The sequence below is a fragment of the Streptomyces sp. NPDC045956 genome (genome assembly GCF_056430705.1).
Genome location: NZ_JBWKKZ010000012.1, coordinates 1 through 54,603, shown reverse-complemented (window position 1 = coordinate 54,603; position 54,603 = coordinate 1). Strand labels below are relative to the sequence as shown.

Sequence of the window (54,603 nt, the reverse complement as noted above, 5' to 3'; positions counted from 1 at the left end):
GTGCACCATGCCGCGGAACTCGGGGCGGTCCTCCTTGACGACCTGCGTGTTGATGCCCTTGAGACCAAGGGAACGCAGGGTGTCACGGTGGTTCTGCTTGCTGCCGATGTAGGACTTGACCTGCGTAATCTTGAGCTGCGCCATGATTACGCACCCGCCCCGGCACGTGCACGGAGAAGAGCCGCGGGGGCGACGTCCTCGAGGGGCAGACCACGGCGGGCCGCGATCTCCTCGGGACGCTGCAGGCCCTTGAGGGCCTCCACGGTCGCGTGCACGATGTTGATCTGGTTGTCGGAGCCGAGCGACTTCGACAGCACGTCGTGGATACCGGCGCACTCGAGCACGGCGCGCACCGGACCACCGGCGATCACGCCGGTACCGGGGGACGCGGGCTTGAGCAGCACGACGCCGGCAGCCTTCTCACCCTGGATGGGGTGCGGGATGGTGCCCTGGATGCGGGGGACCTTGAAGAAGTGCTTCTTGGCCTCCTCAACACCCTTGGCGATGGCGGCCGGCACCTCCTTGGCCTTGCCGTATCCGACACCCACGGTGCCGTCACCGTCGCCCACCACGACCAGCGCGGTGAAGCTGAAGCGACGACCACCCTTCACAACCTTGGCAACGCGGTTGATCGCGACGACGCGCTCAACGTAAGCGGTCTTCTCGGCGGCAGCTGCGCCGCCGTCACGGCCCTTCCGGTCCCGCCGCTCGCCGCCACCGGCACCGCCACCGCGGCGCTGGGGTCCAGCCATTGGAATTACCTCTCTCTGTTTCCGCTAGCGATACGGAACCGGCTCAGAACTTCAGTCCGGCTTCGCGGGCGGCGTCCGCCAGGGCGGCGATGCGCCCGGCGTACTGGTTACCACCACGGTCGAACACGACGGCCTCGACACCGGCGGCCTTGGCGCGCTCGGCGACCAGGGCACCGACCTGCTTGGCCTGGGCCGACTTGTCCGCCTCGCCACCACGGATCGAGGTGTCCAGGGTGGACGCCGACGCAAGGGTGTGACCCTTGAGGTCGTCGATCACCTGGGCCACGATGTGGCGGTTCGAGCGGGTAACGACCAGACGGGGACGCTCCGCCGTACCCGAGAGATTCTTGCGAATCCGGATGTGACGGCGCTTGATCGCGGCGCGCTTGTAGGCGTCGCCCTTGAGGATCTTCTGTCCGTATGCCATGGCTTACTTACCCGCCTTTCCGACCTTGCGGCGGATGACTTCGCCCTCGTACTTGACGCCCTTGGCCTTGTACGGGTCGGGCTTGCGCAGCTTGCGGATGTTGGCCGCAACCTCGCCGACCTTCTGCTTGTCGATGCCCTCGACCGAGAAACGGGTCGGGGACTCCACCTTGAAGGTGATGCCCTCGGGGGCCTCGACCAGGATCGGGTGGCTGTAGCCGAGGGAGAACTCCAGGTTCGAACCCTTGGCGAGCACGCGGTAACCGACACCGCTGATCTCGAGCTTCTTCACGTAACCCTGGGTCACGCCGGTGATCATGTTCGCCACCAGCGTGCGGGACAGGCCGTGCAGGGCCTTGCTCTGACGCTCGTCGTTGGGGCGGGTGACGCTCAGCACGCCGTCCTCACCCTTGGCGATGTCGATCGGCGCCACGACGGTGTGAGTCAGCGAACCCTTGGGGCCCTTGACCGAGACCGTACGGCCGTCGATGGTGACGTCCACGCCGGCGGGAACCGCGATGGGGAGCTTGCCGATGCGCGACATAGCTGTTTCCTCCGTTCCCTTCCGCTACCAGACGTAGGCGAGGACTTCTCCGCCTACGCCCTTCTTGCCGGCCTGCTTGTCGGTGAGGAGCCCGTGGGACGTGGAGATGATCGCCACGCCGAGGCCACCCAGCACCTTGGGCAGGTTGGTGGACTTCGCGTACACCCGGAGACCGGGCTTGGAGATCCGCTTGATGCCCGCGATGGAGCGCTCACGGTTCGGGCCGAACTTCAGCTCGAGGACGAGGTTCTTGCCGACCTCGGCGTCCTCGGTCTTCCAGCCCGTGATGAAGCCCTCCTGCTGGAGGATCTCCGCGATGTGAGACTTGATCTTGGACGCCGGCATCGTCACGGAGTCGTGGTACGCCGAGTTCGCGTTCCGCAGACGCGTAAGCATGTCTGCGATCGGATCAGTCATGGTCATGAATTGGCCTTCGGCCTCTCTCGCCGGGGTTTCCTGGTGCGCCATCCCTCTCCCCGATCCGAGACGGGACGGGTGCGGCGCGGTGGACCTACGGCGTAGTAAGTCGTACGGGCGGCAGACGCCCAACCCCACAAGCCTAAGGCATGCGGAGCCGGGCCCCTGCCGACCCAGATGCTTACCGAGAGTCTGAATAACCCGGAATTACCGGATTACCAGGAGCTCTTGGTCACGCCCGGCAGCTCGCCACGGTGAGCCATCTCACGAAGGCACACGCGGCAGAGGCCGAACTTGCGGTAGACGGAGTGCGGACGGCCGCAGCGCTGGCAGCGCGTGTAGCCGCGGACACCGAACTTGGGCTTGCGAGCAGCCTTGGCAATCAGAGCCTTCTTCGCCATCTCGCTCACGCCTCCTTGAAGGGGAAGCCGAGGTGACGAAGGAGCGCGCGGCCCTCAGCGTCGTTGGTCGCCGTGGTCACCACGGTGATGTCCATACCCCGGGTGCGGTCGATCTTGTCCTGGTCGATCTCGTGGAACATGACCTGCTCGGTGAGACCGAAGGTGTAGTTGCCACGGCCGTCGAACTGCTTGGGGGACAGACCACGGAAGTCGCGGATGCGCGGCAGCGCGAGCGACAGGGTGCGGTCCAGGAACTCCCACATGCGGTCGCCACGGAGCGTGACGTGGGCACCGATCGGCTGGCCCTCACGCAGCTTGAACTGCGCGATGGACTTGCGGGCCTTGGTGACGGCCGGCTTCTGGCCGGTGATCGTGGTGAGGTCCTTGATGGCACCCTCGATCAGCTTGGAGTCGCGGGCGGCGTCGCCCACACCCATGTTGACCACGATCTTGACGAGGCCGGGGACCTGCATGACGTTCTCGTAGGAGAACTCCTCACGCAGCTTGCCCGAGATCTCCTCGCGGTACTTCGTCTTGAGACGCGGAGTGGTGGTGGTAGCCATCAGATGTCCTCACCCGTCCGCTTGGCAACGCGAACCTTGTTGCCCTCGTCGTCGAAGCGGTAACCGACGCGCGTGACGACCTTGTTGCCGTCCTTCTCCACGACCAGCTGGACGTTGGAGACGTGGATCGGGGCCTCGGTGGTCACGATGCCGCCGGCCTGCGAACCGCGAGCGGTCGGCCCGGCCTTGGTGTGCTTCTTGACCCGGTTGACACCCTCGACCAGGACGCGGTCCTCGCGGGGGAAGGCCGCGATGACCTTGCCCTGCTTGCCCTTGTCCTTACCGGTGATGACCTGGACCAGGTCGCCCTTCTTGATCTTCATGCTCACAGCACCTCCGGCGCGAGGGAGATGATCTTCATGAACTTCTTCTCGCGCAGCTCACGGCCCACCGGGCCGAAGATACGGGTGCCGCGGGGGTCGCCGTCGTTCTTCAGAATGACGGCGGCGTTCTCGTCGAAGCGGATGTACGAGCCGTCCGGACGGCGGCGCTCCTTGACGGTGCGAACGATGACCGCCTTGACGACGTCACCCTTCTTCACGTTGCCACCGGGGATCGCGTCCTTGACGGTGGCGACGATGACGTCACCGATACCCGCGTAGCGGCGGCCCGAGCCACCGAGCACACGGATGCAGAGAACTTCCTTCGCACCCGTGTTGTCGGCGACACGAAGCCGCGACTCCTGCTGGATCACGTCTATCTCCTGATTGTCTGCCGGTTCCCCGGGAGCCGCTCAGCGAGCGGCTCCCGGAGCCTGGCGGAACTGACCTGCGGGGTGTTGCCGCAGGAAATTACTTGGCCTTCTCGAGGACCTCGACGACGCGCCAGCGCTTCGTCGCGGACAGCGGCCGGGTCTCCATGAGGAGGACGCGGTCGCCGACACCCGCGGCGTTCTGCTCGTCGTGGGCCTTGAGCTTGCTGGTACGGCGGATGACCTTGCCGTACAGCGCGTGCTTGACGCGGTCCTCGACGGCGACGACGACGGTCTTGTCCATCTTGTCGCTGACGACAAGACCCTCGCGGGTCTTGCGGAAGCCGCGTGCTTCGGTGTTGGTCTCAGTCACGTTGCTCTCGCTCATCAGGCGCTCTCCACCGTCTCGATGCCCAGCTCGCGCTCACGCATCAGGGTGTAGATCCGCGCGATGTCCTTGCGGACGGCCTTGAGCCGACCGTGGTTCTCGAGCTGACCCGTCGCCGCCTGGAAGCGGAGGTTGAACAGCTCTTCCTTGGCTTCGCGGAGCTTCGCCAGAAGCTCCTCGTCACCCAGTTCGCGCAGCTCGGACGCCTTGGTACCGGCCGACATCACGCTTCACCTGCCTCGCGCTTGACGATCCGGCACTTCATCGGCAGCTTGTGGGCCGCACGAGTCAGCGCCTCACGGGCGATCTTCTCGTTGGGGTAGGACAGCTCGAACATGACCCGGCCCGGGTGCACGTTCGCGATCCACCACTCGGGGGAACCCTTACCGGAACCCATGCGGGTCTCGGCGGGCTTCTTCGTGAGCGGGCGGTCCGGGTAGATGTTGATCCAGACCTTGCCGCCACGCTTGATGTGGCGGGTCATCGCGATACGGGCCGCCTCGATCTGGCGGTTGGTCACGTACGCCGGCGTGAGGGCCTGGATGCCGTACTCGCCGAACGCGACCGTCGTACCGCCCTTGGCCTGACCACGGCGCTTCGGGTGGTGCTGCTTGCGGTGCTTGACCCTACGGGGGATCAGCATGTCGGTCAGGCCTCCGTTCCGGTGCTCTCAGCCGGAGCGGCAGCGGCGGCGGGAGCGTCGGCCTTGGGGGCCTCGGCAGCCGGCGCGGACTGCTGCTGCGGCTTGCGACCGCGACCGCCACGCTCGCCACCGCGGCCACCACGGGCCGGGCGGTCGTTGCCACCACGGGCCGGGCGGTTGCCGGCGCGGGCAGCGGCGTTCTCGGCGCGGACCTCGGCGATGTTCTTGACGTCGCCCTTGTAGATCCAGACCTTCACACCGATGCGGCCGAAGGTCGTCTTGGCCTCGAAGAAGCCGTAGTCCACGTTCGCGCGGAGCGTGTGCAGGGGCACACGGCCCTCGCGGTAGAACTCCGAGCGGGACATCTCGGCGCCACCGAGGCGGCCACCGCACTGGATCTTGATGCCCTTGGCGCCGGCCTTCATGGTGCCCTGCATGCTCTTGCGCATGGCACGACGGAAGGAGACGCGGGAGGAGAGCTGCTCGGCGACGGCCTGGGCCACCAGCTGAGCGTCCGTCTCCGGGCTCTTGACCTCGAGGATGTTCAGCTGGACCTGCTTGCCGGTCAGCTTCTCCAGGTCACCGCGGATGCGGTCGGCCTCGGCGCCGCGGCGGCCGATGACGATGCCCGGACGGGCGGTGTGGATGTCCACCCGCACGCGGTCACGGGTGCGCTCGATCTCGACCTTGGAGATGCCGGCGCGCTCCATGCCGGACGTCATCATCCGACGGATGGCGACGTCTTCCTTGACGTAGTCCTTGTACAGCTTGTCGGCGTACCAACGCGACTTGAAGTCGGTGGTGATGCCGAGCCGGAACCCGTGCGGGTTTACCTTCTGGCCCATTACCGGGTTCCTTCCTTGCTGCTGACGACCACGGTGATGTGGCTGGTCCGCTTGCGGATCCGGTAGGCGCGGCCCTGGGCGCGCGGCCGGAACCGCTTCAGGGTCGGGCCCTCGTCGACGTAGGCCTCGGAAATGAAGAGGCTGTCGGCGTCGGTGTGGTCGTAGTTGTGCGCGGCGTTGGCGATGGCGCTGTCCAGCACCTTGCCGACCGGCACGCTCGCGGCCTGCGGGGCGAAACGCAGGACCGCCTGAGCCTCCGTGGCATCCATGCCACGGATGAGGTCCACCACGCGGCGGGCCTTCATGGGCGTGACGCGGATGTACCGCGCCTGGGCCCTGGCTTCCATGGTTGTCCCTTCAGTGTTTGTCATGATCTTTCACACCCCGCTGACTAGCGGCGCTTCGACTTCCGGTCGTCCTTGACGTGACCCCGGAAAGTGCGCGTCGGCGAGAACTCGCCGAGCTTGTGGCCGACCATGGACTCGGTGACAAACACCGGGATGTGGGTCTTGCCGTTGTGCACCGCGATCGTGTGGCCGAGCATCGCCGGGACGATCATCGAGCGACGGGACCAGGTCTTGATGACGTTCTTGGTACCGGCTTCGTTCTGCGTGTCCACCTTCTTGATCAGGTGGTCGTCGACGAAGGGTCCCTTCTTCAAGCTACGAGGCATCTCAACCCGTCCTTAGCGCTTCTTGTTCGTCTTGCGGCGGCGGACGATGTACTTGTTCGACGCCTTCTTGGGCGAACGAGTACGGCCTTCCTTCTTGCCCCAGGGGGACACCGGGTGGCGACCACCCGAGGTACGGCCTTCGCCACCACCGTGCGGGTGGTCCACCGGGTTCATGACCACACCACGCACGGTCGGGCGAACGCCCAGCCAGCGCTTACGGCCCGCCTTGCCCCAGTTGATGTTGCTCTGCTCGGCGTTGCCGACCTCGCCGACGGTGGCGCGGCAGCGCACGTCGACCAGGCGGATCTCTCCGGACGGCATGCGCAGGTGGGCCATCGAGCCCTCCTTCGCGAGCAGCTGCACGGAGGCACCGGCGGAACGGGCGAACTTGGCGCCGCCACCGGGACGGAGCTCGATCGCGTGGATCGTGGTACCGACCGGGATGTTGCGGAGCGCCAGGTTGTTGCCCGGCTTGATGTCGGCCCCGGGACCGTTCTCGACGCGGTCACCCTGCTGCAGGTTGCGCGGGGCGAGGATGTAGCGCTTCTCGCCGTCCGCGTAGTGCAGCAGCGCGATGCGCGCGGTGCGGTTGGGGTCGTACTCGATGTGCGCGACCTTCGCCGGCACGCCGTCCTTGTCGTGACGACGGAAGTCGATCACGCGGTAGGCGCGCTTGTGGCCACCGCCCTGGTGGCGGACGGTCACACGACCGGAGTTGTTACGGCCACCCTTGCTGTGCAGGGGGCGGACCAACGACTTCTCCGGCGTGGACCGCGTGACCTCGACGAAGTCGGCGACGCTGGAGCCACGACGGCCCGGCGTAGTCGGCTTGTACTTGCGGATTCCCATTTCTCAGTCCTCGTCCGATTCCGGACGATCCGGACCTCCGTCAGGAGGTCGGACCGCCGAAGATGTCGATACGGTCGCCCTCGGCAAGGGTCACGATCGCGCGCTTGCTGTCGGCACGCTTGCCGAAGCCCGTGCGGGTCCGCTTGCGCTTGCCCTGGCGGTTGATCGTGTTGACCCCGGTGACCTTGACCGAGAAGACCGCCTGGACGGCTTCCTTGATCTGGGTCTTGTTGGAGCCCGGCGCGACGACGAACGTGTACTTGTTCTCGTCGAGGAGCGCGTAGCTCTTCTCGGACACGACCGGCTTCAGCAGCACGTCACGGGGGTCCGTGAACGCCTTGCTGGCCGGGGTGACGACGGTGTTCTTGCCCTCGGCCTCGTGGCGACGCGCCTTGGCGACGCGCGCGGCCTTGGCGGCCTTGGCCGCCTTGGAGGCGATGCTCGGGTGACGCGTAGCCATCAGGCTTCGCTCCCTTCGGTGTCAGCAGCCTTGGGGCCGGACACGAAGGACTCGAAAGCGGCCTGGGTGAAGACCACGTCGTCCGAGACGAGAACGTCGTACGTGTTCAGCTGGCCCGGCTCCAGAATGTGGATCTGGGGCAGGTTGCGGGCGGACAGCCACGCGGCCTCGTCGGAGCGGTCGGCGACCAGGAGCAGGTTCTTGCGCTCCGAGATCTTGCCGAACAGCGTCCGGGCGGCCTTCGTCGACGGGCTGTCGCCCTCGATGACGCCGGAGACGACGTGGATGCGGTTGTGGCGGGCCCGGTCGGTGAGGGCGTGGCGCAGGGCCGCGGCCTTCATCTTCTTCGGGGTCCGCTGCGAGTAGTCACGCGGCTGCGGGCCGTGGACGACGCCACCGCCGGCGAACTGCGGCGCGCGGGTCGAACCCTGGCGGGCGCGGCCGGTGCCCTTCTGGCGGTACGGCTTCTTGCCGCCACCACGGACCTCGCCGCGACGCTTGGTCTTGTGCGTGCCCTGGCGGGCAGCGGCGTTCTGCGCGACGACGACCTGGTGGATCAGCGGGATGCTGATCTTCTCCACGCCGAAGATCTCCGCGGGGAGCTCGACGCTACCGGTCTTCTCGCCGGCAGGCGAAAGGATGTCAACAGTGCTCATCGGTTACCTCAGGCCCCCTTGGCCGCAGTGCGGACCAGGACGAGGCCGCCGTTCGGACCAGGAACCGCGCCCTTGATGAGGAGCAGGCCCTTCTCCGCGTCAACGGCGTGAACGGTCAGGTTCTGGGTGGTGACCCGCTCGTTGCCCATGCGACCCGCCATGCGCATGCCCTTGAAGACACGGCCGGGGGTGGCACAGCCACCGATGGATCCGGGCATGCGGTGCACACGGTGGGCACCGTGCGACGCCTTGCCACCCTTGAAGTTGTGGCGCTTCATGACGCCGGCGAAGCCCTTGCCCTTGCTCTTCGCGGTGACGTCGACCTTCACGCCGGACTCGAAGGTCTCAGCGGTGATCTCCTGGCCGAGGGTGTACTCGCTGGCGTCAGCGGTACGGATCTCTACGAGGTGACGACGGGGGGTGACGTCGGCCTTGGCGAAGTGGCCCTTGAGGGGCTTGTTCACCTTGCGCGGGTCGATCTCGCCGAAGGCGATCTGGACCGACTCGTAGCCGTCGACGTCGTTCGTGCGGACCTGGGTGACGACGTTGGGGCCGGCCTTGACGACGGTGACCGGAACAACACGGTTGTTCTCGTCCCACACCTGCGTCATGCCGAGCTTCTCGCCCAGGATGCCCTTGATCTGCTTGGTCATCTTCAGATCACCGCCCTCAGAGCTTGATCTCGATGTCGACACCGGCCGGGAGGTCGAGTCGCATCAGAGAGTCAACGGTCTTGGGGGTCGGGTCGAGGATGTCGATCAGGCGCTTGTGCGTGCGCATCTCGAAGTGCTCGCGCGAGTCCTTGTACTTGTGCGGCGACTTGATGACGCAGTACACGTTCTTCTCAGTGGGCAGCGGCACCGGGCCTGCGACCGACGCACCAGTGCGAGTCACCGTCTCGACGATCTTCTTCGCCGAAGAGTCGATGACCTCGTGGTCGTAGGCCTTGAGCCGGATGCGGATCTTCTGTCCCGCCATGGCTACTCAGTAGTCCTGTCTCTCGTAACGCTCTGGACCCGGTGGTCCCTGGTACTCCCTCCCCCTCCGACCCACGCGGTCGGGCGTGTCGCACTCTCGCTGACACAGATGTCCCTTGTTCGAACATCCCTGCTCTGGGAGGTGCGGGCCCTTCCGGAACCGCGGACCGGGGGCGAGAGGCCCACCGGGCGCCTGGCCGGTACCCCGCTGACACTTCCCGGAAGATTCCCGTACGTCCGCCCCTACACCTCTCGGCGTAACGCGTGGGGCGACGAGTACTGTGGGACTCGCTTCCGGTCCCCCCGGCGGGAGGCGCGCAGCATCGGCACTCGACCGAGCAACTCGACCAGTCTGCCATACGGGGCACCGCGCTGGCCAATCGAAGCGGATGACTGTACCCCACGTCACCGAGGGCCACACCTGCCGCGCCTCAGGACGCTCCGGTCCCGGGGCTTGTGCCCCTTTCCTCCCGGGGCGCCGGTCGCACTCCGGGAGGGTGAGCGTGCCCCCGCGGCTCAGATGACGCCCTGCGCCAGCATCGCGTCCGCGACGCGCTCGAAGCCCGCGATGTTCGCGCCCGTGACGTAGTCGCCGGGGGCGCCGTAGCGGGCGGCGGTCTCGTGGCAGGTGGTGTGGATGTTGTTCATGATGTCGGTCAGCTCCTCCTCCACCCGCTCCGCGGTCCAGGACGTCCGCGCGTGGTTCTGGGCCATCTCCAGGGCGCTGACGGCGACGCCGCCCGCGTTGGCCGCCTTGCCGGGGCCGAAGGCGACGCCGGCGCGCTGGAGGAGGTGGACGGCCGCAGGGGTGGTCGGCATGTTCGCGCCCTCCGAGACCGCCTTCACGCCGTTGCGCACGAGCGCCGCGGCGTCGGTCTCGTCCAGCTCGTTCTGCGTGGCGGACGGGAGGGCGATGTCGGCGGGGACCTCCCAGACCCGTCCGCCGGGCACGAAGCGGGCGGAGGAGCCCCGGCGCTCGGCGTAGGTGTCGACGCGGCCGCGCTCAACCTCCTTGACCTGCTTGAGCAGGTCCACGTCGATGCCCTTCTCGTCGACCACGTAGCCGGAGGAGTCCGAGCAGGTGACGGGGTTGGCGCCGAGGGCGGTCAGCTTCTCGATGGTGTAGATCGCCACGTTCCCGGAGCCGGACACGACCGCCGTCCGGCCCTCCAGGTCCTCGCCGCGCTCGCGCAGCATGGCCGCCGCGAAGAGCACGTTGCCGTAGCCGGTGGCCTCCGGGCGGATCAGCGAGCCGCCCCAGCCCGCGCCCTTGCCGGTGAGGACGCCGGCCTCCCAGCGGTTGGTGATCCGGCGGTACTGGCCGAACAGGTAGCCGATCTCGCGGCCGCCGACGCCGATGTCACCGGCCGGGACGTCCGTGTGCTCGCCGATGTGCCGGTACAGCTCCGTCATGAACGACTGGCAGAAGCGCATGACCTCCGCGTCGCTGCGCCCGTGCGGGTCGAAGTCGCTGCCGCCCTTGCCGCCGCCGATGCCGAGTCCGGTCAGCGCGTTCTTGAAGATCTGCTCGAAGCCCAGGAACTTGATGACGCCCAGGTTGACCGAGGGGTGGAAGCGCAGACCGCCCTTGTACGGGCCCAGCGCGCTGTTGAACTCGACGCGGAAGCCGCGGTTGACGTGGACGCGCCCCCGGTCGTCCTGCCACGGCACCCGGAAGATCACCTGCCGCTCGGGCTCGACCAGCCGCTCGACGAGGCCCGGCTCCGCGTACTCGGGGCGGGCCGCGAGCACCGGCGCGAGCGTCTCCAGCACCTCGTGGGCGGCCTGGAGGAACTCGGGCTGGGCGGGGTTGCGGTGTTCGATCTCGGTGAGCAGGTGGTCGAGCGTGCTCGTCGGTGCGGATCGCGTCGTCACGGAAGCCCTTTCTGGCACGGCGACACCGGGACCGGGCGGAAACGCCGGTGCCGGCGTTCCGGTCCCGTCCGGTGAGGGGCGCTCGGCGCCGTTGCCGCGCGCAGGGACACATAAGTGTTACGCGCATGTAAACACCCTGGCCAGGGTGGCGTCGCGGGCGCGACCACTATGTGAGACGCGTACCTCACATATCGGCTGCTCGGGATCATAGGGGACAAGGCGGCGAGCATGCTGCGGCTTTCCCGGGCCCGTCCTCGATCGGGGCTCCACAATCGTTGCCCTGCGGCGACCGCGGACGACCGCCGCCCCTGCCCGCAACGTCGTGAAGGAGATCCCGGCATGATCGACCCCGCCGCCCCCGTCCGGTTGGCCCGGCCTTCGCGGGACCTCGCCGCCGCTGAGCGCTTTCACGTGGACGGGCTCGGCCTCGCCGTCCTGTGGCGCGCGAGCGGACAGGTCCCGGGCGAGCACGACCTGCTGATGGTGGGCCCGCCCGGTGCCGCCTGGCACGTCGAGCTGACACACGACCCGTTGCGTCCGACGGTGCCGGCCCCGACGGTGGACGACCTGTTCGTCGTCTACCTCGGCGGGCCGGTGGACGAGGCTCTCGTCGACCGCCTGGTCGGGGCCGGCGGCTCGCGCGTCGCGTCCCACAGCCCGTACTGGGACGAGCACGGGGTGACGATCGCCGACCCGGACGGCTACCGGCTGGTGCTGTGCTCGCGCACCTGGCCGTGAGGCGCGGCCTCCCGCGCCGGGTACGTCACGCCGCGTCCCCGTCGAGCATCTCGGCGGTGAGCACGTGCCCGGCGACGCCCCAGCCGCCGTCGGCGACCTCGTCGACGAGGACGACGGTGGTGGGGCGGGCCCGTTCGCCGTAGATCTCCGCGTACAGGTCGGTGGTGCGTTCGACGATCTTCCGTTTGTCCTCGGCGGTGACGGTGCCCGCGGGGACCTTGAAGTGGGCGAAGGGCATCAGACCAGGCCCCCGTTGGCCCGCAGGACCTGTCCGTTCACCCAGTGGCCGGCGGGGCTGCCGAGGAAGGCCACCACGGCGGCGATGTCCTCCGGGGTGCCCAGCCGCTCCAGGGGCGGGGTCTTGGCGAGCCGCTCGATCTGCTCGGGGGTCTTGCCGGTGAGGAACAGGTCCGTGGCCGTGGGACCGGGGGCCACGGCGTTCACCGTGACGTCCCGGCCCCGCAGCTCGCGCGCCATGATCAGGACCATGGCCTCCACGGCGCCCTTGCTCGCCGTGTACGCGCCGTAGGTCGGGAACTGCGCGCCGACCACGGAGGTCGAGAAGCCCACGAAGGAGCCGCCCGCCCGCAGCCGCCGGGCCGCCTGCTGGGCGACGACGAAGGCGCCACGGATGTTGGTGCGGTGCATGGCGTCCAGGGCCGCCAGGTCCAGGTCGGCGATGGTCGACAGGGCCATCCGCCCCGCCGAGTTCACCACCACGTCGACACCGCCGTACTCCTCCTCGGCCCGGTCGAACAGCGCGGCGACCTCCTTCTCCTCCGCAACGTCGGCCCGGACGGCGACCGCGCGCCCACCGGCCTCGGTGATCGCCGTCACCGTCTCGTCGGCGGACGCCGCGTCGCGGGCGTAGTTCACGACGACCGCGAGGCCGTCCTGGGCGAGCCTGAGCGAGACCGCCCGTCCGATGCCGCGTGATCCGCCGGTGACGATCGCCACGCGGGTCTCCGCCGCAGGAGTGATGTTCGTGTTCGTGGTCATGCGTCCACGATGCGCGGCACGCGGCGGCGGAGCCAGGGGATGCCATCCCCTGGGTCACGGTCCCGGCCCGGCGCAGAATGGACGACATGAGCGCTGTGAAGCACGCCGAGCTGGGAGCGTTCCTGCGGTCGCGGCGGGAGCGCATCCGGCCGGCCGACGTCGGGTTCCCGGCCGGACCGCGGCGCCGGGTGCCGGGGCTGCGGCGCGAGGAGGTCGCCCAGCTCGCCGGGGCGTCGGTGGACTACTACAACGAGCTGGAGCGCGGCGCCGGGTCCCAGCCGTCCGAGCAGATGGTCGCCGCGCTGGCGAGGGCGCTGCGGCTCTCCGCCGACGAGCGCGACTACCTCTACCGGCTCGCCGACCGCCCGGTGCCCGTACAGGGCGGCGCCGCCTCGCACGTCCACCCCGGCATGCTCGACCTGCTCGGGCGCATGCCGTCGACCCCGGCACAGGTGATCACCGACCTGCACGTCACCCTCGTGCAGAATCCGTCGGCCGTGGCACTGGTCGGGGACCAGTCCGGTCTGACGGGGCCCCGGTCCAGCTTCGTGCACCGGTGGTTCACCGAGCCGGAGGCGCGGCTCCTGCACCCCGAGGCCGACCACGAGAGCCAGTCCCGCGCCTTCGTAGCCGACCTGCGGGCCGCCGCGGCGCGGAGGGACGCGAAGGACCCGGAGGTCACCTCCATGATCCGTACGCTGCTCGGCGTCTCCCCCGAGTTCGCCGCGCTGTGGGCCGACCACGACGTGGCCTTCCGACGCGACGACCGGAAACGGATCGTGCACCCCACGCTCGGCGTCATCGAGGTCAACTGCCTCAACCTGTTCAGCGAGGACGGACGCCAGCGGCTGCTGTGGTTCACCCCGGCCGTGGGGACGGAGAGCGCGGGGCTGCTGGAGCTGCTGGCGGTGGTGGGGACGCAGGAGGTCGTCAGTCCCGCGAGGCGTACGGGAGGAAGTGCGCCCAGGCGCTCGCGGTGAGGGCGAGGCGGGGGCCGTCCTGTAGGTGCTTGGAGTCGCGGACGTGGATGGTGCTGGGGGTAGTAGCGATCTCGACGCAGGACTCGCCGTTGGTGCCGCCGCTGTAGCTGCTCTTGAACCAGGCCAGTTCAGCCTCGCGAATCATGTTTCTCCCAGCAGTGTCTCGATGAAGGCGGACGACTCCCTGGGCGAGAGTGCCTGTGCCCGGATGGTCCCATACTGCAACTCCAAGATGCGGAGTTGCCGCGGTTCAGAGACGGGCCGTCCGTTGAACAAGCCGTCGGCGCGGCCCACCGCTGTGCCGTCTGGGAACTTCAGCAACTCGATCCTGCCGTCCAGCCCTGGGTGGGCGTCGGCGTTCGTCGGCATGACTTGAAGCGTGACGTTGTTCAACCGCCCGACCTCCAGCAGACGTTCGAGCTGGTACTGCCAGGCCATTGTGCCTCCAACCTGCCGACGCAGTGGCGCCTCTTCCAGCACGAAGTGCATCGACGGAGCTGGATCGCGTTCGAAGACGGACTGCCGGGCCAACCGAGCGGCCACCATGCGTTCCACGTCGTCCGGTGAGTACGGCGGCTGCGCTGCCTCGATCAGTGTTCGCGCGTGCTCCGGTGTCTGCAACAGCCCAGCGATGATGTTGCACTCGTACAGACCGATCTCGACCGCCTTCCCCTCCAGTTTCCCCAGCTCCCGCACCTTCTTCGGGTACCGGACCTTCTTCACGTCCTCCCAGGTCGCCGCGATCAGCCCGCCCGCGCCCAGCACCTCGTCGGCCCTGTCCAGGTACTCCTGCCGGGGGATTCGCTTGCCCCCTTCGACCTTGTAGACGAGGTCCTCCCCGTACCCGACCGCCACCCCGAAGTCGGCGGCCCGCATCCCCACCGCCTCGCGGCGGAGCTTCAGCTGCCGTCCCACCGTGGCGATGACCGCGACGCCCCACTCGTCGTCGGGGTCCACCTCCCAGCCCGGCTCGTCCGTACCGACCGTCATCCCGCGCCCCTTCGTCGTCCCGGCATGCTGACCCCCGGGCCCTACCCGCACATCCCGCCCCGACAGCCACGACAGCGGTGGACAAGCGCCGGACAGTGACCGTACGTACCCGCCGAGTCACTTCTCACCGTAAGTGCGTGCCACCACGCTGAGTGACGTGAATGTGAAATCCACCGAACTCACGACCCGCGTACGCAACTTCAGCGTGCAGCTCTCCCCTACGCCCCGCGGTGCCCGCCTGGCCCGTCTGCTCGCGACCGAGCAGCTCCGGTCCTGGGGCCTTCCCCTGGACCCGGCACGTCAGCTCGTCGCCGAGCTGGCGAACAACGCGGTGACCCACGGACGCGTCCCCGGCCGCGACTTCCGGCTCGTGCTCTACGTCGTCGGCGACACCCTTCGTATCGAGGTCACCGACATCCGGGGGGAGCGTCTCCCCCACCCGCAGGCGCCCGCCCCCGACGCGGAATCGGGCCGTGGCCTGCTGCTCGTGGAAGCCCTCGCCGACCGCTGGGGAGTCACGGCGGGCCGCTTCCCGCGCAAGACCGTCTGGGCCGATCTGCGCCTGCGTGCGCAGCCCTCCGGTCCTCTCAGTGAAAGGCCAGCCATCCGATGCCCAGGGCGCAGGTGAGGCCCGTGGCGGTCACAGCGGCGGGCCGGTTGCGGTGCAGGGTGAACCAGAGAAAGGCGGCGGTCACCAGCACGGCGCCCGTGCCGATCGCGGCCCGCATCGGCCCGTCGCTGTAGCCGTATGTGCCGAAGTGCCTGGCCAGCCAGGCGAACCAGGTGATCCTCATGACACTCCCCGTCGCTCTCTTCCGTGGTACGCGATCCCGACGGACCAACGGGGGAGCTTGTTGCCGTCGGTCCGTAGCGGCGAATCTCCTGCGCCTGCCGTCCCCCGGGCCACGGGCCGACCCGTCGCGGCACCGCGGCACCGACCCGTCCGTTCTTCACCGGCACTGTAGTAGCGAGGAACGAGCGGGTACCAGGCGGAACGACCCTCTTCGCGCTCAACTCCGCCCGCTACCGCGGGAGTCACGGTCACGCCGCACCGTCACAGGTCCGGACCAACCCCTTGCCCCCGCCCCTCGCCCGACGCAAGCTCCCCCTATGGAGCTGGAGTTGCGGCATCTCAGGACGGTCCGGGCCATCGCCGACGCCGGGAGCCTCACCAGGGCGGCGACGGCGCTCGGTCTCGCGCAGCCCGCGCTGAGCGCTCAGCTCAAGCGGATCGAACGGGCGCTGGGCGGCGCCCTGTTCGTGCGTGGCCGACACGGCGTGCGGGCCACCGCGCTGGGCGAGCTGGTGCTGGAGCGCAGCCGGATCGTGCTGCCCGCGGTGACCGAGTTGCAGCAGGAGGCGGCGCGGTTCGCGCGGGCCCCCCGTACCGCGCGGCACCTGCGGCTGGGCGGCACGCACGGGCCCTTGCTGGGCGCCCTGGTGGACCGGCTCGCGGACGTGGCGCCGGACACCCGCATGACGACCTGCACCTCCTGGTCGGAGCGGGCGCTGGCCGAACAGCTGGCCGAGGGGCGGCTGGACTTCGCCCTGGCCGGGACCTGCGGCTCCGCCTCCCCGCCCGGTGCCGAGGGGCTGGTCTGGCAGGAGGTCGCCGTCGACCCGGTCTTCGTCATGGTGCCCGAGGGGCATGCGCTCGCCCACCGGCCCGAGGTCGACCTGACCGACCTGGCGGGCGAGGAGTGGGCCTGCGTGCCCGGCGACGGCTGCTTCGGCGACTGCTTCACCGCGTCCTGCACCCGCGCCGGGTTCACCCCGCGCCGCATGTACGAGACGGACACCGCGTCCCTCGTGCACCTCGTGCAGGTGGGACGGGCGGTGGGCCTGTGCCGGGCGACCTTCCCGACCACGCCCGGCATCGTCACCCGTCCGCTCACCGGCACTCCGCTGGCCTGGCGGCACCTGCTCGGCCGGCACGCCGTGGCGCAGCGGCAGGACCTCGCCGCCACCGTGCTGGCGCAGGCACGCATGGCCCACGCGGGCGTGGCGGCGGGCAGCGACAGCTACACGCAGTGGATGGCGGCGAACCGGGTGCCCTGACCCGCGGACGCCTTCCCTGGACGCCTGCGCGTTCCATAACACAGGGGAGAGGGCCGACCGACGGCTTATGACCGCCGGTCGTCCCTCCCTACGGTTTCGGCACCTCCCCACCGAGACCGAGGAGATCCCCCATGCCCCACCGACACACCAGAGCCGTGGGCGCCGCCGTCGCCGCGACGGCCGCCCTGCTCGTGGCCGGGCTCAGCGGCTCCGCGAGCGCCGGGACGGCCCCCGCCGACGCGGCGCCCACCGCGGCCGAGTCCCTGCGCACCGACACCGCGCCGCCCGCGCTGCTCCGGGCCATGGAACGCGACCTCGGCCTCGACCTGCGGCAGGCGGAGCGCCGGCTGGCCAACGAGGCGGACGCGGGCGCCACCGCGGGACGGCTCCGGGCCGCGCTCGGCGCCGACTTCGCGGGCGCGTGGGTGCGCGGCGCCGAGTCCGGCACCCTGACGGTGGCGACCACGGACGCGGGCGACGTGGCGGCGATCGAGGCCGAGGGCGCGGTGGCGGAGGTCGTACGGCACTCGCTCGCCGACCTGGACGCGGCCAAGGCCCGCGTCGACCGTGCCGTCGCCGCCCGGGACAGCGCCGCCGCGCCCGTGCGGTACGTGGACGTACGCGCCAACACGGTCACCGTGCGGGCCCCGCACCCCGCCGCGGCCCGCGCCCTGCTCGACGCGGCCGGGGTCGACGCCGGACCCGTCCGCGTCGAGCAGTCGGCCGAGCGGCCCCGCCCGCTGTACGACCTGCGCGGCGGCGAGGCGTACTACATCAACAACAGCGGACGCTGCTCGATCGGCTTCCCGGTCACCAAGGGCACCCAGCAGGGCTACGCCACCGCCGGTCACTGCGGACGGGCGGGCGCGAGCACCAGCGGCGCCAACCGGGTGGCCCAGGGGACCTTCCAGGGCTCGGTCTTCCCGGGCCGCGACATGGCGTGGGTGGCCACCAACTCCCAGTGGACGGCGACCCCGTACGTCAGCGGCGCGGGCGGGCAGAACGTGCAGGTCGCCGGGTCGACCCAGGCCCCGGTCGGTGCGTCCGTGTGCCGCTCCGGCTCCACCACCGGCTGGCACTGCGGCACCGTGCAGCAGCACAACACCAGCGTGACCTACCCGGAGGGCACCATCACGGGCGTCACCCGCACCACGGTGTGCGCCGAGCCCGGTGACTCGGGCGGCTCCTACATCTCCGGCAGCCAGGCGCAGGGCGTCACCTCGGGCGGCTCGGGCGACTGCCGCAGCGGCGGGACGACGTACTTCCAGCCGATCAACCCGCTGCTCCAGAACTACGGCCTCACCCTGAAGACGACCGGTGGCGGCGGCGAGGACCCGGGTGAGCCCGAGGAGCCCGGCGGCACCTGGGCGGCCGGCACCGTCTACCAGCCGGGCGACACGGTGACGTACGGCGGCGCCACCTACCGCTGCCTCCAGGGTCACCAGGCCCAGCGGGGCTGGGAGCCGTCGGACGTACCGGCGCTGTGGCAGCGGGTGTGAGCGGCTGAGGAACCCACGGGGGACGGCCCCCGGACGACGACCCGCGGGGGGCGTCGCCGGGGAGGTCGGGGACGGGCCCGGGTGCGCACTGGGAGAGCGCCCGGGCCCGGTCGCGTCCGTCCTCCGCCTCGGGCGCGGGGATGCGGCCCGCCTCACCGGTCAGCCCCGCAGGAACGCCAGCACCGCCAGCACCCTGCGGTGCGTCCCGTCCGCCGGGGGCAGGTCGAGCTTGGTGAGGATGCTGCCGACGTGCTTGCCGACGGCCGCCTCGGAGACGACGAGTTCACGGGCGATGGCCCCGTTGGACCTGCCCTCGGCGATCAGTGCCAGCACCTCCCGCTCACGCGGGCTGAGCCGCTCCAGGGGGTCCCGGCGGCGGCGCAGCAACTGACGTACCACCTCGGGGTCGACGACCGTGCCGCCGGCCGCGACCTCGGCCAGCGCGTCGACGAACTCCTCGACCTGGCCGACGCGGTCCTTCAGCAGGTAGCCCACGCCCGTGCCGTCGCCGGAGTCCAGCAGTTCGGCGGCGTAGGCCCGTTGCACGTACTGGCTCAGGACGAGGACGGGCAGGGTGGGGCGCTTCTCGCGCAGCCGCACCGCCGCGTGCAGACCCTCGTCCTGGAAGGCGGGCGGCATCCGGACGTCCGTCACGACGATGTCCGGGATGTGCTCCTCCACCGCCGCGACGAGTGCCTCCGCGTCGCCGACGGCCGCCACCACCTCGTGCCCGCAGCGGCCGAGCAGGCCGACCAGCCCGTCCCGCAGCAGCACGCTGTCCTCGGCCAGCACTACGCGAAGCGTTCGGTCCACTCGCACGGGATCTCCACACGCAACAGGGTCGGTCCGCCCGGCGGACTGGACACGGAGAGTCTGCCATCCAGTACGGACACCCGGTCGGCGAGCCCGGTCAGGCCGCTGCCCGCCCCGGCCTCCGCGCCGCCCCGGCCGTCGTCGCGGACCGCCAGGAGCAGCCGTCCGTCGCGGTGCCCGCCGGTCACCTCCGCGCGATCGGCACCACTGTGCCGGGCGACGTTGGCGAGGGCCTCGCAGACCACGAAGTAGGCGGCGGCCTCCACGGCCTGGGGCAGCCGGCCGGGCAGTTCCAGGTGGACGTCCACGGGGACGGCGGACCGGTCGGCGGCGTCCTCGACGGCCGCCGCCAGGCCGTAGTCGGCGAGCACCTTGGGGTGGATGCCGTGGATCAGCTCCCGCAGTTCCCCCAGCGCCTTCCCCGCCTCCTCGTGGGCCTTGGCCAGCTGGTCGGCGAGCGGGCCGGACGGCGCGTCCAGGCGGGCCAGGCCGAGGGCCATCGTCAGGGCGACCAGGCGCTGCTGGGCGCCGTCGTGCAGGTCGCGCTCGATCCGGCGGCGCTCGGCCTCGAAGGCGTCCACCAACCGCACACGGGAGCGGGTCAGTTCGACGACCCGGGCGTCCGGGTCGCCGCCGCGCGGTGTGCCCACGAGGACGCGGGCCAGCTCGGCCCGCGCGCCCGCCGCGAGCCCCAGCGCGTAGGCGCCGACGACGAGGAGCAGCAGCCCGAGCAGCGCCACGCCGAACGCGGTCGGCCAGGTGGTCACCGTCCACTGCTTGAGGACCTTCGCCTCCTCGCCGTCGCCCACGGTGGCCATCAACAGTGGCGTGGCGACCGTGGAGAGCGGCAGGACCAGGGCGGCGCAGAGGACGAGGGCGTCCACCGGCCAGAGCAGGAAGGCGAACAGCAGCGCGTACCCCAGCTCCCGCCAGGTGGCCGGCTCCCGCAGCCGCGTGGTCAGCCAGGCCCACAGGCCCGCGGCGGCCGGCTGCCGGTGCCGGCCGGGTGCGGGGTCGCGGTCGACGAGACGCAGGCGGTGGCGCTCCAGGTGGGCGACGGGCAGGCCCGCGAGGGCGAGGAGGACCAGCAGCGGCAGACCGACCACGACGACGGCGAGGACACCGCCGACGGCGGCGGCGGTCACGACCCCCACCAGGGTCACGGCACCGGCCACCGCCCCGGACGCCAGGTAGGCGACCGCGCGCCACGGCCAGGCCGACAGCAGGAAGCCGGGGCCCGGGCCGGACATGGCCTGCCACACGTTGCGAGGGTGCATGCGGATCACCGTAGGACGCCCGCGCACGACCGGGCCATCGGTCCAGGGGGCGTCCCGGGGGTATGGCCCGCCCTACCCCGTTTCTCGCCCCTGCCGCACTGCGCCGGGGTGTTCGCGGACGGTTTCGTGGAGTCATCAGCCGAGAAGCCGACGAGTGGGGACAGATGAACAGGAACACGGGCCGGACGGTCGACGCAGAGCACGACCCCGTATTCGACGTGATGAACGCGATGAACGCGATGGACGCGGTGGACGCCGTGGACGCGGTCCGGTTGTGCTCCGTGAGCAGACGGTACGGGTCGGGCGACAGCGCCGTGACCGCCCTCGACGAGGTCTCCCTCGCCTTTCCCCGGGGCACGTTCACCGCCGTGATGGGCCCCTCGGGCTCGGGCAAGTCGTCCCTCCTCCAATGCGCCGCCGGTCTGGACCGGCCCACGTCGGGGGCGGTGGTCGTCGGCGGCACCGACCTGACCGGGCTGAGCGAGCGGCGGCTGACGCTGCTGCGCCGTGACCGCATCGGGTTCGTGTTCCAGGCGTTCAACCTGCTGCCGTCGCTGACCGCCGCGCAGAACGTCGCCCTCCCCCTGCGCCTGGCCGGCCGCCGCCCCTCCCGGGCCCGGGTGCGCGAGGTCCTCGCCCAGGTCGGGCTCGCCGACCGGGCCCGGCACCGGCCCGCGGAGCTGTCCGGCGGCCAGCAGCAGCGCGTCGCGCTGGCCCGCGCGCTGATCACCCGCCCCGAGATCCTTTTCGGCGACGAGCCGACCGGTGCCCTGGACACCCGGACCGGGCGTGAGGTGCTGGCGCTGCTGCGCGGCATGGTCGACGACGCGGGCCAGACGGTCGTCATGGTCACCCACGACCCGGTGGCGGCCTCCTACGCCGACCGCGTGGTCTTCCTCGTCGACGGCCGGGTCCACGGCGAGCTGACCGCGGCGGGCGCCGACGCCGTCGCGACCCGCATGACCCACCTGGAGGCCACCCCGTGCTGACCGCCGCCCCCCACACCCCCCGGCCGGAGGCCACCCCGTGCTGACCGTGGCCCTGCGCACCCTGCGCTTCCGCTGGGCCTCCTTCACCGGCAGCTTCGTCGCGCTGTCGCTGGGCGTCGCCCTGCTCACCGTCATGGGGCTGGTCCTCGCCTCCTCGACGGACGCCCCCGGCCGCGCCCCGGAACGGTTCGCCGCCGCGCCGGTCGTGGTCCGGGGCCAGGACACCCTGACGGTGTCCACGCCGATCGGCGACCGTACGGCGGCGCTCACGCAGCCCCGTGCGGTGCCGGCTCAGGCCGTGGCCCGGCTGGAGCGGCTCGGCACCGTCGTCGAGGACCGCTCCTTCCCGGTACGGGCCGACGGCGGGCCCCGCTCCCTGGTGGGCCACCCGTGGTCCACGGCCCGGTTCGCTCCGTACGCGATCGACGCGGGCCGCGCGCCCCGCACGGCCGACGAGGTCGTCGTCACCGGCGGCTGGGCGGCGCCGGGCGACCGCGTCCGGACCGACCGCGGCACCGTGCGGGTCGTGGGCACCGTCCCCGGCCTCGGGTTCGAGGACGCCGTCTTCTTCACCGACCCGCGTGCCGCCCGGCTGTCCCCCGTCAGCCTCCAGCTCGTGGTGGACGCGGACCCGTCCGCCGTACGGGACGCGGTGCGGGGCAGCGCCGGTGTCCGGGTGCTCACCGGGGACGACCGCCGGTACGCCGACGCCGACCCCGGCCGGGACGGCGAGGCGCTGACCGCGATGAACGCCCTGTTCGGCACGGCCGGCGGCGTCACCGCGTTCGTCTCGGTGTTCGTCGTGGCGTCCACGTTCGCCTTCACGGTCGCCCAGCGGCGACGCGAGTTCGGGCTGCTGCGCACGGCGGGCGCGACGCCGGGCCAGATCCGGCGGACCGTGTTCGCCGAGGCCCTGCTGGTCGGCGTACCGGCCTCGGCCGCGGGGTGCGCACTGGGCGGGTACGGCGCACCGCTGCTCGCCGAGTGGGTGGTCGACGCCGGCCTGGCGCCTGCCTGGTTCACCCTCGGGGATCACACCTGGCCGTTCCACACGGCCTTCTGGACCGGACTCCTCGTCGCCCTGTGCGGAGTGGTGGCGGCGTCGTGGCGGGCGGGCCGGACCGGCCCCGCCGAGGCGCTGCGCGAGGCCGCCGTGGACGCGGGGGCGATGACCCGGGGCCGGTGGCTGTGCGGCCTCGCGCTGCTGCTGACGGCCGTGGTGACGCTCGGTATCGCCCTCGCGGACGACCCCGGCGACCTGCTGCACCGCAAGACGTACATCGTCCGCCCGATGCTGCTGATCACGGCGGCGGCGCTGCTCGCGCCGGTCGTGGTGCGTCCGCTGGCCCGGCTCCTGGCGTGGCTGCCCGCCCGTCTGCCGGGCGCCACGGGCATGCTGGTCCGCGAGAACGCGGCCGGCGCTGTGCGCCGTACCGCGGCCGTGGCGGCACCCGTGCTGGTGACGGTCGCCCTCGCGGGCTCCCTGCTCGGCGCCACCGCGACGCTGAACGAGGCGAAGGCCACCGAGACGCGCGAGCGCACCGCCGCCGCCTTCGTGGTGACCGCGCCGGACGGCACGGGCTTCGACGAACGGACCGTGCGGCGGCTGCGCGCCGTGCCCGGGGCCACCGTCTCGCCGACCTCGTCCAGCGCGGTCCACGTCCTGGAGGAGGGCGTCGCGCTCGTCCGGTCCGAGGCGCGCGCCGTCGCGGGGCCCGCGGCCCTCGCCGCGACCACCCGGCTGCCGCTCGCCGCGGGGAACGTGGCCGACCTCGACGACGGCTCCCTCATCGTCAACGAGGAGTGGGAACGGCACTCCGTGGGCGACAGCGTGCGGGTGTGGCTGGGGGACGGCACCGAGAAGACGCTGCGCATCGCCGCCGTCATGCACACCGGTACCGGCGGCAACGGCGTCTGGGTCACGCCCGCCAACGCCCCCGGCGCCCCCGTCGACCGGGTGGACGTGGCCCTGGCGGACGGCGCCGACACCGGGGCGGTGGCCGCCGGGCTGCGCGAGGCGGTGCGCTCGGACGGGGGGCAGGTGCACGGCACGGACGAGTGGGTCGCGGCCACCTACCCGGAGACCAACCGCCCGACCCGGCTCGGCCTGCTGCTGGTCCTCGGCATCGCCCTGCTCTACACCGGCATCTCGCTGGTCAACACGATGCTGATGGCCACCTCCGACCGGGTCCGCGACCTGGCCGCGCTGCGGCTGACCGGGGCCACGGGCGGACAGGTACTGCGCCTGGTGGGGGCCGAGTCGCTGGTGGTCGTCGCGGTCGGCGCGGTCCTCGGGCTGGTCGTCGCCGGGATCGACCTGGCCGGGATGTGGGCGGCGCTGGGCCTGCTCGGGGTACGCCCCACGCCGGCGGTCCCGTGGACGGCCCTCGGCACGGCCGTCGGCGCCTGCGCGGTGCTCACGGTACTCGCCTCGGTCATCCCTGCGGCCCTAGCCCTGCGACGCACCGCGGTACACCTCGCGGGCACCCGCCCGTGACCACCGCGGTGCCCCGCCTCACCCCTCCGCGGCCCCGAAAACCTCCGCCACCGACCCAGCGGTGATCGCCCGCGAGAACCAGACCCCCAACACCTCAAGATCCCCACACCCCACGATGCGCTCCCGCTCACCACCCGACACCGGCACACCCCGCCGCTCCAACAACAACAGAATGTCCTCGGCACGCCCCGCCGCGCGCCCCTCGGCACGCCCCTCGGCACGCCCCTCGCTGCGCCCCTCAGCACGCAGGCTCTGCGCGGTCTCCGACTGGAAGAACGAAAGGTCGGCGGCCAAGCGGCTCACTCCCCCTCCGCGGCCCCGAAAACCTCCGCCACCGACCCAGCGGTGATCGCCCGCGAGAACCAGACCCCCAACACCTCAAGATCCACACATCCCACGATGCGCTCCCGCTCACCACCCGACACCGGCACACCCCGCCGCTCCAACAACAGCAGAATGTCCTCGGCACGCCCCTCAGCACGCCCCTCAGCACGCAGGCTCTGCGCGGTCTCCGACTGGAAGAACGAAAGGTCGGCGGCCATGATCTGCCTCCAGAAGTCTGCGGCCGGCGTCTTGCCGAGTCCTTGTTCCGTGAGTTCGATGTAGATGCTTGCCGTGCTCTCGTCCTCGGCCGACAGGCCTTTCAACGCCGAGGCCAGCGCCTTCAGTATCGCATCGGCGCCCGGATCGCGGCGGTGCAGCGCCGCGGAGAGAACGGTCAGCGGGATGTCGCGCGCCGCTTCGTCGGGGCTGTCGATCACGGGCACGTGATCGGGCCCGAGAACCAGGGGGCGCACGGTGAGCGAAGGCCACTGCGGGGGCCCGAGGTCCACCTGCCGGGCCGCCCAGGAGGCGGTGCGCCGATCGGCGCAGACGACCAGCAGGACCGGCGGCAACCCGTACTTGGCGTGGAGGTGCGCCAGATAGTAGGCCCAGCTCGCGTGCTTGTCGGGGTCCTGCTTGCCCTGGGACTCGACGGCGAGCAGGAAGCTGCCGTTGTCGCGCGTCTCCATGCGCAGCAGCGTGTCCACGCGTCGCTCCACCGGGCGGCTCTCGGGGAGGTCGGTGGTGAGCGGTACCGCGCAGACCGGTTCGGCGAAGGTGACGCCGAGGGCCCGGACGGCCCGGGCGAAGAGCGCCGGATCCTCCTGGAAGATCCGGTGCAGCGCCTCGTGAGATGAACTGACCATGCACCGAACGTAGAAGAGCGACGGGTCTTGCCAGCCACATATGCCAGCAATGCCGCCGATCGAGTGACGGTCCGGGACGTCGTTTGACGTTTCCGCCCTCACCACCCATGCGAAAGGGCCCGCACGACCGAAGTCGTGCGGGCCCTCTCAGGCATCAGCCCATGTCAGGTCAGAGACCGACAAGCAAGCGGAGCTTACTTGTTGATCTTGGTGACCTGGCCGGCGCCCACGGTCCGGCCACCCTCGCGGATGGCGAACTTCAGGCCCTCTTCCATGGCGACGGGCTGGATGAGCTCCACCTTCATCTCGGTGTTGTCACCCGGCATGACCATCTCGGTGCCCTCGGGGAGGGTCACGACGCCGGTCACGTCCGTCGTACGGAAGTAGAACTGCGGACGGTAGTTGTTGAAGAAGGGGGTGTGACGGCCACCCTCGTCCTTCGACAGGATGTAGGCCTGGGCCTCGAACTCGGTGTGCGGGGTGACCGAGCCCGGCTTGATGATGACCTGGCCGCGCTCGACGTCCTCGCGCTTGATGCCACGGAGGAGCAGACCGACGTTCTCACCGGCCTGGCCCTCGTCGAGCAGCTTGCGGAACATCTCGATGCCGGTGACCGTGGTGGTGGTCTTCTCGGTCTTGATGCCGATGATGTCGACGGTCTCGTTGACCTTGAGGACACCACGCTCGATGCGGCCGGTGACGACCGTACCGCGACCGGTGATGGTGAAGACGTCCTCGATCGGCATCAGGAACGGCTTGTCGACGTCGCGCTCGGGCTCCGGGATGGACTCGTCCACGGCCTTCATGAGCTCGAGGACCGAGTTGCCCCACTCCTTGTCGCCCTCGAGGGCCTTCAGAGCGGAGACCTTGACGACCGGAAGCTCGTCGCCCGGGAACTCGTACTCGGAGAGGAGCTCGCGCACCTCGAGCTCGACGAGCTCCAGGATCTCCTCGTCGTCCACCATGTCGGCCTTGTTCAGGGCGACGACGATGTACGGAACGCCGACCTGGCGGGCCAGGAGCACGTGCTCCTTGGTCTGCGGCATCGGGCCGTCGGTGGCGGCGACCACGAGGATGGCGCCGTCCATCTGCGCCGCACCCGTGATCATGTTCTTGATGTAGTCCGCGTGACCGGGGCAGTCGACGTGGGCGTAGTGACGGGTCTCCGTCTGGTACTCGACGTGCGCGATGGAGATGGTGATACCGCGCTGGCGCTCCTCAGGAGCCTTGTCGATCTGGTCGAAGGCCGAGGCCTCGTTCAGGTCCGGGTACGCGTCGTGCAGCACCTTGGTAATGGCGGCCGTGAGGGTCGTCTTACCGTGGTCGATGTGACCGATGGTGCCGATGTTGACGTGCGGCTTAGTCCGCTCGAACTTCGCCTTCGCCACTGGGGTCCTCCTGTGGAGTGGTTCTGTACGCCTTACTCATCGGCGCCAGGTGATCTTTGCTGGAAAGCCCGGGTGCCGGGGGCATTCCACCGGGTTCGCGGCGGAATGCCCCATGCAGGCTCCGGGGTCAAGCCTAAAGCTTGAGCACGGGGTCCGTTGAACGGAGTCCGTTACTCGCCCTTGGCCTTCGCGATGATCTCCTCGGCGACGTTCCGGGGAACCTCGGCGTAGGAGTCGAACTGCATCGAGTAGCTTGCGCGACCCGACGTCTTGCTGCGGAGGTCTCCGACGTAGCCGAACATCTCCGACAGCGGTACAAGGCCCTTCACGACGCGGGCACCCATCCGCTCCTCCATGGCCTGGATCTGGCCACGGCGGGAGTTGATGTCACCGATGACCTCGCCCATGTAGTCCTCGGGCGTGGTGACCTCTACGGCCATCATCGGCTCCAGGAGCACGGGCGAAGCCTTGCGCGCGGCCTCCTTGAAGGCCTGCGAACCGGCGATCTTGAAGGCGAGCTCGGAGGAGTCGACCTCGTGGTAGCCACCGTCGATGAGCGTGACGCGGACGCCCGTCATCTCGTAGCCGGCCAGGATGCCGAACTGCATGGCCTCCTGGGCACCGGCGTCCACCGAAGGGATGTACTCCTTCGGGATGCGGCCACCGGTCACCTTGTTCACGAACTCGTACGAGGCGTCGCCGCCCTCGATCGGCTCGATCGCGATCTGCACCTTGGCGAACTGACCGGTACCACCGGTCTGCTTCTTGTGGGTGTAGTCCACGCGCTCGACGGTCTTGCGGATCGTCTCACGGTACGCGACCTGCGGCTTGCCGACGTTGGCCTCGACCTTGAACTCACGGCGCATACGGTCGACCAGCACCTCGAGGTGCAGCTCGCCCATACCACCGATGATGGTCTGGCCCGTCTCCTCGTCCGAGTGGACCTGGAACGACGGGTCCTCCTCGGCGAGGCGCTGGATCGCGACGCCCAGCTTCTCCTGGTCGCCCTTCGACTTGGGCTCGATGGCGACCTGGATGACCGGCGCCGGGAAGTCCATGGACTCCAGGATCACCGGGTTCTTGTCGTCGGACAGCGTCTCACCGGTGGTGGTCTGCTTCAGGCCCATGACGGCGACGATGTCGCCGGCGCCCACCGACTCGATCTCCTCACGCTTGTTGGCGTGCATGCGGTAGATCTTGCCGATGCGCTCCTTCTTGCCCTTGACGGAGTTCAGCACCGCGGTGCCGGACTCCAGGCGGCCCGAGTAGACCCGGACGAAGGTGAGCTTGCCGAGGTGCGGGTCGCTCATGATCTTGAACGCGAGCGCGGCCAGCGGCTCGTCCTCGGACGGCTTGCGCTTGACGACGACCTCGGGGTCCTTGACGTCGTGGCCCTCGATGGCCTCGACGTCGAGCGGGGTCGGCAGGTAGCGCACGACCGCGTCGAGCAGGGGCTGGACGCCCTTGTTCTTGAACGCGGTGCCGCAGAACACCGGGGTGACCGTGGTGTCCTCGGACTTGCCGGACGCGATGGTGATGCGACGGATCGCGGCGTACAGCTGCTCCTCGGTGGGCTCCTGGCCCTCCAGGAACAGCTCCATGATCTCTTCGTCGTTCTCCGCGACGGCCTCGACCAGCTTGCCGCGCCACTCCTCGGCGGCCTCGGTGTGCGTGGCCGGGATGTCGACGGTGTCGTACATCTCGCCCTTGGCCGCCTCGGCGGACCACACGAGCGCCTTCATGCGGACCAGGTCCACGACGCCCTTGAAGTCGGCCTCGGCACCGATCGGGAGCTGCATGACGAGCGGCTGGGCGCCCAGGCGGTCCGAGATCATCTCCACGCAGCGGTGGAACTCGGCGCCGGTACGGTCCAGCTTGTTGACGAAGCAGATGCGCGGCACGCCGTAGCGGTCGGCCTGACGCCACACCGTCTCGGACTGCGGCTCGACACCGGCGACACCGTCGAACACGGTCACGGCACCGTCGAGCACACGCAGGGAACGCTCCACCTCGACGGTGAAGTCGACGTGCCCCGGGGTGTCGATGATGTTGATCGTGTAGTCGTTGTCCTCGAGCGGCCAGTGACAGGTGGTCGCAGCAGACGTGATCGTGATGCCACGCTCCTGCTCCTGCTCCATCCAGTCCATCGTGGCGGCGCCGTCGTGGACCTCACCGATCTTGTACGACACACCGGTGTAGAACAGGATCCGCTCGGTGGTGGTCGTCTTGCCCGCGTCGATGTGGGCCATGATCCCGATGTTGCGGACCTTGGCCAGGTCAAGTGAAGTGGTAGCCATAAGGCTTCAGTCTTCTCTCGGTCTCGATGTGGGTAGCGACTACCAGCGGTAGTGCGCGAAGGCCTTGTTGGACTCGGCCATCTTGTGCGTGTCCTCGCGCTTCTTCACAGCGGCACCCAGGCCGTTGGAGGCGTCGAGGAGCTCGTTCAGCAGACGCTCGGTCATGGTCTTCTCGCGACGGGCGCGGGAGTAACCGACCAGCCAGCGCAGGGCGAGCGTGTTCGCACGGCCCGGCTTGACCTCGATCGGGACCTGGTAGGTCGCACCACCGACACGGCGGGACTTGACCTCGAGGGTCGGCTTGATGTTCTCGAGAGCGCGCTTCAGCGTGATGACCGGGTCGTTGCCGGTCTTCTCGCGCAGGCCCTCCATGGCGCCGTAGACGATGCGCTCGGCGGTGGAGCGCTTGCCGTTCAGCAGCACCTTGTTGATCAGGGAGGTCACCAGAGGAGAACCGTAGACCGGGTCGATGATGACCGGGCGCTTCGGGGCGGGGCCCTTACGAGGCATTCTTACTTCTCCTTCTTGGCGCCGTAGCGGCTGCGGGCCTGCTTGCGGTTCTTCACACCCTGGGTGTCAAGCGAACCGCGGATGATCTTGTAGCGAACACCCGGCAGGTCCTTCACACGGCCGCCGCGCACGAGCACGATGGAGTGCTCCTGCAGGTTGTGCCCCTCACCCGGAATGTAAGCAGTGACCTCGATCCCGCTGGTCAGACGCACACGCGCGACCTTACGCAGGGCCGAGTTCGGCTTCTTCGGGGTGGTCGTGAACACACGCGTGCAGACGCCGCGACGCTGGGGCGAACCCTCGAGTGCGGGCGTCTTGTTCTTCTCGACCTTGTCCTGCCGGCCCTTCCGGACCAGCTGCTGGATCGTAGGCACTACTTCTCCGGTTTCTGTGTGCCGAATGGTGAAGCTAACCTGAGACTTTGCCGACCCACGCGGTCGGGTGTGTCGGAGCCGCGGACCCTTGCCGCCAAGGCGGAAGAAGCGCGGATCACGGTGGCCGGTGACGACCCCCACCGCGGTTGAAAGGCACGCACGGGGGCCAGGGCACACCCCAGGCACAAGGTCTGAGCGTACCTATCGCATTCGCTGCGGTCAAAACAAATGCGCTGGACCGACAGCGCCACCCTTTCCGTCCCGGTACGTACCGTTCGGTACCGGCCGCCTCAGGCCCTGGGGGCGGGCACCCGCACCCCGTTCTCCCCGGCCGCGCCCTGCCCCGGCGCCGCGGGCGCGGTCGGCACTGCCGTGTCGTGCCGGACGAAGTACGTCGGCCGGTTCTGCACGGCGGTGTAGATGCGCCCGACGTACTCGCCGAGCAGACCGACGCAGATCAGCTGCACCCCGCCGATGAACACGATGCCGGTGAACAGGGAGGTCCAGCCCGGCACCGTCCGGCCGAGCGCGAAGGCGGTGAGGGTGTAGACCAGCAGCCCCAGGCAGACGACGAACGCGCCGGCGCCCAGCCAGGTCGCGATGCGCAGCGGGGCCGCGGAGAAGCCGGTGACGCTGTCGACCCCGAGCCGGATCATCCTCCCCAACGGGTACTTGGTCCGCCCCGCCGTGCGCGGCGCCCGCTCGTACGTCACCTGCCCGCTCGGGAACCCCAGCCAGGGCACCAGCAGCCGGTAGACCCGCTGCTGGTCCGGCAGGGCCTTCAGGGCGTCGACGGCGGCCCGGCTCAGCAGCCGGAAGTCCCCCGCCTGGGCCGGGACCGAGGGCCCCGCGAGGCGCCGCATGAGCCGGTAGTAGCAGCCCGCCGTCCACCGCTTGAACCCGGAGTCGCTGCTGCGGTCGTCGCGGACGCCGTAGACGATGTCGAGGCCCTCGGCGCGGGCCAGCGCCAGCATGTCGGGGATCTTCTCCGGCGGGTCCTGGAGGTCGGCGTCGAGGCTGACCACGTAGGTGCCCACGGCCCGGTCCAGACCGGCCGTGAGGGCCGCCTGGTGCCCGGAATTGCGCCGCAGCGCGACCACGCGCAGCTCCGGCCAGCCCAGCCGGAAGGCGGCGAGCAGCTCCGCCGTGCGGTCCCCGCTGCCGTCGTCGACCGCCACGACCTCGTGGGCGACGCCCAGCTCCGTCAGGACCGGGCGCAGTCGACTGACCAGCGCGGGGAGGACCTCTTCTTCGTTGTACATCGGTATGACGACCGACAGCACGACCGGTCCGTGCCGCTCCGCGTCCCGTTCCTCGGGCACCGCGCCTCCCCTCACCCTGATCCTGAGCACAGATGTGCGACTCTTGTGCGATCTTATGGCAGCAATTGACGCATGAGCACGGACCGAGGGGGATGACAGCCATGGACACGGCTGCCGACGACACGGTGACCGACAGGCCCGCCGGCGCACCGGACGGGCAGCCCGAGGACCGTCCGGAACGCTCCTGGCGGACCTGGCCTCCCGTCCTCCCCGACCGCGCCCGCCCCTACCTGCCCGCACTGGCCCTGTACGGCGTCACCAAGCTCGTCGGCCTCGCGGTCTTCGCGTCGCTGCTGGAGTACGCCGGGGACTACGAGGGCAAGAACCCGCGCTTCGGCGGCGGCGCCCACTGGTGGGACGTCCTGGCCACCTGGGACGGCTGGTGGTACCTCCAGGTCGCCGAGCACGGCTACAGCCCCTCCCTGGTACGGCTCGGCGGCGACGGCCTGTTCACCGTCCAGCAGAACTCGGTCGCCTTCTTCCCGCTCTACCCGTCCCTGATCCGCATGGTCTCGGAGGTCACCGGCCTCGGGCTGTACGGCGCCGGCATCCTCGTCTCCGTCGTCTGCTCGTTCGTCGCGGCCGCGGGCATCTTCGCCGTGGTCCGCCTGGTGGCCGGGGCCCGCGCGGGCACGATCGCCGCCGGGCTGTGGGCCGTCGCGCCCGGCGCGGGCGTCGAGTGGGCCGTGTACTCCGAGTCCCTGTTCGTCGCCATCGCCGCCTGGGCCTGCTACGCGGTGATGACCGGGCGCTGGGTGACGGCCGGGCTGCTGGCCTTCACCGCGGGCCTGAACCGGCCCACGTCCGCCGTCCTGATAGGCGCCGTGGGCCTGGCCGCCCTGGTGACCCTGGCCCGCCCCGCCTCCCGGCGCGAGCACGGCGTACGGGGCCCGGTGTACGCCATGGTCGTGGCGCCACTGGGCCTGCTCGGCTACATCGCCTGGGTCGGCTACCGCACCGGCGAGGCCACCGCGTACTTCACGCTCCAGCGCGAGGGCTGGGCGCACTTCTTCGACTACGGCGCCTACACCCTGGACGTGCTGCGCAACCTCGCCGTCGGCAAGGGCGACTACGTCTTCGCCTTCTCCACCCCGGACCTGCTCTCCCTCCAGCTGGTCCTGGCGCTGCCCTTCCTGATCGCCCTGATGCTGCGCAAGAAGCCCCCGCTGGTCCTGGTCGCCTACACGCTGGCCACGATCATCACGGTCCTCGGCACCCAGCAGATGTTCGGCAACACCATGCGCTACCTGCTGCCGGCCTTCCCCCTGCTCCTCGCGCCGGCCGCGGCCCTCGCCCGCCTCAGGCTCCCGAGCCTCGCGGTCTTCTTCACCACGGCCGCGCTCGCCTCCGGCTGGTACGCGCACTACGTCATCTTCGAACTGGGCGTGCCGTAGCCACCGTGCGGTGCGGCGGCGCCGTCACAGGGTGAAGAGCAGCCCCGTCACCGACGCCACCCACATCGCCCCCATGACGACCGTCAGGGCTGTGTCGTACCCCACCCGCCGGGTCGCCTCGAACAGCAGCATCGCGCGCTCCGGCCTGCCCGGCTCGTGGACGACCTCCACCACGTCCCCCACCTCCACCGGCGGGACGGAGTACCGCGACGAGCGGACCGTGAGCTGCTGGCCGGCTCCGGCGAAGTACGTGCAGACGGCGCCCACGTGACCGCCGCTCGGCCAGTAGTGGCTGACGCACTCGCCCTCGACGCGGGTGCCCGCGGACTCCAGTCGCCTCGCCTTTCGCAGGGCGTACAGGTTGGTGCCCAGCACCAACGACGAGCCGCACACCATGACGACGAGGAAGATTCCTATCGCGAGCACGACGACTCCAGGGACGGAAGGCGGATGGTGCGGAGAACGGACGACGCACGTGATTCTGCCCCACGCCCGTGCACGCCGAAGGGCGGCCACCCCGTGGGGTGACCGCCCTTCGTTCAACCTGCCCGCTTACTGGTTGTACGGACCGTAGTCGTAGTCCTCCAGCGGAACGGCCTGGCCGGAGCCGGTGCCGAACGGCGAGTAGTCGATGTCGTCGTAGCCGACGGCCGAGTACATCGCGGCCTTGGCCTCCTCGGTCGGCTCCACCCGGATGTTGCGGTAGCGGGACAGACCCGTACCGGCCGGGATGAGCTTACCGATGATGACGTTCTCCTTGAGGCCGATGAGGCTGTCGGACTTGGCGTTGATCGCCGCGTCCGTCAGGACTCGGGTCGTCTCCTGGAAGGAGGCGGCCGACAGCCAGGATTCCGTCGCCAGCGAGGCCTTGGTGATACCCATCAGCTGCGGACGACCGGAGGCCGGGTGACCGCCCTCCTGGACCACACGACGGTTCTCGGTCTCGAACTTCGAGCGCTCGACCAGCTCGCCGGGGAGCAGCTCCGCGTCGCCCGACTCGATGATCGTCACGCGGCGCAGCATCTGCCGGATGATGATCTCGATGTGCTTGTCGTGGATCGACACGCCCTGCGAGTTGTAGACCTTCTGGACCTCGCCGACCAGGTGGACCTGGACGGCACGCTGACCCAGGATGCGCAGCACGTCGTGCGGGTTGGTGGCACCCACGGTGAGCTTCTGGCCCACCTCGACGTGGTCGCCCTCGCCCACCAGCAGACGGGCACGCTTCGAGATCGGGAACGCCGTCTCGTCGCTGCCGTCGTCGGGAGTGACGACGAGCTTCTTCGTCTTCTCGGTCTCCTCGATCCGGACGCGGCCGGAGGCCTCGGAGATCGGGGCGACGCCCTTCGGGGTACGGGCCTCGAAGAGCTCGACGACACGCGGCAGACCCTGCGTGATGTCGTCACCGGCCACACCACCGGTGTGGAAGGTACGCATCGTCAGCTGGGTACCGGGCTCACCGATGGACTGGGCGGCGATGATGCCGACCGCCTCACCGATGTCGACCAGCTTGCCGGTGGCCAGCGAGCGGCCGTAGCACATGGCGCAGGTGCCGACCTGGGACTCGCAGGTCAGGATCGAACGGGTCTTGACCTCCTCGACGCCGTTGGCGACCAGGGCGTCGATCAGGACGTCACCGAGGTCGACGTTGGCCGGCGCGATCACCTTGCCGTCGATGACGACGTCCTCGGCGAGCATGCGGGCGTACACGCTGGTCTCGACGTCCTCGGCCTTGCGCAGCGTGCCGTCCGCGTCGCGCGTGGCGATCGGCAGCTTGAGGCCGCGCTCGGTGCCGCAGTCCTCCTCGCGAATGATGACGTCCTGGGAGACGTCGACCAGACGACGGGTGAGGTAACCCGAGTCGGCGGTACGCAGGGCGGTGTCCGCCAGACCCTTACGGGCACCGTGCGTGGAGATGAAGTACTCCAGCACGGACAGGCCCTCACGGAACGAGGCCTTGATCGGACGCGGGATCGTCTCGTTCTTGGCGTTCGACACGAGACCACGCATACCGGCGATCTGACGCATCTGCATCATGTTGCCTCGTGCACCCGAGTTCACCATCATGAAGATCGGGTTGGTCTTCGGGAAGTTCTCGTTCATCGCCTCGGCGACCTCGTTGGTCGCCTTGGTCCAGATCGCGATGAGCTCCTGCGTGCGCTCGTCCTTGGTGATCAGACCGCGCTCGTACTGCTTCTGGACCTTCTCGTCCTGAGCCTCGTAGCCCTTGACGATCTCCTTCTTCGCCTCGGGGACGACGACGTCGGAGATGGCCACGGTGACGCCGGAACGGGTCGCCCAGAAGAAGCCGGAGGCCTTCAGGTTGTCGAGCGTCGCCGCCACGATGACCTTCGGGTACCGCTCGGCGAGGTCGTTGACGATCTCGGAGAGCTGCTTCTTGCCGACCTCGTAGTCGACGAAGGGGTAGTCCTCGGGCAGCAGCTCGTTGAAGAGCGCGCGGCCCAGCGTGGTCTTCAGGGTGAAGGTGTCACCCTGCTGCCACTCCGGCTCACCCTCCTCGCGGGCCGGGGGCTCCCAGCCGCGGGGCGGGATGGTGCCCACCGGGAAGCGGATGTCGACCTTCGACTGGAGCGACAGGTCGCCCGCGTCGAACGCCATGATCGCCTCGGCGGCGGACCCGAACGCGCGGCCCTCGCCCTTGAGGTCCCGGCCCTCGCCGTCGGTGGTGAGGAAGAACAGACCGAGGACCATGTCCTGGGTCGGCATCGTCACCGGACGGCCGTCGGCCGGCTTGAGGATGTTGTTCGAGGACAGCATCAGGATGCGGGCCTCGGCCTGCGCCTCCGCGGAGAGCGGCAGGTGGACGGCCATCTGGTCACCGTCGAAGTCCGCGTTGAACGCGGTGCAGACGAGCGGGTGGATCTGGATGGCCTTGCCCTCGACCAGCTGCGGCTCGAAGGCCTGGATGCCGAGGCGGTGCAGCGTGGGCGCACGGTTCAGCAGAACCGGGTGCTCCGCGATGACCTCTTCCAGCACGTCGTACACGACCGTGCGGCCGCGCTCGACCATGCGCTTGGCGCTCTTGATGTTCTGCGCGTGGTTCAGGTCGACCAGGCGCTTCATCACGAACGGCTTGAAGAGCTCCAGCGCCATGGCCTTGGGCAGACCGCACTGGTGCAGCTTCAGCTGCGGGCCGACGACGATGACGGAACGCGCCGAGTAGTCGACTCGCTTGCCGAGCAGGTTCTGACGGAAACGACCCTGCTTGCCCTTGAGCATGTCGCTCAGGGACTTCAGCGGGCGGTTGCCGGGACCGGTGACCGGGCGACCGCGACGACCGTTGTCGAAGAGGGCGTCCACGGCCTCCTGGAGCATGCGCTTCTCGTTGTTCACGATGATCTCGGGCGCGCCGAGGTCGAGAAGCCGCTTCAGGCGGTTGTTGCGGTTGATCACGCGGCGGTACAGGTCGTTCAGGTCGGAGGTCGCGAAGCGGCCACCGTCCAGCTGCACCATCGGACGCAGGTCCGGCGGGATGACCGGCACGCAGTCCAGCACCATGCCCTTGGGGCTGTTGCTGGTCTGCAGGAACGCGGAGACGACCTTGAGGCGCTTGAGCGCACGGGTCTTCTTCTGGCCCTTGCCGGTGCGGATGATCTCGCGGAGGCGCTCGGCCTCCTCGTCGAGGTCGAAGGACTCCAGGCGCTTCTGCAGCGCGGCGGCGCCCATCGAGCCGTCGAAGTACGTGCCGAAGCGGTCACGCAGCTCGCGGTAGAGCAGCTCGTCGCCCTCGAGGTCCTGGACCTTGAGGTTCTTGAACCGGTTCCACACCTCGTCGAGGCGGTCGATCTCGCGCTGCGCACGGTCGCGCAGCTGCTTCATCTCGCGCTCGGCACCCTCGCGCACCTTGCGGCGCACGTCGGCCTTGGCGCCCTCGGCCTCCAGCTCGGCGAGGTCCGTCTCGAGCTTCTTGGCGCGGGCCTCCAGGTCGGAGTCGCGACGGTTCTCGATCTGCTGACGCTCGACGGAGACGTGCGCCTCCAGGGACGGCAGGTCGCGGGTACGACGCTCCTCGTCCACGAACGTGATCATGTACGCCGCGAAGTAGATGACCTTCTCGAGGTCCTTCGGGGCGAGGTCGAGCAGGTAGCCCAGGCGCGACGGGACGCCCTTGAAGTACCAGATGTGGGTGACGGGGGCGGCCAGTTCGATGTGGCCCATCCGCTCACGGCGCACCTTGGCGCGCGTGACCTCGACGCCACAGCGCTCACAGATGATGCCCTTGAAGCGGACGCGCTTGTACTTGCCGCAGTAGCACTCCCAGTCCCGGGTCGGACCGAAGATCTTCTCGCAGAAGAGTCCGTCCTTCTCGGGCTTGAGCGTGCGGTAGTTGATCGTCTCGGGCTTCTTGACCTCGCCGTGGCTCCACTGACGGATGTCGTCAGCGGTGGCCAGGCCGATCCGGAGCTCGTCGAAGAAGTTGACGTCGAGCACTATGCGTCAATCCCTCTCAGGGTTGTAAGTCTGTGGTCTGAAACGGGGGTCGCGGGATCGGCGGGGCCTCTGCGTGAGAGGCCCCGCCTGACTCCCGTCAGACCTCTTCGACGCTGCTCGGCTCGCGCCGCGACAGGTCGATGCCGAGCTCCTCCGCAGCGCGGAAGACGTCCTCGTCGGTGTCACGCATCTCGATGGACATGCCGTCCGAGGACAGCACCTCCACGTTGAGGCACAGGGACTGCATCTCCTTGATGAGCACCTTGAAGGACTCGGGGATGCCGGGCTCAGGGATGTTCTCGCCCTTGACGATGGCCTCGTAGACCTTCACGCGGCCGGTCACGTCGTCGGACTTGATGGTCAGCAGCTCCTGGAGGGCGTACGCGGCGCCGTAAGCCTCCAGCGCCCACACCTCCATCTCACCGAAGCGCTGGCCACCGAACTGGGCCTTACCACCCAGCGGCTGCTGGGTGATCATCGAGTACGGGCCGGTCGACCGGGCGTGCAGCTTGTCGTCGACCAGGTGGTGGAGCTTGAGGATGTACATGTAGCCGACCGAGATCGGCTCCGGGAACGGCTCACCCGAGCGGCCGTCGAACAGCCGCGCCTTGCCGGACGGGAGCACCATGCGCTCGCCGTCGCGGTTCGGGATGGTGTGCTGGAGCAGACCGGCCAGCTCGTCCTCACGCGCACCGTCGAAGACCGGGGTGGCGACGTTGGTGCCGGGCTCGACCTTGTCGGCGCCGATGGCCTGCAGACGCTGGGCCCACTCCTCCGCGAGGCCGGAGACGTCCCAGCCGCGGCTGGCGAGCCAGCCGAGGTGGATCTCCAGGACCTGTCCCGGGTTCATTCGGGACGGGACACCCAGCGGGTTCAGGATGATGTCGACGGGCGTGCCGTCCTCCAGGAACGGCATGTCCTCGATCGGGTTGATCTTGGAGATGACGCCCTTGTTGCCGTGGCGGCCGGCGAGCTTGTCACCGTCGGTGATCTTGCGCTTCTGCGCCACGTACACGCGCACCAGCTGGTTCACACCGGGGGGAAGCTCGTCGCCCTCCTCGCGGTCGAAGACGCGGACGCCGATGACCTTGCCGATCTCACCGTGCGGCACCTTCAGGGAGGTGTCGCGCACCTCGCGCGCCTTCTCACCGAAGATCGCGCGGAGCAGACGCTCCTCCGGGGTCAGCTCGGTCTCGCCCTTGGGCGTGACCTTGCCGACGAGGATGTCGCCGGCGACGACCTCGGCACCGATGCGGATGATGCCGCGCTCGTCGAGGTCGGCGAGGACCTCCTCGGAGACGTTCGGGATGTCCCGGGTGATCTCCTCGGGGCCGAGCTTGGTGTCACGGGCGTCGACCTCGTGCTCCTCGATGTGGATCGAGGAGAGGACGTCGTCCTGCACGAGGCGCTGCGACAGGATGATCGCGTCCTCGTAGTTGTGACCCTCCCACGGCATGAACGCGACCAGCAGGTTCTTGCCGAGCGCCATCTCGCCGTTCTCGGTGGCCGGACCGTCGGCCAGGACCTGGCCCTCGATGACCCGGTCGCCCTCGGCGACGATGACCTTCTGGTTGACCGAGGTTCCCTGGTTGGACCGGGAGAACTTGGCCAGGCGGTACGTGATGTACGTGCCGTCGTCGTTGGTCGTGGTGATGTAGTCCGCGGAGACCTCCTGGACCACACCCGCCTTCTCGGCCTTGACCACGTCGCCGGCGTCGGCGGCGGAGCGGTACTCCATGCCGGTGCCGACCAGCGGGGACTCGCTCTTGATGAGCGGCACCGCCTGACGCATCATGTTCGCGCCCATGAGGGCACGGTTGGCGTCGTCGTGCTCGAGGAACGGGATCATGGCGGTCGCGACCGACACCATCTGGCGCGGCGAGACGTCCATGTAGTCGACGTCGTCACCGGGGACGTAGTCGACCTCTCCGCCACGGCGGCGGACCAGGACGCGGGCCTCGGAGAAGCGCATGTCGTCGTTGAGCGTGGCGTTGGCCTGCGCGATGACGAAGCGGTCCTCCTCGTCGGCGGTCAGGTAGTCCACGTCGTCCGTGACCTGGCCGTCGACGACCTTGCGGTACGGCGTCTCGATGAAACCGAAGGGGTTGATGCGGCCGTACGAGGCGAGCGATCCGATCAGACCGATGTTCGGGCCTTCGGGCGTCTCGATCGGGCACATGCGGCCGTAGTGCGACGGGTGCACGTCGCGGACCTCGAAGCCGGCCCGCTCACGGGAGAGACCACCCGGGCCGAGGGCGTTCAGACGACGCTTGTGCGTCAGCCCCGACAGCGGGTTGTTCTGGTCCATGAACTGGGACAGCTGGCTGGTGCCGAAGAACTCCTTGATGGAGGCGACGACCGGCCGGATGTTGATCAGGGTCTGCGGCGTGATCGCCTCGACGTCCTGGGTGGTCATGCGCTCGCGCACGACGCGCTCCATACGGGCGAGACCCGTACGGACCTGGTTCTGGATCAGCTCGCCGACGTTGCGGATGCGGCGGTTGCCGAAGTGGTCGATGTCGTCGGTCTCGACGACGATCTCCCGGCCCGACTCGCCGACCGTCTCGGTCTCACCGGCGTGCAGCTTCACCAGGTACTTGATGGTGGCGATGACGTCGTCGGTGGTGAGGACGCCGGCGTCCAGGGGCTCGTCGGCGCCGAGCTTCTTGTTCACCTTGTAGCGGCCGACCTTGGCGAGGTCGTAGCGCTTCGGGTTGAAGTAGAGGTTCTCGAGCAGCGTCTGAGCGGCCTCACGCGTGGGGGGCTCGCCCGGACGCAGCTTGCGGTAGATGTCGAGCAGCGCGTCGTCCTGGCCCTGGGTGTGGTCCTTCTCCAGGGTGGCGCGCATGGACTCGTACTCGCCGAACTCCTCCAGGATCTGCTCGGTCGTCCAACCGAGAGCCTTGAGCAGGACGGTCACGGACTGCTTGCGCTTGCGGTCGATGCGCACACCGACCATGTCGCGCTTGTCGATCTCCATCTCCAGCCAGGCACCCCGGGACGGGATGATCTTGGCGGAGAAGATGTCCTTGTCGGACGTCTTGTCGATGGAGGAGTCGAAGTAGACACCCGGCGAACGGACCAGCTGCGACACCACGACACGCTCGGTGCCGTTGATGACGAAGGTGCCCTTGTTGGTCATGAGCGGGAAGTCGCCCATGAAGACCGTCTGGGACTTGATCTCGCCGGTCTCGTTGTTGGTGAACTCGGCGGTGACGAAGAGCGGGGCCGCGTACGTGAAGTCGCGGTCCTTGCACTCGTCGATGCTGTTCTTGGGGGGCTCGAAGCGGTGGTCGCGGAACGTCAGCGACATCGACCCGGAGAAGTCCTCGATCGGCGAGATCTCCTCGAAGATCTCTTCCAGACCGGACTTGGTGGGGACGTCCTGACCGGACTCCAGAGCCGACTCGACGCGAGCCTTCCAGGCGTCGTTGCCGAGCAGCCAGTCGAAGCTCTCGGTTTGCAGCGCGAGAAGGTTCGGAACCTCGAGGGGCTCCTTGATCTTTGCAAAGGAGATGCGCAGCGGGGCGGTGCTGGCAGCGTTGTTCGTATTCGCGGTCGAGGCATTGCGCGAGGCGGCCAAGAGGGGGTCCTTCCGAGGGCTCGGACTCACTACGCGCGTACCGGCCCCTCTTCCGTGCACGAAGACAGGGGGTGTCTGATGTGGCCGAAGAGCCAGGTCAGACATGCTCTGGTCGTCAGTGCTCGGGCGAGGGTAGACCCCTGGTGACGGGCAGGGGGCAGCTAACAGGCAGCGCAAAGGGACAGTGTAGCCACTTGGCTCACTGATGTCCAGTGCGGTTCTCGGGGACCGTGTTCGCTCCTCGTTGTTCTCACCACCTGCGGCAAGGCCTCGCCCTCAACGCACGTTGATACTGCCCTCTTCGCCGTCGATCCATGCCTCGGATTCGGATCCTTTGACGACGCCCTGAGAATTGCGCGCTGCGTGCTGTTCGTCAAGGCCCCCCTAGGCCCGAACCGGTCGCCTCCAGCGGCTCTCAGGGCCCTGGAGACGGCACGACGAAGATCACCCTACTCTCCGCCGTCACGCGTGCAAGGCAGCCGCCGCCGCACCCTCGGATACGCCGAAGAGCGACCACCCGGATGGATGATCGCTCTTCGGTGCTACGGCGTTACAGACCCTGACGGATCCGTGGTGCCGGTGCGGTCTTACTTGACCTCGACGGAGGCGCCGGCGCCCTTGAGGGACTCGGCGGCCTTCTCGGCGGCGTCCTTGGCGACCTTCTCGAGGACGGGCTTCGGGGCGCCGTCCACGAGGTCCTTGGCCTCCTTGAGACCCAGGGAGGTCAGCTCACGCACGACCTTGATGACCTGGATCTTCTTGTCGCCGGCACCGGTGAGGATGACGTCGAACTCGTCCTTCTCCTCCTCGGCGGGGGCGGCGGCGGCCGGGCCGGCCGGGGCGGCGGCGACGGCCGCGGCGGCGGTGACGTCGAACTTCTCCTCGAAGGCCTTCACGAACTCGGAGAGCTCGATGAGGGTCATCTCCTCGAACTGGGCGAGCAGGTCGTCCTGGCTGAGCTTCGCCATGATGGCGGTCCTTCCACTATTCGGCAGGGGGTGCCGGATGTACTGGGTGAGGCGGGCGTACGTCGGGCCCGCTGTGACCCGCGCCGCTAGGCGGCGTGAGTCAGAAAGCGAGCCGAGTTACTCGGCACCGCCCTGCTCGTCCTGCTTGGCACGGAGCGCGTCCACGGTGCGGACGAGCTTCGAGGGAAGCGCCTGGAAGAGCTGAGCAGTCTGCGTCTGCTTGCCCTTGAAGGCGCCCGCCAGCTTGGCGAGCAGAACCTCGCGGGACTCGAGGTCCGCAAGCTTCTTGATCTCGTCGGCGGACAGCGCCTTGCCGTCAAGGACACCGCCCTTGATGACGAGGTTGGGGTTGTCCTTGGCGAAGTCGCGCAGACCCTTCGCCGACACCACCGGGTCACCGGTGATGAAGGCGACAGCCGTCGGACCATTGAACTGGTCGTCCAGCGTCGTGATCCCGGCCTCGTTGGCCGCAATCTTGGTCAGCGTGTTCTTCACCACGGCGTACTGGGCGTTCTCACCGAGCGACCGGCGCAGCGTCTTGAGCTGCGCCACGGTGAGACCGCGGTACTCGGTCAGCACGGCGGCGTTGGAGCTGCGGAACTTGTCCGTCAGCTCGGCAACCGCGGCAGCCTTGTCGGGCGTCGCCATAGAGCCTCGGCCTCCTTCCGGGTGATTCGGACCGCGCGGACCCGAAGGAGGACTGGGGAAAACGAAACGCCCCGGCGCAGGCGCACGGGGCGTGGCTCGACCGTCTGGCACACCCAAGGGGTGTGAGGTCCGGGAGCTCATCCACAGTCACCTGCGCGGGTCGTCCGCAGTTCAGCGGATCCTTCGGCCACCGTGCCCTCCGAGGAGCACACGGCAACGACCAGCGGTCTTTGGCTTCTGGTGAAGCGTACGTGAACGGGGCAGTGTCGAGCAAATCCGCCCGTGGGGCCACCCGGGCGGCGGGCGGCCGACGGGTCAGCCCTGCTCGCCCTCCTTCATCATCTCCGCCAGGTCGACCGTGTCCTTGGCCGGCGGGGCGGTGACCTTCACGGGCTCGTTGACGTCGAGGAAGGTGAAGGTCATGTCCAGCGGACCCTTGTCGGCCTCACCCTGCATGCGGAACTGCTTGGTCTGTTCGTCCCCGTCGATCCACATGTCCATCGTGAGCTTGTCGAGGCCCATCTTCTCGTACTGCTCAAGGCTCTTCTGGCGCTTCTCCCGGGTGGCCTCGTCCTCGTCCCCGAGGCTCTTCTCCAGGTCGGCGAGGGTCACGGTGCCCCTGTAGCGGGTGGTCTCGACGCCGTCGACCGTCTCCGTGCCGACCTTCTCCACGTCCTTGGCACCGGTGAGGAAGGTGGACTCGGCCGCCGGGTTCCTGTCGGCCTGGGAGGCCCCGCCCAGCTGGTTCAGCTCGTCCTCGGCCCCCATGGCGGCCAGGTCGAACTTCATCCAGCTCTTGCCGTCCATCTCCTTGGCCGCCGCGGCGCCGCCGCCGATGTACATGGCCTTGTCGACGAGCCGGATCTCCGCCTTGGCGTCGGCGCCCTGGTCGAGCGCCATCATCTTCATGCTCATCGCGAGCGTGGGCTTCAGCTGCATCTGGGCCTCGGCCTCGACCCGGCCCTCCTCGGGAGCCCGCCCGGTCATGCGGTAGTGGAGGGACTTGATCTCCTCCGTGTTCTTCGCCGCCTTGGCGACGGCCGCGGCCGGCGTCATCTTCGGGGACTCCTCGCCCCCGTCGGAACAGCCCACCGCGCCGGCGGCGAGCAGCAGAGCGGTCAGACCGGCGCCCACGGGCACGCGTACGGACGTCTTCATGGATCCCCCCACGGAAACACGCTTCACAGGGCACACGGACTGCGCACTGCTTCTTCACAGCAAGGACGCGAGCGTAGCGGAGATGGTTCGAACGATCTTGTGATTTATGCGGGGCGGTCCGCGGGAGCACGGCGGCCGGAGACCGGTCAGGAGCCGTCGTCCCGCGTCTTCAGCAGTTCCCTGAAGTCCGCCGTGTCCGCGGCCGGCGGGCGCTTCGGGGCGACGCCTGTGCCGTAGTCGCTGTAGTACGCGGTCTGGGTCAGTTTCCCGGTCTCCGTCCGGCCCCGCTCGACCTTCTTGACCAGCAGGTCCCGGTCGTCCACCCAGATGTCGACGGTGCGGGCGGTGGCGCCGCCGACCGTGCCGGTCCAGTGCGTGGTGCGCCGGCCGCGGGTCGTCTCCGCACCGACCTCGCGCACGTCCTCGGCCTCCAGCAGGGCCCGCACCGCCAGGTGCGGGGTGGTCTCGCGCAGCTGGTCCGCGAAGCCGCCGCCCGCGTCCGGACCGAGGGCGTCCAGATCCGCGTAGGCGTACCTGATCCAGTGCCGGCCGCCCACCCGGTCGGCGAAGCGGTCGCCGAGTCTGGCGTAGTAGGCGTCGGGCAGGTAGCGGGCCTCCAGGGCGGTGGTGCCGAGCCGGCGCATCATCTCGGCGGTCGTGCCGCCCGTGTACGTGATCGTCAGGGTGCCGGTGAGGTCGTCGCGCCAGCCGAGGGTGCCGGCGGCCTTCAGGGACAGTTCCCCGCCCATGACGGTCGTGGACTCGACCCTGGCCGAACCGGCCCGTCCGGTGGCCCGCTCCACGGCGCGCAGGGGCCGGGTCGACGGGTCGGTGGCGCGGGCGGCGTCGGAGGAGGGGGCGGACCCGGCGGCGGAGGTGCAGGCGGTGACGGAGACCAACGCGGTCGTCAGCGCGATCCGGAGGACCGTACGGCGTGCCGTCGTGCGCGTCATCCGCCCCACCCCTGTACGCCGTATGCGAGTTCGCTGCCCGCACGCTAGCCCAGCGGGCCGGGGTCCGTACCGGAAAAGCGGAACGGGCCCCGCACCTCGGAAGGTGCGGGGCCCGTGAACCCTGGGGGTTGAGCCGTCGGCTCAGACCGCCGCCGGGTCCTCCTCGACGAGGAGGTTGCGGGTGCGGTTGGAGTCCAGCGGGATGCCGGGGCCCATCGTGGTGCTGATGGCGGCCTTCCGGATGTACCGGCCCTTGGCGGCGGACGGCTTCAGACGGAGGACTTCCTCCAGCGCCGCGCCGTAGTTCTCCACCAGCTTGGTGTCGTCGAACGACGTCTTGCCGATGATGAAGTGCAGGTTCGAGTGCTTGTCGACGCGGAACTCGATCTTGCCGCCCTTGATCTCGGTCACGGCCTTGGCCACGTCCGGGGTCACGGTGCCGGTCTTCGGGTTCGGCATCAGACCACGCGGGCCGAGGACGCGGCCGAGGCGGCCGACCTTGCCCATGAGGTCCGGGGTGGCGACGACGGCGTCGAAGTCCAGACGGCCCTTCGACACCTCGTCGATCAGTTCGTCGGCGCCGACGATGTCGGCGCCCGCGGCACGCGCGGCCTCGGCACGGTCACCGGTCGCGAAGACCAGGACCCGGGCGGTCTTACCGGTGCCGTGCGGGAGGTTCACGGTGCCACGGACCATCTGGTCGGCCTTGCGCGGGTCGACACCCAGGCGGAAGGCGACCTCGACGGTGCTGTCGAACTTGGTCGTGGAGGTCTCCTTGGCGAGACGGACGGCCTCGAGCGGGGCGTAGAGCTTGTCCCGGTCGATCTTCTCGTCCGCAGCGCGGAGAGACTTGCTGCGCTTGCTCACTACTGCTCCTGTTGGCTTCTGAGGAGTCGTGGTCCGGGCCGAGCAGGCCCTGCCACTACTACTGCTGGTGTACGGGGGTGGAGGTCAGCCCTCGACCGTGACGCCCATGGAGCGCGCGGTACCGGCGATGATCTTCTCCGCCTGGTCCAGGTCGTTGGCGTTGAGGTCGGGCATCTTCGTGGTGGCGATCTCACGGACCTGCTCGCGGGTGATCTTCGCGACCTTGGTCTTGTGCGGCTCGCCGGAGCCCTTCTCCACGCCCGCGGCCTTGAGGATCATCTTCGCGGCCGGCGGGGTCTTCGTGATGAAGGTGAAGGAGCGGTCCTCGTAGACCGTGATCTCCACCGGGATGACCCAGCCACGCTGCGACTCGGTCGCGGCGTTGTAGGCCTTGCAGAACTCCATGATGTTGACGCCGTGCTGACCCAGCGCGGGGCCGACCGGCGGGGCCGGGTTCGCGGCACCGGCCTGGATCTGGAGCTTGATGAGCCCCGTGACCTTCTTCTTCTTGGGAGGCATAGCTCTCCGGGTCCTTTCGATTCGGGTCCTGCCCGCATCCGGGGGCGACCCGGACACAGGCATACCGCACAACGATAACGGGTATAGATGCGCGGCCAAAAACCGAGCAGGTCAGGCAGGGCGCGAACGCCCGCCTGACCGGCTCGGAAGCAGTACGTCCAGAGAAGGACCGGGGTGCGGTGCTAGTTCTTCTGGATCTGGTCGAAGCTCAGCTCGACCGGCGTCTCGCGGCCGAAGATCTCGACGAGGCCCTTGACCTTCTTCGAGTCGGCGTTGATCTCGTTGATCGTGGCCTGCAACGTCGCGAACGGGCCGTCGGTGACGGTGACCGAGTCGCCGACCTCGAAGTCCAGGACCTGGACCTCGACCTTGCGCTGCGGAGCGGGCTTGCCCTCGGCCTCGGCGGCCTCGCGGGCGGCCTTCTCCTCGGCCTCGGGGGCGAGCATCTTGACGATCTCGTCCAGCGTCAGCGGGTACGGGTCGTAGGCGTTGCCGACGAAGCCGGTGACGCCGGGGGTGTTGCGGACGACACCCCAGGACTCGTTGGTCAGGTCCATGCGGACCAGGACGTAACCCGGCAGCTTGTTCTGGCGGATCGTCTTGCGGTCGCCGTTCTTGATCTGGACGACCTCTTCCTGCGGCACCTCGGCCTGGAAGATGTAGTCCTCGACGTTGAGCGAGACGGCGCGCTGCTCGAGGTTGGTCTTCACGCGGTTCTCGTAACCGGCGTAGGTGTGGATGACGTACCACTCGCCGGGGAGGACGCGCAGCTCCTGGCGGAGCGCCTCGATCGGGTCGAGCTCGGGCTCGGGCTCCGCGGCCTCGTCCGCCTCTTCGGCGGTCTCGTCCTCGGCCGGCTCGGCGGTCTCGTCCTCGACGTCCTCGTCGGTCTCGTCCGCGACGACGGCGTCGTCGGCAGCCTCGGTCTCGGCGGAGACCTCGGTGTCCTCGTTGTCGGCGCCCTCGACGGTGCCGAGCTCGTCCTCGACGGACTCGACCGGCTCGATGGCGTCGTTCACGTTCGGGTCAGACACTGTGGCTGCTTCTTCCTGGATACATAGGGGTGGAACACGCGAAAGGGGCGCCGGGTACCTCGGCGCCCTTCGCTCTCGACTCAGCCGAAGACGTACTTGGCGGCGTGAGAGAAGCCATAGTCAATCAGAGTCACCAGGCCGATCATGATGACCACGAAGATGATCACCACGGTCGTGTACGTCGTCAGCTGGTTGCGAGTCGGCCAGACGACCTTGCGGAGCTCCGCGACGATCTGGCGGTAGAAGAGGGCGAGGCGCTTCAGGGGGCCCTTCTTGGCACGCTTGCCGCCCTTGCGGGACTTCTTGTCCGGCGCCTCGTCCTGGGCATCAGGCATGTCGATGGAGCCCACGGCGTCCGTCACTCGTCCTCACCTGATTCCGGGTCGTGGCCGTGCCGCGCCCGGTCTGAGCCGCACGGCGGTGCATTGCTGTACGTACATGCGCACACATCCTGGCGAAGGTGTGTGTAGCAGGGCCGGAGGGACTTGAACCCCCAACCGCTGGTTTTGGAGACCAGTGCTCTACCAATTGAGCTACGACCCTTTGTGTGTCCCCCAACGTACCGCATCCGCCCGGGTGCTTGGTGTGCACCGAGTGACCGCGGGCCGGTGAAGGCCAACGAGGTGAGAGTGTACGTGCTCACGGGCCGGGCGTCGAACAGAAAGCACGCCCGGACTGATGTTCAGGACGGGACCCGGTCCTGTTCAGTCCGTGAAACCCCTGTGCCGGGGAGGTTTCCGGTCTGGAACGATGGGGCCATGAGCGCTGCAACCCCACCCACCGAGCGCCGGGTCTCCGCCCGAGTCGGCTCGATCTCCGAGTCCGCCACCCTCGCCGTGGACGCCAAGGCCAAGGCCCTCAAGGCCGCCGGGCGTCCGGTGATCGGCTTCGGCGCAGGCGAACCCGACTTCCCGACGCCGGACTACATCGTCGAGGCCGCGATCGAGGCCTGCAAGAACCCGAAGTTCCACCGGTACACGCCGGCCGGCGGTCTGCCCGAGCTGAAGGCCGCGATCGCCGCGAAGACGCTGCGCGACTCCGGCTACGAGGTCGACCCCTCGCAGATCCTCGTCACCAACGGCGGCAAGCAGGCCATCTACGAGGCGTTCGCCGCGATCCTCGACCCGGGCGACGAGGTCATCGTCCCGGCGCCGTACTGGACCACGTACCCGGAGTCGATCCGGCTGGCCGGCGGTGTGCCCGTCGAGGTCGTCGCCGACGAGACCACCGGCTACCGGGTGAGCGTCGAGCAGCTGGAGGCGGCGCGCACGGAGAAGACGAAGGTGGTCCTCTTCGTCTCCCCGTCGAACCCGACGGGCTCGGTGTACTCCGAGGCCGAGACCGAGGCCATCGGCCAGTGGGCCGTCGAGCACGGCCTGTGGGTGCTGACGGACGAGATCTACGAGCACCTCGTGTACGGCGACGCCTTCTCCGTTTCCCTGCCGGCCCTGCTGCCCGAGCTGCGCGACAAGTGCATCGTGGTCAACGGTGTCGCGAAGACGTACGCGATGACCGGCTGGCGGGTCGGGTGGGTCATCGGCCCGAAGGACGTCGTCAAGGCCGCGACGAACCTCCAGTCGCACGCCACGTCCAACGTGTCCAACGTGGCCCAGGCGGCGGCGATCGCGGCGGTCTCCGGCGACCTGGACGCCGTGGCGAAGATGCGCGAGGCCTTCGACCGGCGCCGCCAGACCATCGTGCGGATGCTCAACGACATCGACGGCGTGCTGTGCCCCGAGCCGAAGGGCGCGTTCTACGCCTACCCGTCGGTGAAGGCGCTCCTCGGCAAGGAGATCCGCGGCAAGCGTCCGCAGGACTCCGTCGAGCTGGCCGCGCTGATCCTGGAGGAGGCCGAGGTCGCGGTGGTGCCGGGCGAGGCCTTCGGCACGCCCGGGTACCTGCGGCTGTCGTACGCGCTCGGTGACGAGGACCTCGTCGAGGGCGTGAGCCGGATCCAGAAGCTGCTGGCGGAGGCCAGGGACTGACCTCCCCCGCTTCCCGCAGGGCACTCCGTGGCTGCACGGGGTGCCCTGTTTGTTTGTGCGAGCAAGACCACGTACGGGGAAAGTGCTGTCGGGTCGGGCGTGTCGTGCGGCAGGATCACGGAATGGAGCGTGTACGTGATGTCTCTGAACTGCCCAAGGCCCATCTCCACCTGCACTTCACCGGATCGATGCGGCCCGCGACCCTGCTGGAGCTGGCCGACAAGCACGGCGTGCGTCTGCCCGAGACGCTGACCGAGTCGCTGGGCCGCGGGGAGTCGCCGAAACTGCGGGCGACGGACGAGCGGGGCTGGTTCCGCTTCCAGCGGCTGTACGACGCGGCGCGGTCGTGTCTGCAGGAGCCGGAGGACATCCAGCGACTGGTGCGGGAGGCCGCGGAGGAGGACCTGCGGGACGGCTCGGGGTGGCTGGAGATCCAGGTCGACCCGACGTCGTACGCGCCGCGGCTGGGCGGGCTGATCCCGGCGCTGGAGATCATCCTGGACGCGGTGGAGACGGCCGCGCGGGACACCGGGATCGGCATGCGGGTGCTGGTCGCCGCGAACCGGATGAAGCATCCGCTGGACGCGCGGACCCTGGCCCGGCTGGCGGTGCGGTACGGGGACCGGGGCGTCGTCGGGTTCGGTCTCTCCAACGACGAGCGGCGGGGCATGGCCCGGGACTTCGACCGGGCGTTCGCGATCGCCCGGGAGGGCGGGCTGCTGTCGGCTCCGCACGGCGGCGAGCTGACCGGTCCGGCGTCCGTGCGGGACTGCCTGGACGACCTGGAGGCCGACCGGATCGGGCACGGGGTGCGGGCGGCGGAGGACCCGCGGCTGCTGAAGCGGCTCGCCGACCGGCAGGTGACGTGCGAGGTGTGTCCGGCGTCGAACGTCGCGCTCGGCGTCTACGAGAAGCCGGAGGACGTGCCGCTGCGGACGCTGTTCGCGGCGGGGGTGCCGATGGCGCTGGGCGCGGACGACCCGCTGCTGTTCGGGGCCCGGCTGGCCGCCCAGTACGAGTTCGCCCGGGAGCACCACGGTTTCACGGACGCGGAGCTGGCGGAGCTGGCCCGGCAGTCGGTGCGGGGGTCGGCCGCGCCGGAGGACGTACGACGAAAGCTGCTGGCGGGGATCGACGACTGGCTGGCCGACGAGGGCGTCGCGCCGACGTCCCAGGGCCGGCGCTGACGAGGGGCCGGACCCGGCGGGCGTGCCGCGCTCGAGGCGGACTCGACCGGCGGGTGAGTGCCCGGTCCCTTCAATGGGCCTTGAAGGGGTGGGAGGCGGTGCGCCGATGAGTCAGCGCTCATCGGCCGGCGCCCGCCCCGGACGCCGCCGCGCGGAAGGGAGTACGCCATGAAGCTCACCGTCTTCGGTGCCACCGGAGGCACCGGCCGGGAGGTCGTCCGGCAGGCCCTCGACGCCGGGCACCACGTCACGGCCGTCGTGCGCGACCCCGCGCGGCTGCCCGGGAGCGGCGAGCGTCTGGAGGTGGTCCGCGCCGATCTGGACGACCTCGCCTCGGTGCGGACCGCCGTGGCCGGGCGGGACGCCGTGCTGTCCGCGCTGGGCCCCCGTCGTCGTGCCGATGCCGGTGTGGTGGCACGGCTGACCCGCACGGTGGTCGGCGCGATGGAGGCGGAGGGCGTGCGCAGGCTGCTGGTGGTCAGCGCCATGCCGGTGGGACCGCGGGCCGAGGGCGAGGGGCTGCTGGACCGGGGGGTGCGGGGCGTGATCTCCACGGTGTTCAAGGAGGTCTACGCCGACCTGCGCGTCATGGAGGACGACCTGGCGCGCGGTGACACGGAGTGGACGGTGGTCCGGCCGCCCCGGTTGCAGGACAGGCCGCTGACCGGCCGGTACCGGACGGTGGTCGGCGGTTTCCCGGCCAGGGGGCGCTTCCTCGGGCGCGCCGAGGTGGCCCACGCGATGCTCGCGATGACCGGCGACCCGGGGACGGTGCGGCAGGGCGTGGGGATCGCCTACTGATGCCCTCGGCTTCGGCTAGAGGCTGACGCCGACCGTCACCGGCTCGTTGACCAGCGTGATCCCGAAGGCCTCGTGGACGCCGCCGACGACCTCGCGGGCCAGGGCGAGCAGATCCTCGGTGGTCGCCTCGCCCCGGTTGGTCAGGGCGAGGGTGTGCTTGGTGGAGATGCGGGCGGGTCCGCTGCCGTACCCCTTGGTGAAGCCGGCCTTGTCGATCAGCCAGGCGGCGGACGTCTTGATGCGACCCTCGCCCGCGGGGAAGGCGGGCGGCTCGACGCCGTCGCCGAGGCGCTCGTCCACGCGCGCGCGGAAGGCCGCGAACTCCTCGTCCGTGAGGATCGGGTTGGTGAAGAACGACCCCGCCGACCAGGTGTCGTGGTCCTCCGGGTCCAGGACCATGCCCTTGCCCGCGCGCAGCTTCAGCACGCTCTCGCGGGCGGTGGCCAGTGGCACCCGGTCACCGGGCTCGACGCCCAGGGCGCGGGCCGTCTCCGCGTAGCGCAGGGGCGCGGAGAGGCCGTCGGCGTCCTCCAGGGCGAAGCGGACGCGCAGGACGACATAGCGCTCCGGCTCGGCCTTGAAGCGGCTGTGCCGGTAGGAGAAGGCGCAGTCGGCGTTGGCGAGGGTGACCGTCCGGCGGGACCGGCGGTCGTACGCGATGACCTCGGTGATCGTGGAGGAGACCTCCTGGCCGTACGCCCCGACGTTCTGGATGGGGGTGGCGCCGGCCGAGCCGGGGATGCCGGCCAGGCACTCCACACCCGCGAGTCCGGCCTCGGCGGTGCGGGCGACGGCGTCGGTCCAGATCTCGCCGGCCGCCAGCTCCAGCGTGGTCCCGTCGAGGGTGAGGCCGCGGGTGGCGAGGTGCAGGGCGGTGCCGTCGAAGCCCTTGTCGCCGATGACCAGGTTGGAGCCGCCGCCGATGAGCAGCAGCGGCGTGCCGGTGTCGTCGGCCTCGCGGACGGCGGCGATCACCTCGGCGTCGGTGGTGGCGGTGACCAGCCGGGTCGCGGGTCCTCCCAGCCGGAAGGTGGTCAGCGGGGCGAGGGGGGCGTCATGGAGTTCCTGCACGCGCTCAAGACTACGAGACGGCACCGACAGCCCCGGGCAGCGGGAAACGCCCCGGCCGGTCGACCGGAGCGTTTCCTCTCTCGTCCTGGGTGCTCATGTCAGGCGCCGTCGGACCTCCGCCCAGCTCACCGGCAGGTCGTCACCGGACGCGGGCCAGGTGGCGAACTCGGCGTCCCTCATCTGTCCGGACAGGCCCCGGGCGGACGGCGCGTGGGCGCCGGAGCGGGCGAAGGCCTTGAGCGCCTCGGGCGTCTCCCAGGCGGACAGGGTCCAGAAGGTCCGCCGGAAGGGCTCCGCCTTCAGGGAGGCCCCGTACGCTCCCGGGGCGCTTCTGACCTGCCGCCACACGCGCGGCGTGGCCGCCAGGAACTTCAGCGCCCCCCAGAGGGTGCGGGTCTCGAAACGGGAGGCGAAGACGTGGACCTCGGTGCCCCGCGGCGGCCGGTGCGGCACGGTCCAGGGAAGGGTGGGCATGTCGGCTCCTTTCGGTTCCGTCGCTCGTGTACGTCAGCGGGACGCCGTGTGCCCGGTGCCGGCCGGCGCCGACTCGGCCGCGGGTACGGGCTCCGTCCCCACCTCGACCGTGTCCGGCTCGGCGCCGCGGCGGCGCCCGGGGACGAACAGGGCCGCGACGCCTCCCAGGGCCACGATCCCGGCGCCCGCCGCGACCGCGGGCCGCAGTCCGTCGACGAAGGCCTGCGGGGTCTCGTAGCCGCCCTGGGCCGAGAAGATCGATGCCATGACGGCGATGCCGAGCGCTCCGCCCACCTCGCGCAGGGCGTTGTTGGCGCCGGAGGCGATGCCCTGCTCCTTCGCGGTGACGCTGGACATCACGAGCGCGGAGGCGGGGGCGAAGTACAGGGCCATGCCGATGCCGCTCAGGATCAGGCCGGGCAGCTGGCTGCCGTAGGAGGCGTCGGTGGTGACCACGTAGGCGAGGTGGCCGAGGCCGGCCGCCTGGAAGAAGAGCCCGGCGGCGACCACCGGGCGCCCTCCGACGCGGTCCGAGAGGATGCCGGCGATCGGCGCGACCAGCATCGGCATGCCGGTCCAGGGCAGCATGCGCAGGCCCGCCTCGGTCGGCGAGTAGCCGAGCACGTTCTGCATGTACTGGCTGAGCAGGAAGATCGAGCCGAACATCCCGAGGAACATGAGCAGGCTCGCCGCGTTGATGCCGGAGAAGGCGCGGGAGCGGAAGAGGCGCATGGGGAGCATGGGGTTCCTGGCGCGTATCCCGTGGTGGACGAACCCGGCGAGCAGCGCGACCCCGGCGAACAGCGCCGTCAGCACCACCGGGCCGGTCCAGCCGTCGACGGGCCCGCGGACCAGGCCGTAGACGATGCCGAAGAGTCCGCCGCTGGCCAGCAGGGTGCCGGGAAGGTCGAGCGGTGCGCCGTTCCCGTACGACTCGTTGAGGCGGAGGCGGGCGAGCGGCAGCAGCGCGAGGCCCAGTGGCACGTTCAGCCAGAAGATCCACTGCCAGGAGACGTGCTCGGTGAGGCTGCCGCCGACCAGGGGACCGGACGCGACGGCCAGCCCGTTGACCGCACCCCAGATGCCGTACGCCATCCCGCGCCGCTCGGCGGGCACGGCGGCCGTGAGCAGGGTCAGCGTCAGCGGCATCATGATCGCCGCGCCGACGCCCTGGACCGCGCGGGCCGCGATCAGGGAGTCGAGGCCGGGCGCCATGGCCGCGACGGCGGAGGCGGCGGTGAAGACGGTGAGGCCGACGACGAAGAGGCGTCGGCGGCCGAAGCGGTCGCCGAGAGCCGCCCCGAACATCAGGAGGACGGCGAAGGTGAGCGTGTAGGCGCTGACGGTCCATTCGAGGTCGTGCATCGCCCCGCCCAGATCCTCACGGATGGAGGGCAGGGCGGTGGTGACGACGAGGTTGTCCAGGGCCGCCATGAAACCGGCGATGCTGGTGATGACGAGGGCCCAGACCGCTCCCCCGCCGCGTGAGCCGCGTTGCGTGCCGTGCTGTGACATCTCTCCCCCAGAGGGTGTGCACTGCTTGCTTGCCATTTGGTTAGTAATTGATGACTAACTTTCGCGGTCGTACGAGAGCACGCTCCCGCACGCCTCCGACCGCCCCTACGCGCCTTCCTGGCCTTCTTTGAGGCGCGCCGAGATGTAGAAGCCGTCCCAGATCCGGTGCCCCGACGGGAAGCCCATCCCGGCCAGCGCGTTGATGAGCATGCCGTACGCCATGAAGGTCGTCGTCTCGGAGACGTCCCCGCCCAGAGGCAGGTGCACGGCGTCCCAGAGCTCCAGCCAGCCCTTGCGCACCATCTTGCCGAACTCGTGGTCACCGGCCGCCTCGGCGGCGGCGACCGCGACGTACACCTGCAACTGCATCTGGAGCTTCTCGGGGTGGTCGGCGATCAGCCGCATGTAGGCCTCGGCCATGGCGTGCAGGGCCTCTTCGCCGTGCAGGCCGTCGGAGGCCTCCACGAAGACCTTGCGCGTGTCCTCCAGGCAGCGCTCCGCGACCGCCAGGAAGATCGCCTTCTTCCCCGGGAAGAGCCGGAAGAGGTACGGCTGGGACACCCCCACCCGCTTGGCGATGGCCTCCGTGGAGGTGCCGTAGAAGCCGCCCTGGGCGAACTCGCTCGTCGCCGCCCGGATGACGCTCTCGCGCCGCTCCTCCGCACTCATCCTGACCATGCTTCGAAGTTAGTACTCAATCACTAACTACGTCAAGGGAAGCGAGGGAAGGCGATGAGTAAGGGGCGTTCCCCATGGAGAACGCCCCTTACCAGACCTCAGATCCCGCGCCCCGGGGCCACGCCAGCCGTACGACGGCCCGGGACATGCCGAGGACCTTCTGGCCGGCGCTGGTGGCGGTGAGGTCGACGCGGACGGTGTGGTCGTCGAGCTTGGCCGCGACCTTGCCGCTGAC

Annotated in this window: 61 protein-coding genes and 1 tRNA gene (1 of these 62 only partly in view); 11 read left to right on the top strand and 51 right to left on the bottom strand. The window is 69.7% G+C overall.

From position 1 onward, the window contains the following. The 21 genes from rpmD to gdhA form a co-directional block, all read right to left on the bottom strand. Positions 1-144 carry the 5' portion of a 50S ribosomal protein L30 gene (gene rpmD / locus AC07FV_RS28035; RefSeq protein ID WP_003974250.1) on the bottom strand. Its footprint begins 39 nt before the window's first position, so the window shows 144 of its 183 coding nt (coding positions 1-144); the start codon lies at positions 142-144; its stop codon lies beyond the left edge, outside the window. A gap of 2 nt (positions 145-146) precedes the next feature. Next, positions 147-752 carry a 30S ribosomal protein S5 gene (gene rpsE, locus AC07FV_RS28030; protein ID WP_004927232.1) on the bottom strand — a complete coding sequence of 202 codons (606 nt, stop codon included), beginning with the start codon at positions 750-752 and terminating at the stop codon, positions 147-149. A 43-nt stretch (positions 753-795) separates the two neighbouring features. After that, positions 796-1,179: a 50S ribosomal protein L18 gene (gene rplR, locus AC07FV_RS28025; protein ID WP_121748663.1), complete on the bottom strand. Its 384-nt coding sequence runs from the start codon at positions 1,177-1,179 to the stop codon at positions 796-798. Positions 1,180-1,182: 3 nt separating this feature from the next. Next, a complete protein-coding gene (gene rplF / locus AC07FV_RS28020; protein WP_053135632.1) occupies positions 1,183-1,722 on the bottom strand; it encodes a 50S ribosomal protein L6 in 540 nt (179 codons plus the stop codon). A 24-nt stretch (positions 1,723-1,746) separates the two neighbouring features. Continuing rightward, a complete protein-coding gene (gene rpsH, locus AC07FV_RS28015; RefSeq protein WP_026248232.1) occupies positions 1,747-2,145 on the bottom strand; it encodes a 30S ribosomal protein S8 in 399 nt (132 codons plus the stop codon). A 209-nt stretch (positions 2,146-2,354) separates the two neighbouring features. Continuing rightward, positions 2,355-2,540, bottom strand: coding sequence for a type Z 30S ribosomal protein S14 (locus tag AC07FV_RS28010; RefSeq protein ID WP_003948630.1), 186 nt, complete (start codon positions 2,538-2,540; stop codon positions 2,355-2,357). A 5-nt stretch (positions 2,541-2,545) separates the two neighbouring features. Next, positions 2,546-3,103, bottom strand: coding sequence for a 50S ribosomal protein L5 (gene rplE / locus AC07FV_RS28005; protein WP_356601753.1), 558 nt, complete (start codon positions 3,101-3,103; stop codon positions 2,546-2,548). Beyond that, positions 3,103-3,426 (bottom strand): 50S ribosomal protein L24, encoded by a 324-nt coding sequence (rplX, locus tag AC07FV_RS28000; protein WP_003974256.1) that lies wholly within the window; start codon positions 3,424-3,426, stop codon positions 3,103-3,105. The genes rplE and rplX overlap by 1 nt, the downstream gene beginning before the upstream one ends. A 2-nt stretch (positions 3,427-3,428) precedes the next feature. Further along, complete coding sequence (gene rplN / locus AC07FV_RS27995) at positions 3,429-3,797, bottom strand: 50S ribosomal protein L14 (protein WP_030831680.1); 369 nt, start codon at positions 3,795-3,797, stop codon at positions 3,429-3,431. Between the two features lie 97 nt (positions 3,798-3,894). Beyond that, positions 3,895-4,182 (bottom strand): 30S ribosomal protein S17, encoded by a 288-nt coding sequence (gene rpsQ / locus AC07FV_RS27990; protein ID WP_356601751.1) that lies wholly within the window; start codon positions 4,180-4,182, stop codon positions 3,895-3,897. Further along, positions 4,182-4,406 (bottom strand): 50S ribosomal protein L29, encoded by a 225-nt coding sequence (rpmC, locus tag AC07FV_RS27985; protein ID WP_003998824.1) that lies wholly within the window; start codon positions 4,404-4,406, stop codon positions 4,182-4,184. Before rpmC ends, rpsQ begins: the two co-directional genes overlap by 1 nt. Beyond that, positions 4,406-4,825 carry a 50S ribosomal protein L16 gene (gene rplP / locus AC07FV_RS27980; protein WP_004927269.1) on the bottom strand — a complete coding sequence of 140 codons (420 nt, stop codon included), beginning with the start codon at positions 4,823-4,825 and terminating at the stop codon, positions 4,406-4,408. The genes rpmC and rplP overlap by 1 nt, the downstream gene beginning before the upstream one ends. A gap of 5 nt (positions 4,826-4,830) precedes the next feature. Continuing rightward, the gene (gene rpsC, locus AC07FV_RS27975; protein ID WP_053135626.1) at positions 4,831-5,670 is read right to left on the bottom strand and encodes a 30S ribosomal protein S3; all 840 of its coding nucleotides are present in this window, start codon (positions 5,668-5,670) and stop codon (positions 4,831-4,833) included. Then, entirely contained in the window at positions 5,670-6,017 is a 348-nt protein-coding gene (rplV, locus tag AC07FV_RS27970) for a 50S ribosomal protein L22 (RefSeq protein ID WP_003974262.1), read from the bottom strand. The genes rpsC and rplV overlap by 1 nt, the downstream gene beginning before the upstream one ends. 44 nt (positions 6,018-6,061) lie before the next feature. Continuing rightward, positions 6,062-6,343: a 30S ribosomal protein S19 gene (gene rpsS, locus AC07FV_RS27965; protein WP_003974263.1), complete on the bottom strand. Its 282-nt coding sequence runs from the start codon at positions 6,341-6,343 to the stop codon at positions 6,062-6,064. 12 nt (positions 6,344-6,355) lie between these two features. Beyond that, on the bottom strand, positions 6,356-7,192 hold the full coding sequence (rplB, locus tag AC07FV_RS27960) for a 50S ribosomal protein L2 (protein ID WP_053135624.1): 837 nt from the start codon (positions 7,190-7,192) through the stop codon (positions 6,356-6,358). 40 nt (positions 7,193-7,232) lie between these two features. Beyond that, a complete protein-coding gene (rplW, locus tag AC07FV_RS27955; protein ID WP_003974265.1) occupies positions 7,233-7,652 on the bottom strand; it encodes a 50S ribosomal protein L23 in 420 nt (139 codons plus the stop codon). Then, complete coding sequence (rplD, locus tag AC07FV_RS27950; RefSeq protein WP_356601748.1) at positions 7,652-8,308, bottom strand: 50S ribosomal protein L4; 657 nt, start codon at positions 8,306-8,308, stop codon at positions 7,652-7,654. The genes rplW and rplD overlap by 1 nt, the downstream gene beginning before the upstream one ends. An 8-nt stretch (positions 8,309-8,316) precedes the next feature. Continuing rightward, entirely contained in the window at positions 8,317-8,961 is a 645-nt protein-coding gene (gene rplC, locus AC07FV_RS27945) for a 50S ribosomal protein L3 (RefSeq protein WP_479090112.1), read from the bottom strand. A 16-nt stretch (positions 8,962-8,977) separates the two neighbouring features. Then, the gene (rpsJ, locus tag AC07FV_RS27940; RefSeq protein ID WP_003948644.1) at positions 8,978-9,286 is read right to left on the bottom strand and encodes a 30S ribosomal protein S10; all 309 of its coding nucleotides are present in this window, start codon (positions 9,284-9,286) and stop codon (positions 8,978-8,980) included. A 515-nt stretch (positions 9,287-9,801) separates the two neighbouring features. Beyond that, entirely contained in the window at positions 9,802-11,160 is a 1,359-nt protein-coding gene (gene gdhA / locus AC07FV_RS27935; protein WP_479090111.1) for an NADP-specific glutamate dehydrogenase, read from the bottom strand. Positions 11,161-11,499: 339 nt separating this feature from the next. Here gdhA and AC07FV_RS27930 point away from each other — a divergent pair, with 339 nt between their 5' ends. Next, complete coding sequence (locus AC07FV_RS27930) at positions 11,500-11,898, top strand: VOC family protein (protein ID WP_479090109.1); 399 nt, start codon at positions 11,500-11,502, stop codon at positions 11,896-11,898. 25 nt (positions 11,899-11,923) lie between these two features. On the opposite strand, the gene AC07FV_RS27925 is transcribed toward AC07FV_RS27930, so the two are convergent. Both AC07FV_RS27925 and AC07FV_RS27920 read right to left on the bottom strand, forming a co-directional pair. Next, positions 11,924-12,136 (bottom strand): 4-oxalocrotonate tautomerase family protein, encoded by a 213-nt coding sequence (locus AC07FV_RS27925; RefSeq protein WP_479090107.1) that lies wholly within the window; start codon positions 12,134-12,136, stop codon positions 11,924-11,926. After that, positions 12,136-12,897, bottom strand: a complete 762-nt coding sequence (locus AC07FV_RS27920; RefSeq protein WP_479090106.1) for an SDR family oxidoreductase — start codon at positions 12,895-12,897, stop codon at positions 12,136-12,138. The genes AC07FV_RS27925 and AC07FV_RS27920 overlap by 1 nt, the downstream gene beginning before the upstream one ends. Positions 12,898-12,974: 77 nt before the next feature. On the opposite strand from AC07FV_RS27920, the gene AC07FV_RS27915 reads away from it, so the two are divergent. After that, entirely contained in the window at positions 12,975-13,877 is a 903-nt protein-coding gene (locus tag AC07FV_RS27915) for a helix-turn-helix transcriptional regulator (RefSeq protein WP_479090104.1), read from the top strand. On the opposite strand, the gene AC07FV_RS27910 is transcribed toward AC07FV_RS27915, so the two are convergent. Then, positions 13,828-14,022, bottom strand: a complete 195-nt coding sequence (locus AC07FV_RS27910) for a DUF397 domain-containing protein (protein WP_479090103.1) — start codon at positions 14,020-14,022, stop codon at positions 13,828-13,830. The two genes, AC07FV_RS27915 and AC07FV_RS27910, sit on opposite strands and share 50 nt — an antisense overlap. After that, on the bottom strand, positions 14,019-14,867 hold the full coding sequence (locus AC07FV_RS27905; RefSeq protein ID WP_479090102.1) for a helix-turn-helix domain-containing protein: 849 nt from the start codon (positions 14,865-14,867) through the stop codon (positions 14,019-14,021). The genes AC07FV_RS27910 and AC07FV_RS27905 overlap by 4 nt, the downstream gene beginning before the upstream one ends. A 157-nt stretch (positions 14,868-15,024) precedes the next feature. On the opposite strand from AC07FV_RS27905, the gene AC07FV_RS27900 reads away from it, so the two are divergent. Further along, a complete protein-coding gene (locus AC07FV_RS27900) occupies positions 15,025-15,495 on the top strand; it encodes an ATP-binding protein (protein WP_479090101.1) in 471 nt (156 codons plus the stop codon). Here the strand turns inward: AC07FV_RS27900 and AC07FV_RS27895 are convergent. Beyond that, positions 15,455-15,661: a hypothetical protein gene (locus AC07FV_RS27895; protein ID WP_479090100.1), complete on the bottom strand. Its 207-nt coding sequence runs from the start codon at positions 15,659-15,661 to the stop codon at positions 15,455-15,457. The two genes, AC07FV_RS27900 and AC07FV_RS27895, sit on opposite strands and share 41 nt — an antisense overlap. Positions 15,662-15,977: 316 nt before the next feature. Here AC07FV_RS27895 and AC07FV_RS27890 point away from each other — a divergent pair, with 316 nt between their 5' ends. Together AC07FV_RS27890 and AC07FV_RS27885 are read left to right on the top strand one after the other, a co-directional pair. Beyond that, complete coding sequence (locus tag AC07FV_RS27890; RefSeq protein ID WP_479090099.1) at positions 15,978-16,925, top strand: LysR family transcriptional regulator; 948 nt, start codon at positions 15,978-15,980, stop codon at positions 16,923-16,925. A 131-nt stretch (positions 16,926-17,056) separates the two neighbouring features. Further along, on the top strand, positions 17,057-18,424 hold the full coding sequence (locus AC07FV_RS27885) for a carbohydrate-binding protein (protein ID WP_479090097.1): 1,368 nt from the start codon (positions 17,057-17,059) through the stop codon (positions 18,422-18,424). 159 nt (positions 18,425-18,583) lie between these two features. Here AC07FV_RS27885 and AC07FV_RS27880 read toward each other — a convergent pair whose 3' ends face one another. Beyond that, positions 18,584-19,216, bottom strand: a complete 633-nt coding sequence (locus AC07FV_RS27880; protein WP_479090359.1) for a response regulator — start codon at positions 19,214-19,216, stop codon at positions 18,584-18,586. Next, positions 19,216-20,514, bottom strand: a complete 1,299-nt coding sequence (locus AC07FV_RS27875) for a sensor histidine kinase (RefSeq protein WP_479090096.1) — start codon at positions 20,512-20,514, stop codon at positions 19,216-19,218. The genes AC07FV_RS27880 and AC07FV_RS27875 overlap by 1 nt, the downstream gene beginning before the upstream one ends. Before the next feature lie 239 nt (positions 20,515-20,753). On the opposite strand from AC07FV_RS27875, the gene AC07FV_RS27870 reads away from it, so the two are divergent. Then, positions 20,754-21,503, top strand: a complete 750-nt coding sequence (locus tag AC07FV_RS27870; RefSeq protein ID WP_479090357.1) for an ABC transporter ATP-binding protein — start codon at positions 20,754-20,756, stop codon at positions 21,501-21,503. 37 nt (positions 21,504-21,540) lie between these two features. Beyond that, on the top strand, positions 21,541-24,000 hold the full coding sequence (locus AC07FV_RS27865) for an ABC transporter permease (protein WP_479090094.1): 2,460 nt from the start codon (positions 21,541-21,543) through the stop codon (positions 23,998-24,000). A gap of 18 nt (positions 24,001-24,018) precedes the next feature. Here AC07FV_RS27865 and AC07FV_RS27860 read toward each other — a convergent pair whose 3' ends face one another. From AC07FV_RS27860 to AC07FV_RS27830, 7 genes are all read right to left on the bottom strand, one after another. Further along, positions 24,019-24,294: a hypothetical protein gene (locus AC07FV_RS27860; RefSeq protein WP_479090093.1), complete on the bottom strand. Its 276-nt coding sequence runs from the start codon at positions 24,292-24,294 to the stop codon at positions 24,019-24,021. A gap of 5 nt (positions 24,295-24,299) precedes the next feature. After that, entirely contained in the window at positions 24,300-25,190 is an 891-nt protein-coding gene (locus AC07FV_RS27855; RefSeq protein WP_479090091.1) for a hypothetical protein, read from the bottom strand. Positions 25,191-25,384: 194 nt separating this feature from the next. Continuing rightward, positions 25,385-26,578 carry an elongation factor Tu gene (tuf, locus tag AC07FV_RS27850; RefSeq protein WP_053135585.1) on the bottom strand — a complete coding sequence of 398 codons (1,194 nt, stop codon included), beginning with the start codon at positions 26,576-26,578 and terminating at the stop codon, positions 25,385-25,387. A gap of 170 nt (positions 26,579-26,748) precedes the next feature. Further along, the gene (gene fusA, locus AC07FV_RS27845) at positions 26,749-28,875 is read right to left on the bottom strand and encodes an elongation factor G (RefSeq protein WP_479090090.1); all 2,127 of its coding nucleotides are present in this window, start codon (positions 28,873-28,875) and stop codon (positions 26,749-26,751) included. Between the two features lie 39 nt (positions 28,876-28,914). Continuing rightward, a complete protein-coding gene (rpsG, locus tag AC07FV_RS27840) occupies positions 28,915-29,385 on the bottom strand; it encodes a 30S ribosomal protein S7 (RefSeq protein ID WP_003974303.1) in 471 nt (156 codons plus the stop codon). Positions 29,386-29,387: 2 nt separating this feature from the next. Further along, the gene (gene rpsL / locus AC07FV_RS27835) at positions 29,388-29,759 is read right to left on the bottom strand and encodes a 30S ribosomal protein S12 (protein WP_003948652.1); all 372 of its coding nucleotides are present in this window, start codon (positions 29,757-29,759) and stop codon (positions 29,388-29,390) included. Positions 29,760-30,049: 290 nt separating this feature from the next. Next, entirely contained in the window at positions 30,050-31,081 is a 1,032-nt protein-coding gene (locus tag AC07FV_RS27830; protein WP_479090088.1) for a glycosyltransferase family 2 protein, read from the bottom strand. A 101-nt stretch (positions 31,082-31,182) separates the two neighbouring features. On the opposite strand from AC07FV_RS27830, the gene AC07FV_RS27825 reads away from it, so the two are divergent. Beyond that, a complete protein-coding gene (locus AC07FV_RS27825) occupies positions 31,183-32,475 on the top strand; it encodes a hypothetical protein (protein WP_479090087.1) in 1,293 nt (430 codons plus the stop codon). 24 nt (positions 32,476-32,499) lie between these two features. Here the strand turns inward: AC07FV_RS27825 and AC07FV_RS27820 are convergent, their stop codons facing one another. From AC07FV_RS27820 to AC07FV_RS27765, 12 genes are all read right to left on the bottom strand, one after another. Further along, positions 32,500-32,901, bottom strand: a complete 402-nt coding sequence (locus AC07FV_RS27820; RefSeq protein ID WP_479090086.1) for a hypothetical protein — start codon at positions 32,899-32,901, stop codon at positions 32,500-32,502. A 126-nt stretch (positions 32,902-33,027) separates the two neighbouring features. Then, positions 33,028-36,927, bottom strand: coding sequence for a DNA-directed RNA polymerase subunit beta' (locus tag AC07FV_RS27815; protein ID WP_053135573.1), 3,900 nt, complete (start codon positions 36,925-36,927; stop codon positions 33,028-33,030). Positions 36,928-37,024: 97 nt separating this feature from the next. After that, on the bottom strand, positions 37,025-40,510 hold the full coding sequence (rpoB, locus tag AC07FV_RS27810; protein WP_053135571.1) for a DNA-directed RNA polymerase subunit beta: 3,486 nt from the start codon (positions 40,508-40,510) through the stop codon (positions 37,025-37,027). A 587-nt stretch (positions 40,511-41,097) separates the two neighbouring features. Then, on the bottom strand, positions 41,098-41,478 hold the full coding sequence (gene rplL / locus AC07FV_RS27805) for a 50S ribosomal protein L7/L12 (RefSeq protein ID WP_053135567.1): 381 nt from the start codon (positions 41,476-41,478) through the stop codon (positions 41,098-41,100). A 117-nt stretch (positions 41,479-41,595) separates the two neighbouring features. Further along, positions 41,596-42,126: a 50S ribosomal protein L10 gene (gene rplJ / locus AC07FV_RS27800; RefSeq protein ID WP_053135564.1), complete on the bottom strand. Its 531-nt coding sequence runs from the start codon at positions 42,124-42,126 to the stop codon at positions 41,596-41,598. 315 nt (positions 42,127-42,441) lie between these two features. After that, a complete protein-coding gene (locus tag AC07FV_RS27795) occupies positions 42,442-43,284 on the bottom strand; it encodes an SCO4651 family lipoprotein (RefSeq protein ID WP_479090083.1) in 843 nt (280 codons plus the stop codon). A gap of 146 nt (positions 43,285-43,430) precedes the next feature. Continuing rightward, entirely contained in the window at positions 43,431-44,237 is an 807-nt protein-coding gene (locus AC07FV_RS27790; RefSeq protein ID WP_479090082.1) for an SCO4651 family lipoprotein, read from the bottom strand. Between the two features lie 141 nt (positions 44,238-44,378). Further along, positions 44,379-45,104 (bottom strand): 50S ribosomal protein L1, encoded by a 726-nt coding sequence (gene rplA / locus AC07FV_RS27785; protein ID WP_383641619.1) that lies wholly within the window; start codon positions 45,102-45,104, stop codon positions 44,379-44,381. Positions 45,105-45,188: 84 nt separating this feature from the next. Then, positions 45,189-45,623 (bottom strand): 50S ribosomal protein L11, encoded by a 435-nt coding sequence (rplK, locus tag AC07FV_RS27780; protein ID WP_073725164.1) that lies wholly within the window; start codon positions 45,621-45,623, stop codon positions 45,189-45,191. A gap of 182 nt (positions 45,624-45,805) precedes the next feature. Continuing rightward, positions 45,806-46,657, bottom strand: coding sequence for a transcription termination/antitermination protein NusG (nusG, locus tag AC07FV_RS27775; protein WP_479090081.1), 852 nt, complete (start codon positions 46,655-46,657; stop codon positions 45,806-45,808). Between the two features lie 80 nt (positions 46,658-46,737). Continuing rightward, positions 46,738-47,019 (bottom strand): preprotein translocase subunit SecE, encoded by a 282-nt coding sequence (gene secE, locus AC07FV_RS27770; protein ID WP_356601704.1) that lies wholly within the window; start codon positions 47,017-47,019, stop codon positions 46,738-46,740. 108 nt (positions 47,020-47,127) lie between these two features. Continuing rightward, a tRNA-Trp gene (locus tag AC07FV_RS27765) sits at positions 47,128-47,200 on the bottom strand. Between the two features lie 215 nt (positions 47,201-47,415). On the opposite strand from AC07FV_RS27765, the gene AC07FV_RS27760 reads away from it, so the two are divergent. The 3 genes from AC07FV_RS27760 to AC07FV_RS27750 all read left to right on the top strand — a co-directional run bounded on the left by AC07FV_RS27760 (position 47,416) and on the right by AC07FV_RS27750 (position 50,630). Next, the gene (locus AC07FV_RS27760) at positions 47,416-48,642 is read left to right on the top strand and encodes a pyridoxal phosphate-dependent aminotransferase (protein WP_384694822.1); all 1,227 of its coding nucleotides are present in this window, start codon (positions 47,416-47,418) and stop codon (positions 48,640-48,642) included. 122 nt (positions 48,643-48,764) lie between these two features. After that, positions 48,765-49,829: an adenosine deaminase gene (locus AC07FV_RS27755; RefSeq protein WP_479090079.1), complete on the top strand. Its 1,065-nt coding sequence runs from the start codon at positions 48,765-48,767 to the stop codon at positions 49,827-49,829. Between the two features lie 168 nt (positions 49,830-49,997). Then, positions 49,998-50,630 (top strand): NAD(P)-dependent oxidoreductase, encoded by a 633-nt coding sequence (locus tag AC07FV_RS27750; RefSeq protein WP_479090077.1) that lies wholly within the window; start codon positions 49,998-50,000, stop codon positions 50,628-50,630. A 15-nt stretch (positions 50,631-50,645) separates the two neighbouring features. On the opposite strand, the gene AC07FV_RS27745 is transcribed toward AC07FV_RS27750, so the two are convergent. From AC07FV_RS27745 to AC07FV_RS27730, 4 genes are all read right to left on the bottom strand, one after another. Next, positions 50,646-51,701: a UDP-N-acetylmuramate dehydrogenase gene (locus tag AC07FV_RS27745; protein ID WP_479090076.1), complete on the bottom strand. Its 1,056-nt coding sequence runs from the start codon at positions 51,699-51,701 to the stop codon at positions 50,646-50,648. 93 nt (positions 51,702-51,794) lie between these two features. After that, a complete protein-coding gene (locus AC07FV_RS27740; RefSeq protein WP_479090075.1) occupies positions 51,795-52,175 on the bottom strand; it encodes a DUF3291 domain-containing protein in 381 nt (126 codons plus the stop codon). Positions 52,176-52,208: 33 nt separating this feature from the next. Beyond that, positions 52,209-53,690 (bottom strand): MFS transporter, encoded by a 1,482-nt coding sequence (locus AC07FV_RS27735; RefSeq protein ID WP_479090074.1) that lies wholly within the window; start codon positions 53,688-53,690, stop codon positions 52,209-52,211. Between the two features lie 105 nt (positions 53,691-53,795). Beyond that, a complete protein-coding gene (locus AC07FV_RS27730) occupies positions 53,796-54,368 on the bottom strand; it encodes a TetR/AcrR family transcriptional regulator (protein WP_479090072.1) in 573 nt (190 codons plus the stop codon). Between the last annotated feature and the right edge of the window lie 235 nt (positions 54,369-54,603).

What these genes read in the sequence shown, in the direction of transcription:
- rpsE (WP_004927232.1), bottom strand. Translation starts at nt 752, where the DNA reads ATGGCTGGACCCCAGCGCCGCGGTGGCGGTGCCGGTGGCGGCGAGCGG.
- rplR (WP_121748663.1), bottom strand. Translation starts at nt 1,179, where the DNA reads ATGGCATACGGACAGAAGATCCTCAAGGGCGACGCCTACAAGCGCGCC.
- rplF (WP_053135632.1), bottom strand. Translation starts at nt 1,722, where the DNA reads ATGTCGCGCATCGGCAAGCTCCCCATCGCGGTTCCCGCCGGCGTGGAC.
- rpsH (WP_026248232.1), bottom strand. Translation starts at nt 2,145, where the DNA reads ATGACCATGACTGATCCGATCGCAGACATGCTTACGCGTCTGCGGAAC.
- AC07FV_RS28010 (WP_003948630.1), bottom strand. Translation starts at nt 2,540, where the DNA reads ATGGCGAAGAAGGCTCTGATTGCCAAGGCTGCTCGCAAGCCCAAGTTC.
- rplE (WP_356601753.1), bottom strand. Translation starts at nt 3,103, where the DNA reads ATGGCTACCACCACCACTCCGCGTCTCAAGACGAAGTACCGCGAGGAG.
- rplX (WP_003974256.1), bottom strand. Translation starts at nt 3,426, where the DNA reads ATGAAGATCAAGAAGGGCGACCTGGTCCAGGTCATCACCGGTAAGGAC.
- rpsQ (WP_356601751.1), bottom strand. Translation starts at nt 4,182, where the DNA reads ATGAGCGAGAGCAACGTGACTGAGACCAACACCGAAGCACGCGGCTTC.
- rpmC (WP_003998824.1), bottom strand. Translation starts at nt 4,406, where the DNA reads ATGTCGGCCGGTACCAAGGCGTCCGAGCTGCGCGAACTGGGTGACGAG.
- rplP (WP_004927269.1), bottom strand. Translation starts at nt 4,825, where the DNA reads ATGCTGATCCCCCGTAGGGTCAAGCACCGCAAGCAGCACCACCCGAAG.
- rpsC (WP_053135626.1), bottom strand. Translation starts at nt 5,670, where the DNA reads ATGGGCCAGAAGGTAAACCCGCACGGGTTCCGGCTCGGCATCACCACC.
- rplV (WP_003974262.1), bottom strand. Translation starts at nt 6,017, where the DNA reads ATGGAAGCCAGGGCCCAGGCGCGGTACATCCGCGTCACGCCCATGAAG.
- rpsS (WP_003974263.1), bottom strand. Translation starts at nt 6,343, where the DNA reads ATGCCTCGTAGCTTGAAGAAGGGACCCTTCGTCGACGACCACCTGATC.
- rplB (WP_053135624.1), bottom strand. Translation starts at nt 7,192, where the DNA reads ATGGGAATCCGCAAGTACAAGCCGACTACGCCGGGCCGTCGTGGCTCC.
- rplW (WP_003974265.1), bottom strand. Translation starts at nt 7,652, where the DNA reads ATGGCTACGCGTCACCCGAGCATCGCCTCCAAGGCGGCCAAGGCCGCC.
- rplD (WP_356601748.1), bottom strand. Translation starts at nt 8,308, where the DNA reads ATGAGCACTGTTGACATCCTTTCGCCTGCCGGCGAGAAGACCGGTAGC.
- rplC (WP_479090112.1), bottom strand. Translation starts at nt 8,961, where the DNA reads ATGACCAAGCAGATCAAGGGCATCCTGGGCGAGAAGCTCGGCATGACG.
- rpsJ (WP_003948644.1), bottom strand. Translation starts at nt 9,286, where the DNA reads ATGGCGGGACAGAAGATCCGCATCCGGCTCAAGGCCTACGACCACGAG.
- AC07FV_RS27930 (WP_479090109.1), top strand. Translation starts at nt 11,500, where the DNA reads ATGATCGACCCCGCCGCCCCCGTCCGGTTGGCCCGGCCTTCGCGGGAC.
- AC07FV_RS27925 (WP_479090107.1), bottom strand. Translation starts at nt 12,136, where the DNA reads ATGCCCTTCGCCCACTTCAAGGTCCCCGCGGGCACCGTCACCGCCGAG.
- AC07FV_RS27920 (WP_479090106.1), bottom strand. Translation starts at nt 12,897, where the DNA reads ATGACCACGAACACGAACATCACTCCTGCGGCGGAGACCCGCGTGGCG.
- AC07FV_RS27915 (WP_479090104.1), top strand. Translation starts at nt 12,975, where the DNA reads ATGGACGACATGAGCGCTGTGAAGCACGCCGAGCTGGGAGCGTTCCTG.
- AC07FV_RS27910 (WP_479090103.1), bottom strand. Translation starts at nt 14,022, where the DNA reads ATGATTCGCGAGGCTGAACTGGCCTGGTTCAAGAGCAGCTACAGCGGC.
- AC07FV_RS27905 (WP_479090102.1), bottom strand. Translation starts at nt 14,867, where the DNA reads ATGACGGTCGGTACGGACGAGCCGGGCTGGGAGGTGGACCCCGACGAC.
- AC07FV_RS27895 (WP_479090100.1), bottom strand. Translation starts at nt 15,661, where the DNA reads ATGAGGATCACCTGGTTCGCCTGGCTGGCCAGGCACTTCGGCACATAC.
- AC07FV_RS27890 (WP_479090099.1), top strand. Translation starts at nt 15,978, where the DNA reads ATGGAGCTGGAGTTGCGGCATCTCAGGACGGTCCGGGCCATCGCCGAC.
- AC07FV_RS27885 (WP_479090097.1), top strand. Translation starts at nt 17,057, where the DNA reads ATGCCCCACCGACACACCAGAGCCGTGGGCGCCGCCGTCGCCGCGACG.
- AC07FV_RS27875 (WP_479090096.1), bottom strand. Translation starts at nt 20,514, where the DNA reads ATGCACCCTCGCAACGTGTGGCAGGCCATGTCCGGCCCGGGCCCCGGC.
- AC07FV_RS27870 (WP_479090357.1), top strand. Translation starts at nt 20,754, where the DNA reads ATGGACGCGGTGGACGCCGTGGACGCGGTCCGGTTGTGCTCCGTGAGC.
- AC07FV_RS27855 (WP_479090091.1), bottom strand. Translation starts at nt 25,190, where the DNA reads ATGGTCAGTTCATCTCACGAGGCGCTGCACCGGATCTTCCAGGAGGAT.
- fusA (WP_479090090.1), bottom strand. Translation starts at nt 28,875, where the DNA reads ATGGCTACCACTTCACTTGACCTGGCCAAGGTCCGCAACATCGGGATC.
- rpsG (WP_003974303.1), bottom strand. Translation starts at nt 29,385, where the DNA reads ATGCCTCGTAAGGGCCCCGCCCCGAAGCGCCCGGTCATCATCGACCCG.
- AC07FV_RS27825 (WP_479090087.1), top strand. Translation starts at nt 31,183, where the DNA reads ATGGACACGGCTGCCGACGACACGGTGACCGACAGGCCCGCCGGCGCA.
- rplL (WP_053135567.1), bottom strand. Translation starts at nt 41,478, where the DNA reads ATGGCGAAGCTCAGCCAGGACGACCTGCTCGCCCAGTTCGAGGAGATG.
- rplJ (WP_053135564.1), bottom strand. Translation starts at nt 42,126, where the DNA reads ATGGCGACGCCCGACAAGGCTGCCGCGGTTGCCGAGCTGACGGACAAG.
- AC07FV_RS27795 (WP_479090083.1), bottom strand. Translation starts at nt 43,284, where the DNA reads ATGAAGACGTCCGTACGCGTGCCCGTGGGCGCCGGTCTGACCGCTCTG.
- AC07FV_RS27790 (WP_479090082.1), bottom strand. Translation starts at nt 44,237, where the DNA reads ATGACGCGCACGACGGCACGCCGTACGGTCCTCCGGATCGCGCTGACG.
- rplK (WP_073725164.1), bottom strand. Translation starts at nt 45,623, where the DNA reads ATGCCTCCCAAGAAGAAGAAGGTCACGGGGCTCATCAAGCTCCAGATC.
- AC07FV_RS27760 (WP_384694822.1), top strand. Translation starts at nt 47,416, where the DNA reads ATGAGCGCTGCAACCCCACCCACCGAGCGCCGGGTCTCCGCCCGAGTC.
- AC07FV_RS27755 (WP_479090079.1), top strand. Translation starts at nt 48,765, where the DNA reads ATGGAGCGTGTACGTGATGTCTCTGAACTGCCCAAGGCCCATCTCCAC.
- AC07FV_RS27750 (WP_479090077.1), top strand. Translation starts at nt 49,998, where the DNA reads ATGAAGCTCACCGTCTTCGGTGCCACCGGAGGCACCGGCCGGGAGGTC.
- AC07FV_RS27740 (WP_479090075.1), bottom strand. Translation starts at nt 52,175, where the DNA reads ATGCCCACCCTTCCCTGGACCGTGCCGCACCGGCCGCCGCGGGGCACC.
- AC07FV_RS27735 (WP_479090074.1), bottom strand. Translation starts at nt 53,690, where the DNA reads ATGTCACAGCACGGCACGCAACGCGGCTCACGCGGCGGGGGAGCGGTC.
- AC07FV_RS27730 (WP_479090072.1), bottom strand. Translation starts at nt 54,368, where the DNA reads ATGGTCAGGATGAGTGCGGAGGAGCGGCGCGAGAGCGTCATCCGGGCG.